Below are 56060 nucleotides of genomic sequence, written 5' to 3'. Positions count from 1 at the left end.
CTCCGGATATTTTTTTTTGGTCGTTAAACTTTAGGTGAGCGAACTCATGCGAAGCAAATAGCAACAGGATTGCAGAGAATCCCATGTCGGCGAAAACTGCTAGCGCCGCCATACTTATAAATGTATACCAGTAGCCTTGCTCTTCAGGTAGTAGGTAGATAGGTACTAGTATTAGTAATGCTGGGCCTGAAAGTAGGCGCCAAAGTTGATTGGCTGCAGTATTTCGAAAGTCATGGTTGAAGATTTTTTTTATATTCATTTTAATAGTTGGGAGCGCTCGATTTCAAAGCTCAGGCCTTCAAGAGAATCGAAGATCGGCTCGTAGCCTAGTGTTTTGGCTATTCTGTTTTCTGAAAAATAATATTGCTTTGTGCCGGTGGCGTTAATGTGAGAGGTTTCATTCTCGACAACGAACTGCAGGTCGAATAGGTTGTGCAGGTGCTTGAGAATTGAAAATTTATCAGTCGCTGATTTTGTGTAACAGTCTACTGCAAGATTAAGGTGGTTTGTAGAGTTAAGCGCGCCTAAAATTAGGCTGTAAAAATCGGTAGGTGTAATGTAATCGCGGTATATATTAAGGGGTGAGGTTTTTAGTTTGCTCTTTTCCTTTATGGAGCGAATGGCATCTGTGATGAAATATTGCGTACTTAGGTCTTGCGTGCCACTAAAATAGTTGAAGACGCGAATATCAATGATGCTAAGATCCTGGCGTGCCCTATGCCGGGTTTCTGCATAAAATTTAGAAATACCATACCAGTCTGTTTTTTGCAGGTTGTTCAGGTCAAAATTCGTTTGGCTTTTGCTATTTACAGGTGTATCAAAACTGCCTCCGTAGGCAGCGCCGCTACTTAGAAAGATGTATCGACATGTACTGTTCGATTGTATGTAATCAAGCGCAAGCTTGTCATACTCATAAGTAATATCGAGAATGGATGTGCCTATTTTTGACGCCAGTGCTGGGTCGCCAACACCGACAAAGTTGATGATCGCATCGTACTGCGCTTTTTCATTAAAAAAGGAGTATTCAAGAATCTCAATTTTACTTTGTGCCCTTGCTGTAAGTTTCGATAGGTCCAGTTTGCTCTTGTCTCGCACAAAAAGGCTCAATTTGCACGCCTGTGTAGTTGCAAGCGAGTGAGTCAAGTCTTTTGCGATCTGGCTGTTTGCGCCAAATATTGCAATGTGCATTATCGCGACGTCCGCTTTATTTCTGGTAATTGTTCGTCGATGGAGCGGCCGAACTCAAGACGGGGTCGACATTCACGGGCATCAGGCATCATCAGTTCTACTAATTTCGGGTAGGGGAAGTTTAGAAAATTCATGATCTCTGTTGCAAAGTCGTCGTGATTACTGAGAACTGTCGATTCAATGCCGTAAGCTTCGCCAATGGCCTTGAATTGAGAGCTATAACCGTTCCAGTAGGTAGAGGAGTTGCGACCCTCGAAGTACATTTCCTGGAAGCCACGGACCATTCCTAGGGAGCAGTTATTAAGCACAATGATAAGAACTGGCAGTTTGTCGCGTGCAATTATATCTAACTCTTGGATATTCAGCTGCGCACCTCCGTCCCCTGTGATCACAATAGTGGGTTTTTTACCTGCATTGTTAGCTCCTATGGCTGCTGGAATCGCAAAACCCATTGTTCCCAAGCCGCCCGAGTGATGCATAGACTGGCCTGGATTCAGTCGTAATGTGTGTGCTGCCCACATTTGATTATTACCAACATCAGCAACGTAATCGACAGCATGTCCATCGGTCAGCTTGTTTAGCGTTGAGAAGATAACGAAGGGGCTAACAGACCAGTCTGTATATTCATTTATGAAACTGCGTACAAACTGATCCCTTAGTCCAGCAGCCCAAACGGGCCAGGTAGCGTTTTTGTACAGGCTGGAAAGTGGAAATTGGGTGAAAAAAGCATTCAATTCCATCACATAGGACTTGTGTGCGTGGACTCGATTATTAAGCTGGCCCTCCATCAGGTCGATCTGAATAATTTCTGCTTTACGCGCAAAGTCATCAGGTTTTGCGCCTGTCTGCCGAACGTCCATGCGGCTACCGAGGACCAACAGAAAATCGCAATTCTGCACAGCATAATTGGCAGCGCGAGTGCCGTAAGCGCCAAGCATTCCAAGGTAATTTGCATGTGCGGGGATCTTTTCAGCCCCTTTCAAGCTGGCCACATATGGAATGCCTGACTGTTCGAGCTGCTCAAGCCACTGTTTAAAGCTAGGCCTGTTTACCGCGCCACCGCCTATAAGGACCAATGGCCGACTAGCGGATGCTAATCGGGTTCTGATTGCATCAATGTCTGGAGTGTGTATTTCATTCACCCCCCTTTCATCATGTATTGCAAGGTGAGCCTGGACTTCTGCATCGTCAACTTCTGCTCTCTGTATATCCATCGGAATATCCAGCAATACCGGGCCAGGGCGTCCGCTCCGTGCAAGGTCGATGGCTTTCTGAAGGCAAGGAAGCAGTTCTTCAACGTGTTTGATTTGGTATGCGTATTTAGTAATGCTGCTTACCAATGCTACGCTATCGAGTTCTTGGAAACCCTGTTGGCGGATGTTCCGCTCACCTTTGAGTTCGTATGTGTTGACTTGTCCGGTAAGGAATAGGCAGGGGTGGCTGTCAAGCCAGCAATCGGCAATGCCCGTTATCAGGTTGGTCGCCCCCGGTCCGCTGGTGCCCAAGGCAACGCCGAGTATTTCGTGATGCGTCGCACGCGCAACCGCTGACGCAGCAAAGGCGGCCGCTTGCTCATGATGAACAGAAACCAGTCTAGTTTTGCCTAGCAGATTGATGCTATCCACTAGGTGCGTAATCATCCCTCCGATCAGCTCATAGCCGAACAGAACCCCGTTCTTTGCAAGAACCAACGCTACCGCATCCGATGCTTTCATTACTCAGAAACCAATTCCGAAAAACTCTTCCAGCTTTTCACCGACGAAGTCAAAATGCTCTTGTCCCAGCGATGGCTGAACACCAAGCCAGAACGTCTGATTCATAGTGCGGTCGGTGTTAGTCAATTCGCCAACCACACGATACTCAATATTCTGGAAATAAGGCTGGCGCGTGAGGTTGCCAGCGAACAGCAGGCGGGTGCCAATTTTTTGTTGGTCAAGGTACTTGAGCAGGTCGACACGGTTTACGCCACTGCTTTCTTTTAGTGTCACCGGGAAGCCAAACCACGAAGGATCGCTGTTAGGGGTTGCTTCCGCGATTTCAAGGAATTCAGACAAGCTAGATAGGCGCTCTTTGAGCAGCTTGAAGTTACGTTTACGTGTATCAATGAAGTTCTGAGCGCGTTCCAGTTGCGCGAGCCCACATGCGGCCTGCATGTCTGTGATTTTCAGATTATAGCCCAAGTGCGCATAGACGTACTTGTGGTCATAGCCCTGAGGTAGGCTTCCGTATTGCTGACCAAACCGATCACCACAAGTATTGTCGCAACCGGGGGCGCAGTAACAGTCGCGACCCCAGTCACGGAACGACTCTGCGATTACTTTGAGTGTCGGATTATTGGTGAACACCGCACCACCTTCGCCCATAGTGATATGGTGGGCAGGGTAGAAACTGAGCGTGGCGATGTCACCGAACGTGCCTACTAGTTTGCCATCATAGGTTGCGCCCAGCGCATCACAGCAGTCTTCCACCAACCACAAGTTGTATTTCTCGCAGAGCGCCTTGACCTTGCCCAGGTTGAATGGGTTACCCAAGGTGTGAGCCAGCATTATTGCCTTGGTTTTTGGCGTGATGGCCGCTTCGATTAAGTCCGCATTGATGTTGTGCGTCGCCATGTCGACATCGACGAATACCGGGATTGCGCCAAACTGGACAATTGGGTTGACCGTTGTTGGGAATCCTGCGGCTACCCCAATTACCTCATCGCCTTTCTTGATCGCCCGCTCACCGAGCTTGGGTGAGGTCAGTGTGCTGAAGGCAACTAGATTAGCGGAAGAGCCAGAGTTGACTGATATCAAAAATTTTACGCCGATGAACTCAGCCAGTTTTTTCTCGAATTCTGTATTAAAGCGGCCAGTGGTGAGCCAGCCATCCAAGGACGCATCGACCATCAGCTGCAACTCGCGTGCACCAATTACTTTGCCGGATGGTGGAATGATGGTTTCGCCGGCGACGAACGGCTTGTTTGCCAACGCTACGTCTGCGTACTGCTTGACGAGCTTGCTGATTTCCTGGCGGAGCATATCGGGGGTCATGAAGGTTCCTGCTAAAAATAAAGTTAGTTGCTGCTGGCATGCATGGCGAGTACGTATGCGTTTATTTCATCTAGGCATTGGGCTTGGACATCGTCGCCGCTCAGCCATGCGCGATGCCATGTCACAATCCGGGCGAGCGTCGTTTCCAAATTCCAGCTAGGCGACCAATGTAGATGGGCGCGAGCCTTCGAAATATCCAGCTTGAGATAATTGGCCTCATGCGGTTGCGGGTCTTGATCGAGTTGCCAGTGGGCGCCTGCACCCCAAGTCCGCACCATGTGCTCTAGGATCCACTCAACAGGCCGCGCATCTTCGTCCTGTGGACCGAAATTCCAGCCTTGGGCGAAGCGCTGCCCGTGCGTCCAAAGATGTTCGGCCAGAATCAAGTAACCACTCAATGGTTCGAGTACGTGCTGCCATGGACGCGTAGCCTTTGGATTGCGTATTGTAACGGGCTCGCCCTGTTCGAAGGCGTTAAGGATATCAGGTATGAGACGATCCTCTGCCCAATCTCCCCCTCCAATCACATTGCCTGCACGGCCGGATGCCAATGCTGCGGTCTGCGGACCGTTGAAGAACGATTTGCGATAGGCACTGGTAAGCAGTTCGACACAACCTTTGCTGTTGCTGTAAGGGTCATGTCCACCCATGGGCTCATCTTCACGATAGCCCCATTCCCACTCACGATTTTCGTAGCATTTATCCGTGGTAACGTTGACGATTGCGCGCAGATTGGAGCACTGGCGTGCGGCCTCCAGTACATGTAGCGTACCCATTACGTTTGTCGCATAAGTTTCTACCGGCTCGCGGTAGGAAAGACGAACCAGCGGTTGTGCCGCCATGTGGATCAGCACGTCTGGATTGAAGTGTGCCATGCTATGGGTAATAGTCGCTAAATCGCGGATATCCCCCTCTTCTGACTCTATCCTTTCGGCGACCTTGGCTTCGATGAAAAGAGAAGGTCGGGTCGGAGGTGCCAGCGCAAAGCCTTTGACCTGTGCGCCCATGCTCGTCAACCAAAGAGAGAGCCAACTGCCTTTAAAGCCAGTATGGCCAGTCAGGAACACTTTTTTACCTTGCCAAAAGGCTGGGGAAACCATCGACTTCATATTCAGTCCCAGGATTTCCATGGGGCTTTGCCAGAATGCCAAAGCTCTTCCAGATAGTGTTTATCACGCAGTGTATCCATGGGTTGCCAGAATCCAGCGTGTTCGAACGCCATCAGCTCGCCTTCAGCCGCGAGTTTCATTAGAGGTTCCTGTTCCCAGGTAGTGCTGTCGTCTTTCAGGTAACCTAATACCTTCGGGCTGAGCACGAAGAATCCACCATTGATCAGCGCGCCATCGCCTTTAGGCTTTTCTTTGAAGTTAAGTACCTGCCCGTTCTGGATGTCCAGTGCGCCAAAACGCCCGGGTGGGAAGGTGGCAGTAAGCGTTGCAGCCTTACCGTGCTGCTTGTGGAATGCGAGGGTGGCACTGATATCGACATCGCTGACGCCGTCGCCATAGGTAAAGCAGAAGGCTTCGTCATCTTTAACATAGTCGGCGACGCGGCGAAGTCGACCGCCGGTCATGGAGTCATCGCCAGTGTCGACAAGGGTGATATTCCAAGCTTCGGCGCGTTTGTCATGCACCTTCATGGTGTTGTCGCGCATATTGAATGTGACATCGGACATGTGCAGGAAATAGTTGGCGAAGTATTCCTTGATGACATATCCCTTGTAGCCACAGCAGATGATGAAGTCATTGATACCATGCGCCGAGTACATTTTCAGGATGTGCCAGAGGATAGGCTTGCCGCCGATCTCAACCATGGGCTTTGGGCGCAGGCTAGTTTCTTCACTTAATCGAGTTCCCAGGCCGCCGGCCAAAATAACTGCTTTCATACTGTCTCCGGATCAATTCGAGCTTACAAAAGCATCGGAATGGAAATGTTTGGGGGGCAGGCCGGCCCGTGCCAGCAATTCACGTGCCGTCTGTATCATGGCTTCAGAGCCACAGGCATAGACTGAGGTATCTGCTAGATCGAGGTTTTCTGCAAGTACTGCATGCTGGACGTAGCCCATAGCTCCTGTCCAAGCAGCCTGCGCACGTGATAGCACGGGCCGATAGGTTAAGCCCAGGCTCGGGAAATTCGGGGTCCAGTATAGATCTGCTTCAGTACGGGCCCCCCAATAGACGTAAATACGCTTGTTGTCGAATGATTCCGGCGCGGCAGCCAAGGCTTCAAGCATAGCCTTGACAGGAGCAACGCCAGTACCCGTAGCCATGAATACCAGGTTTTGGGTGGTAGCGTTGCGCAAACAGAAGGTGCCGAGTGGTCCTTCCAGTCTGAGCAGGTCATTTTCTTTCGCCTCAGTGAACCAGTACTGGCTCATAACCCCTTCAGGCACGTGGCGGATATGCAGTTCCAGCTTTGCATCCTCGCGCATGGCATTAGCAATTGAGTAGCTTCGCCGTACGCCGCTCCTGCCAATGACATCGATATATTGACCGGCCAGGTAGGTGAGTCCGCTCTTGGGGGGCGTTCTCAGGACAACTCGTACCACGTCAGCAGCCAAGCGCTCAACGGTGTCAAGACGGCAAGGCATGGTTTTGATATTGACGTCGCTCAGCAAACCGAGATCCTCGATATCCAACTCGACATCGGTGAGTGCAGCTCGGCAGCAGGTCAGGATGGATCCAGACAGGCGCTCTTCTTCCGACAAAGCGAGCTCGGGCTGAATAAGCTCCGTTTCGCCACTGAGAACGCTGGCTCTACATACGCCGCACCGCCCGGTACGACAGCTGTACTCAAGCACGAGCCCCTGGGATTTTGCGCAATCGAGCAGGCTTTTTCCGGGCTCTGCCGTAAATGTCTTTTGGTTGGACAAGGTGACGATGGACATGAGTCAAGTACCACGCTTGGCATTGACGTTACAACGATTCGATTCATCCAACTGAATAGTGGGTGTTGTACACACCTTTCCCAATTTTTTGATGCCCATGTACGTTTACATCTCCTCTCGTCGTCACATTGAATGCCGCACGACATTTCAGTATGCAGACCACATGCACTATGGCAGGCGCTTATTTGTAATTTTCAAACGGACAAAAACACCAGCCTTAAGACCAAACCTGCTGAAACGTGTGAATAAACTTTGGACACTGTCTTGGATGCGGGTTTACGCTATTTCCGGTCAAATACCGGTTGACATCGCGACATCGGCACGCAGATCTCAAAACAATGCCTCCGAACGCCTATCTGCACAGTAGTTGCGAGCGATTCTACCTGCTTGGGACCTTAACTGGAAATGTGAGATCTGGCAGCATCGTCTTTCGAAGGTCACACTCTGTAACCCACTCACTTTTGACGCCCCTCAATCTTCACCTAAGTTTGAAAAGCAGCTTCGGAAAAGCTGCTTTTCACTTACTGATCCCAAGGAGCGTCAAATGCAGCACACCTACCTCACCTCCCTAGTCTTTGCCTTCCTCACCACGCTTTCGGTTGCTACCACCGCAGCCCCCTCCATAAAGCCGGAAGCTCCAACCCCCATCACCGCCCAACTCTCCAAAACCGAGCAGTCCGCCAAGGTCAACCTCAATGCCGCCGACGCCGAAACCCTGCGTCGTGATCTCTTCGGCATTGGCGCCGCGAAAGCCAAAGCGATCATCGCCTACCGCGAAAGCAACGGTCCTTTCACGGCGGTAGACGAGTTGTTGGAAGTGAAGGGCATCGGCAAGGCGTTGCTGGAGAAGAATCGCGAGAGGTTGGCAATCAACTAAAACACACCAAGAGGCCGGTCATTGATCGGCCTTTTCGTTTTCTGCGATCTGCGTTTTGAGGCTATCACGCACCACTTCCATGATTCGCGCGGCCAATGCTGGATCTTCGACACTTCTTGCCAACACCAACGCTCCCACCAGCGTCGACATCATCACCAAGCCCTGGGTATCTTCCTGAGCTGTTTCAATCTGCCTGACGCGAGCTGCAAGCACTGCATCCGTCGTTGTACTGTGCTGACCTCTAAGCCCCAGCTCGGATGACATGGTCGGCAGCGGGCACCCTTCACCCGGTGAGGTGAGGTGCCATTCCGACAGGTAGCTGTCAACAAAAGCTTCCAGCGGCCGTTCCTGGCTGAAGAGCATTTCGCAATGCGCATCCAACTCAGCCGCTGCCGCCTGCAGGGCCTCTTCCACCAGTTCATCTTTGGATTTGAAGTGCGCGTAGAACCCGCCATGTGTCAGGTTCAGGGCTTTCATCAACGGCTGCAGGCCGGTAGCACCAATGCCATCGCGGCGAAAGCGCACGGAGGCTTCTTTGATGATGCGTTGGTGGGTCTGGGCTTTGTGGTCGGATGAATAACGCATAGGGCAGCCTCGGTTACAGGCTGGCATTTTAACCAACTTGTATCGTTTTACACATATGCGCATTGGCATGAAAAGTGGTTACTTCTACGCAACAAATGGTTGTTTTGGGCTTTGTTTAACCGTCCCTGATTGAGGTTTCCCGATATGTACAAAAACTACCCCGCCGCTTATCAGGTCAGTAAAGGCTCTGCGTTGCAGGTGGACACGGCGTTTTATGAACGCATTCGCGACCGAAAGGACCAGCGCAGCCTGATCGAACAGTTCGAAGTACCTATTCGGACGGGCAGGGCGTGGACGGTGCCGGCGGGGCATGTGTTTCGTGTGACCACCCCGGTTGGGCCGCAGGTTGGCGACTTCAATGTGTGGAACGCGAACGACCCTCGCGAGCGTCTATGGGCGGCGCGCACTCGTCAGTTACAGGGCGCTCATGTCAGTACTCATGACCGGCTGTGGTCGAACCTGCCATTTCTGCGTCCTTTGGTAACGATCACCGATGACAGCCTGGCCAGCTATGGCATCGATGAGCACGGCGGGCGTCTGCACGATTTGCTGGGTACGCGCTGCGATCCTTATGTGAACCGTATGCTTACGGGGGAGGACTTTCACCATCATTGCCACTCGAACTTGACCCGTGCGGTATTGCCCCACGGTCTGACGGAATTCGATGTGCATGATGTGTTGAATATTTTTCAGTGCACGGGCCTCAATCATGACGATATGTATTTCATGAAGGCGTGCCCGGCGCAGAAGGGCGATTACCTGGAGTTTTTTGCCGAGATTGATTTGTTGTGTGCGTTGTCGACGTGCCCGGGTGGGGATTTGTCGCTGCCGATGTGGGGGCCGGATGCGCAGGATCCGTTGACGGTGTGCCGTCCGTTGGGGGTTGAGATTTATCGGTTGGAAAAGCAACTACTGGAGGGCTGGAGCCAGCCGGAACGTGCTGCGTACAAGGGGCAGCATGGGTTGCAGATTGCCAGGGCGGAATGGGAGTAGGTCAGAGAGGGGGCTGCTGCGCAGCCCAGCGGGAGCAAGCTCCCTCGCCACAAGGATTATGCCTAGGCCCTCGGATTAACGATCCTGCGCATCCTTGGCATCCGCCTGCGCATTGCGCTCGGCCACGCGTTTGCGCTGTTCATCGGTGAGTTCCACCTTGTTGGCGCTGTCTCGCAGCATTAGCAGCCCACCGACGATTGACCCAATCGCTACCACTAAAATCAACCACGCATACCACGGCATAAGGCTCTCCTTGAGGCAGATTGCCGTGGGAGAATTTTCCCACGGGAATAACTGCTTTGAGTAACGGGCTTTCTGACTAGTTCAGTGTAGGCCCGTTCTGCCTCTCAGTAGATCAGAGCCCGGTCAACATCGCATCTGCGGGTGCATCTGCACGGGCTTGGGCGGTCAATTGGAAGTAGGCGAACCCCACTGCCATAAAGCCCAGGAAAATCAGCCCGATCAGCGCATTGAACCAAGCCATGGCCACCAGGCACACCACTGCCAGCACCAGGGCAATGCCCGGCACGATAGGGTAGCCCGGCGCGCGGAAGGTGCGTTCCAGCAACGGTTCGGTCTTACGCAGTTTGAACAGGCTGAGCATGCTCATGATGTACATCACGATGGCGCCGAACACGGCCATGGTGATCATCGCGGCAGTGAGTGTCATGCCGCCCAGGTTGATCAGGCCGTCGCTGTAAATGGCGGCGATGCCGACCACGCCGCCAGCGATGATTGCGCGGTGGGGTGTCTGAAAACGCGACAGTTTGGCCAGGAACGGCGGCAAGTAGCCGGCGCGGGCCAGGGCGAAGAATTGGCGCGAGTAGCCCAGGATAATGCCGTGGAAACTCGCTACCAGACCGAACAAACCGATCCACACCAGCATGTGCAACCAGCCGGAGCTGTCGCCCACCACGGTTTTCATGGCTTGTGGCAATGGGTCGTTGATGTTGGACAGGGTACGCCAGTCGCCCACGCCGCCGGCAAAGAACATCACGCCCATGGCCAGGATCACCAAGGTGAGGATGCCGCTGATGTAGGCTTTTGGAATGGTGCGCTTGGGGTCTTTCGCTTCCTCGGCGGCCATGGCGGCGCCTTCGATGGCGAGGAAGAACCAGATGGCGAACGGAATCGCGGCAAACATGCCGGCAATCGCCGGGGCACCGAAGGTGTCGGAACCGGCCCAGCCGTTCAGGGCGAAGTTGCTGAAACTGAAGGCCGGAGCCACCACGCCCATGAATACCAGCAACTCGGCGACGGCCAATACGCACACCACCAGTTCAAAGGTGGCGGCGAGTTTGACGCCGAGGATGTTCAGGCCCATGAACACGAAATAGGCGCCGACGGCGGCGTGTTTTGGGTCCAGCGCCGGGAACTGTACGTTCAGGTAGGCGCCGATGGCCAAGGCGATGGCGGGTGGGGCGAAGACGAATTCGATCAGCGTCGCGAGGCCGGCAATCAAACCGCCTTTCTCGCCGAATGCGCGGCGGCTGTAGGCAAAGGGGCCGCCTGCATGGGGAATCGCGGTGGTCAGTTCGGTGAAACTGAAGATGAAGCAGGTGTACATCGCGGCGACCATCAACGAAGTCACCAGGAAGCCCAGGGTCCCGGCAACGCCCCAGCCGTAGCTCCAGCCGAAGTATTCGCCGGAGATCACCAGGCCGACGGCGATACCCCAGAGATGCAGGGTGCCGAGGGTGGGTTTGAGTTGTGTGTTCATGTGCTGCTCTCCCTGAACCGGTTGGAATGATTCAAGGTGTTGCAGCGGGCATGCCAGCTTGAGAAGCATTGTCGTAAAGGCGCTCATCTGTCGTCAGGGAGATGGTTTGGCGTTTGAATTCTTCTGGCGTTGCACCAGATGAGTGCGGTGGTGTTTGGGCTGACGCCATCGCGGGCAAGCCCGGCTCCCACATTTGACCGGTGTATGCACAGCAAGTGTGGGAGGGGGCTTGCCCCCGATGAGGCCGGACCAGTCACCACATATACCCCTGTAACCCCCGCATAAACCCACTCTTTACGCCGTCTTTACGCCCCACCCACCCCCTCGGTCTCGTTCCTTTACACCCCTCCTGCCGACAATTGCCCCACACGCGGCAATGCGCCGTTAAACGGAGAAACTTCCATGAGCATTCTGGACGGGGTGTCACTGCTATTGGCTGTGGCGCTGTTCATTTATCTGCTGGTTGCGCTGTTACGCGCGGATCGGAACTAGGAGCGGGCCATGCACAGTTATGACTATTGGCTGATCATTGCCTTTTTTGCCGTGGTGCTGGTGCCAGCGCCGTTCCTGGGTCGGTTCTATTACAAGGTGATGGAGGGTCAGCGTACTTGGCTCAGCCCGGTTTTGGGGCCGGTGGAACGAGCCTGCTATCGCCTGTCCGGGGTGGACGAGCATCAAGAACAAAGCTGGCAGAAGTACATGCTGGCCTTGCTCGCGTTCAACCTGGCGGGCTTTTTGTTGCTGTTTGCGATCCTGGTGTTCCAGGACTATCTCCCACTCAACCCGCAGAAATTGCCCGGTCAGGAATGGACGCTGGCCTTCAACACCGCGGTCAGTTTCATGACCAACACTAACTGGCAGTCCTACAGCGGTGAGGCGTCTCTCAGTTACCTGAGCCAAATGGCTGGCCTGACCGTGCAGAACTTCGTCAGTGCGGCCACCGGTTTGGCCGTGTTGGTCGCGTTGTGCCGTGGGATTGGTCGCAAATCCGCACAGACATTGGGCAATTTCTGGGTCGATATGACCCGCGCCACCCTCTACGGCTTGCTGCCGCTGTGCCTGGTGCTGGCGCTGTTCCTGGTGTGGCAGGGCGTGCCGCAAACCTTCGCGCATTACATTGATGCCGTGACGCTGCAAGGCGTAGATCAAGTGATCCCCTTGGGCCCGGCGGCCAGCCAGATTGCGATCAAGCAATTGGGCACCAACGGCGGTGGCTTCTTCGGCGTCAACTCGGCGCATCCGTTTGAAGACCCGACCGCCTGGGCGAACCTGTTCGAGATGGCGGCGATCATCCTGATCCCGGTGGCGCTGGTGTTCACCTTTGGCCATTACGTCAAGGACTTGCGCCAGAGCCGTGCGATCCTCGGCTGTATGCTGGCGCTGTTCCTGATCGGCGGCGCAACGTCGTTGTGGTCCGAATACCAGCCGAACCCGACCCTGAATAGCCCGGCCGTCGAGCAAACCGCGCCGCTGGAAGGCAAGGAGTCACGCTTCGGCACTACCGGTACGGTGCTGTGGTCGGTGACCACCACGGCGGCGTCCAACGGTTCGGTCAACGGTATGCAGGACAGTCTCAGCCCCCTCAGCGGCATGGTGGCGCTGGTCAACATGATGGTCGGCGAAGTGATCTTCGGCGGCGTCGGCGCCGGCATGTACGGCATGTTGCTCAACGTGTTGATCGCCGTATTCCTCGCCGGCTTGATGATCGGCCGCACACCGGAATACCTCGGCAAGAAACTCCAGGCCAAGGAAGTGCAATTGCTGGTGGTGACGCTGCTGGTAATGCCGGTTGGCGTGCTGGTACTTGGCGCCATTGCCGCCAGCCTGCCTGGCCCAGCGAGTGCCATCAGTAACCCCGGCCCCCACGGGTTCAGCCAGTTGCTTTACGCCTACACCTCGGCCAGCGCCAACAACGGCTCGGCGTTCGGCGGTTTTAGTGCCAACACCGCGTTCCACAACCTCATGCTGGGCCTGGGCATGTTGATCGGTCGCTTCGGTTACATCCTCCCGGTACTGGCCCTGGCCGGCAGCCTGGCGATGAAGAAGAGCGCACCGATTGGCCAGAACAGCTTCCCCACCCATGGCCCGCTGTTCGTGACCCTGCTGACCGTGACCATTTTGCTGGTGGGCGGCCTGACGTTCCTGCCGACGTTGGCGCTGGGTCCCATCGCTGAACATCTGAGCATGGTTGCTCCTCAATAGAGAGCTAGAGAAGGGATATGAACATGAATATGCCTGCAAAAAATGCCGCTCCCGTGCATACCCAGGAGCCTGCCAAAACCGCGATGTCCGCCCTGTGGCGCCCAGCGCTGGTCCAGGCGTTCGTCAAGCTGGACCCGCGTCAACTGCAACGTTCGCCGGTAATGCTGGTGGTCGAGTTGACCGCGATCCTCACCACCGTGCTGTGCTTCGTGCCGGACACCAGCGTGCCGACCTACGTCGCCGTGCAGATCGCGGTGTGGCTGTGGTTCACCGTGCTGTTCGCCAACTTCGCCGAAGCCTTGGCCGAAGGGCGGGGCAAGGCGCGTGCCGACAGCCTCAAGGCCGGCAGTGAAGGCCTGAGTGCGCGGCGCAAAGAGGCCGATGGCAGCTTCAAGGTCGTACCGGCCACCAGCCTGCGCAAAGGCGATGTGGTCCGTGTGGCCGCCGGGGAAATGATCCCCGGTGACGGTGAGGTCATCGAAGGCATCGCGGCGGTTAACGAAGCGGCGATCACCGGCGAATCCGCGCCGGTCATCCGCGAGTCCGGCGGCGACCGCTCCGCCGTCACCGGCAATACCCGCCTGGTGTCGGATTGGCTGCTCGTCCGCATCACCGCGAACCCCGGCGAGTCCACCCTCGACCGCATGATCGCGTTGGTAGAAGGCGCCAAGCGCCAGAAAACCCCTAACGAAGTCGCGCTGGATATTTTGCTGATCGGCCTCACCCTGATCTTTTTGCTGGTGGTGGTGACCCTGCAACCGTTCGCCCACTTCGCCAATGGCAGCTTGCCGCTGGTGTTTCTGGTCGCACTGCTGGTGACGCTGATTCCTACGACGATTGGCGGCCTGTTATCGGCCATCGGTATCGCCGGGATGGACCGCCTGGTGCGCCTCAACGTGATCGCCAAGTCCGGTCGCGCCGTGGAAGCGGCGGGGGACGTGCACGTGTTGCTGCTGGACAAGACCGGCACCATTACCTTCGGTAATCGCCGTTGTGCGGCAGTGGTGGCGGCGCCTGGCGTCAGTGGTCGTGAAGTGGCCGAAGGCGCATTGTTCGCCTCCCTGGCGGACGACACGGCAGAAGGTAAATCCATCGTCGAGTACCTGCGCGCCCTGCATCCACAGGCCGAGCCCTCCCCGGACGAACTGACCGGCGTGCCGTTCAGCGCCGAGACCCGTTTATCCGGTGTGGATTACCAGTGCCGCGTTTACCGCAAAGGCGCGGTGGATTCGCTGTTGAGCTTTATCGGCCAACAACGCCGTGACCTTGCGCCTGCGTTGTCGCGGGAAATCGACAAGATCGCCCAAAGTGGCGGCACGCCGTTGCTGGTGTGTGTCGACGGCAAGCTGCTCGGTGCGATCCACCTTAAAGACGTGGTCAAGCCCGGCATCCGCGAACGTTTCGCCGAGCTGCGCAAGTTGGGTATCCGCACTGTGATGGTCACCGGCGACAACCCCCTGACCGCCGCCGCGATTGCTGCCGAAGCGGGCGTTGACGATGTGTTGGCCGAAGCCACGCCAGAGAAAAAACTCGCACGCATCCGCCACGAACAAAACGACGGTCGACTGGTGGCGATGTGTGGTGACGGTGCCAACGATGCCCCGGCCCTGGCCCAGGCGGACGTCGGCATGGCGATGAACGACGGCACCCAGGCCGCCCGCGAAGCCGCCAACATGGTCGACCTCGACAGCGACCCGACCAAGCTGCTGGACGTGGTGCAGATCGGCAAGGAGTTGCTGGTGACCCGTGGCGCACTCACCACGTTTTCCATCGCCAACGACGTGGCCAAGTATTTCGCGATCCTGCCGGCGTTGTTCGCCTCGATCTACCCACAACTGGGTGTGCTCAACGTGATGCACCTGCAGAGCCCGCAGAGTGCGATCCTCTCGGCGATTGTGTTCAACGCGTTGATCATCGTCGTGCTGATTCCCCTGGCGCTGCGCGGTGTGCGGGTGCAGGCGGCGAGCGCGGCGGCGTTGTTGCGGCGCAACCTGCTGATCTACGGGCTGGGTGGGATTCTGGTGCCGTTCGTGGGCATCAAGGCCATCGACCTGCTGCTGACGGCGCTGCACCTGGTGTAAACCCCACTGAATCGAGGAATTTGACATGTCCAACCTGATCCGTCCGGCCCTGAGCCTGCTGGTCCTCATGACCCTGATCACCGGCGTCGCCTACCCCTTGGTAGTGACGGGCGTCGCCCAGGTCGCCTTTCCCGACCAGGCCAATGGCAGCCTGGTGCGCGACGACAGCGGCAAAGTGCGTGGCTCCAGTTTGATCGCCCAGGATTTCACCGGCGACAGCTGGTTCCACCCGCGTCCTTCGGCGGGCGCCTTTGCTACGGTTTCCAGCAGCGCGAGTAACCTTGGCCCGAGCAACCCCGCGCTGGCGACACGCGTTTTTGAAGATGCGAATAAACAGCTCGTGCCAGGTCAGGGGCCGGTGCCCTTGGCGTTGCTGACTACCTCTGGCAGCGGTCTTGATCCACACTTGCCACCCCAGGCGATTGCCTATCAACTGGCACGGGTGGCGGCGGCGCGGAATGTGCCGGTGTCGACGTTGCAGCGGCTGCTGGATGAGCATATCGAAAGCCCGCTGATAGGGCCGCCGGTAATGAACGTGCTGACACTCAACATAGCCCTGGAAAAGTTGTAGGGCATTACATCGCCATCGCGGGCAAGCCCGCTCCCACAGGAGAATGCATTCCAAATGTGGGAGCGGACTTGCCCGCGATGGCGGCATGAAAGACTCCACATGAATACCTGAAGGAACCCCCAGCATGAGCGACTCCGGCCGCGCCGATGCCCTGCTAGCCGATCTGCCCCGCAACGGCCGTGGCCGGCTTAAAGTATTCCTCGGCGCCGCGCCCGGGGTGGGCAAGACCTACGCCATGCTCCAGGCCGCTCACACTCAGTTGCGCCAAGGCGTACGCCTGATCGCCGGGGTTGTCGAAACCCACGGCCGCGCCGAAACCGAAGCCTTGCTCAGCGGCCTGCCGCAGCAACCGTTATTGCGCAGCGAATACCGTGGCGTAATGCTCGAAGAAATGGACCTCGACGGCCTGCTCGCCGCCAAGCCCAAGCTGGTGCTGGTGGATGAACTGGCCCACAGCAACGCCCCCGGCAGCCGTCATGAAAAGCGCTGGCAAGACATCCAGGAATTGCTCGCCGCCGGCATCAACGTGTTCACCACGGTCAACGTCCAGCACCTGGAAAGCCTTAACGACCAAGTACGCGGCATCACCGGCGTGCAGGTCCGCGAAACCCTGCCCGACTGGGTGCTGCAAGAGGCCGACGAACTGCTGCTGATCGACCTGCCATCCCGTGAACTGCTGGAGCGCCTGCGCGACGGCAAGGTCTATGTACCGGAGCAGGCTCGCGCCGCTATCGATGCGTTTTTCACCCAGACCAACCTGATGGCCCTGCGCGAACTGGCCATGCAAACCGCTGCCGCCCATGTCGATGATGACTTGGCCCAAGGCTATCGCCAGCTCGGGCAAGCCGCCCCGGCAGTCCGCGGCCGCTTGCTGGTGGGTGTGGACGGCGACGCCCAGGCTGAGCGCCTGGTGCGGCATGCCAGCCGCGTCGCCCAGCGCCGGCACTTGCCGTGGAGCCTGGTGCATATCGATAACGGCCGGGCGCGGGATGAACAGTCGCGGCTGCGCTTGCAAAATGCCCAGCAACTGGCCGAACGGTTGGGCGGGGAAGTGGTGCTGCTGCGGGCGGGTGAAGTGGCCAAGACGCTGATCCAGCATGCCGCCGAGCGCCGTGCCAGCCTGCTGTTGGTGGGGCAATCGCGGATGCGTTGGCGGCGGCGGTTGTTCGGTGGCGGGCTGGCGGCGCGCTTGTTGCGCAGTGCCCGTGGCCTGGAAATCAACGTGCTCGACAGCGACGATATCCCCGCGTCGCCACGTATGCCGGATGTACGCGGATTGGTGTGGTTTGACTACGGTCTGGCCGTGGTCGCAACTGTCGTCGCTGCCGCAGTGGCTTGGGCGGTGTCCAGCGTACTGCCGTTGCCGAATATCTCCCTGGTGTTTCTCGCCGCCGTGTTGCTGGTGGCGGTGCGCAGCAGCCTGGGACCGTCCCTGGTGTGTGCGGCGTTGTCGTTCATGACCTACGACTTTCTGTTTATCCCGCCGAATTTCTCCTTTGCGATCCAGCGCGAAGAAGATGTGCTGACGTTGTTGTTCTTTCTGCTGATGGCGGCACTCACCGGCAATCTCGCTGCACGGCAACGCCGGCAGTTACAGGCGTTGCGCGACACTCAGGAAGAAACCAGCGAACTGCTGGACTTGTCGCGCAAACTCACCGCCGCCACCGACCGCCAAGCCGTGATCAGCGCGGCCGCCCATCATTTGGAAGGCTGGAACGACCTGGATTTATGCCTGGTCAATCGTGATGGGCAGGGCGGTTGGACCGTCGAGACCGGCGCACCGCTGACCCTCACCGAGGCCGAGCGCGCCGCCGCCGATTGGGCGTGGCAACACGACCAGCCGGCGGGTATGGGCACCGGCACGCTGCCATTTGGGCGCTGGTGGTGGTGGCCGTTGTCGGGTGAAGAAGGCCCGCTGGGTTTGCTCGGGGTCAGCCCCAAACCGGGCCTGGAATTGAGCGGGCAACGGCGCCGCTTGCTCACCGCCTTGAGCCAGCCACTGGCCCAGGCGCTGGCACGGGCGCAACTGGCGCAGGAGCTGGAGTCCGCCCGGTTGCACGGTGAAACCGAGCAACTGCGCAGCGCCTTGCTCGCGTCGGTGTCCCACGATCTGCGCACGCCGCTGACCGCCATGCGCGGCAGTATCGACAGCCTGCTCGCCCTCGGTGAGGCCATCCCGTTGGAGGACCGCCGCGAGTTGCTTGAAGGCACCCGCGACGAAGCCGAACGCCTCGACCGTTACATCCAGAACCTGCTGGACATGACCCGTCTGGGCCACGGGGCCTTGAAGCTGGCGCGCGATTGGGTGTCGCCCGGCGATATCGTCGGCAGTGCCCTTGGCCGTTTGCGTGCTGTGCTGGCGCCATTGCACGTGCACACCGATGTACCGGCGCAGTTGCCGTTGTTGTATGTGCACGCGGCGTTGATCGAGCAGGCGTTGGTCAATGTGTTGGAAAATGCTGCGCGTTTTTCGCCCCCTCAAGGGCGGCTGCAACTGACCGCCGGTGTATCGGATGAGCAACTGTTTTTTGCCGTGGCCGATGAGGGGCCGGGCATTCCCGAAGACGAGCGTGCGAAGATCTTCGACATGTTCTACACCGCAGCTCGTGGAGATCGGGGCGGGCAGGGCACCGGCCTGGGTCTGGCAATCTGCCAGGGCATGGTCGGTGCCCACGGTGGGCATATCAGCGTGGCCGAAGGTATAGACGGGCGTGGCACTTGCATCACCTTGTTCTTGCCATTGCCGGCCCAGCCTGGCTTGGAACGCGAGGCATGAGCTACCCTGTTTTCTTCACGGATTTTGATGAGACACCATGAGCCAGACCGCGACGATTTTGGTCATTGATGACGAGCCGCAGATCCGCAAATTCTTGCGCATCAGCCTGGCCTCCCAGGGCTACAAGGTGATCGAGGCCGGCACCGGCAACGAAGGGTTGGCGCAAGCGGCGTTGAGCAAGCCGGACCTGCTGGTGCTCGACCTCGGCCTGCCGGACATGGACGGTCAGCAAGTGTTGCGTGAGTTTCGCGAGTGGTCGACGGTGCCGGTGTTGGTGCTGTCGGTGCGGGCCAGCGAGGGACAGAAAGTCGAAGCCCTTGACGGTGGCGCCAACGACTACGTGACCAAGCCGTTTGGCATCCAGGAATTTCTCGCCCGCGTGCGTGCTTTGTTGCGCCAGGCGCCGGCGGGAGAAACCCAGCAAGCGGCGTTGCAATTTGGCCCGTTGACCGTGGACCTGGCCTATCGACGCGTTCTGCTGGACGGTGTCGAAGTCGCGCTGACCCGCAAGGAGTACGCGGTGCTGGCGCAATTGGCGCGACATCCCGGGCGGGTGATTACCCAGCAGCAATTGCTCAAGGATATCTGGGGGCCGACCCATACCGAGGACAGCCATTACCTGCGGATTGTGGTGGGGCATCTGCGGCAGAAACTGGCGGATGATCCCACTCAGCCGCGGTTTATCGTGACGGAGGCGGGGGTGGGGTATCGGTTGCTGAGTGCATAGTTGTGTGGTGTCTGGTCTGGCCTCATCGGGGGCAAGCCCCCTCCCACACTGACCGTATTCACAGATGGAACTATGTGAACCCAATCCAATGTGGGAGGGGGCTTGCCCCCGATGGCGCCATCAGCAACACCAAAAATTTCAGCGCTGCTCACTCTCATACCGATCCAACGTATCACTGGCAATCTCCCGCCCCAACGCGATCAACTCCGGCGCCTTGTAGAACTCGAAAAACCGGCACACCCGCTTCGGCACGTTGATCAGCACATCCGGCGGGTACCCCGCGATCTTGTACTGCGCCAACGACGTCTGCATCACCTCGAAACTCTGGTTGATCAAATCCAGCAATGACGCCGGCCCGACGTTATCAATGATGAATGATCCCGTCGCCGACTTAGGCGCCCCTTCTTTTTCCGGCGCGGCGGCAGGCTGCTGGGATTCCGGTTCGGCTGACTCCAGCCACGGGTTGATCTCCGCTGCCTCGGCCTGCAAGGCTTCCTGCTCCAGCTTCATCAACTGCTCAGCCTGCTTGCGACGAAATGGCAGGTGTGAGCCCAGTGACTTCGCCAGGTTATTGAAGCGGCTTTTAAACGCTGGTGGGCGCTGGATTACGGGTAGGTGGTAGTGCTTCTGGTTAGTGGCGTTGAGGTTGACCGCGATGATCAGGTCGCAGTGGCTCGACACCACCGGCACGATGGGCAGCGGGTTGAGCAGGCCGCCGTCCACCAGCATGCGGTTGCCCTGCATGACGGGGGTGAAAAGACTGGGGATTGCCGCCGAAGCGCGCATCGCCTGGTGCAGGCAACCTTCCTGGAACCAGATTTCCTGCTGGTTGGTGAGGTCCGTGGCGACAGCGGTGTAGGGGATGCGCAGCTCTTCGATGTTGAGTTCGCCGACGATCTTGCGGATCTGTCCGAAGACCTTCTCCCCACGAATCGCCCCCAGACGAAAGCTCACGTCCACCAGGCGCAGCACGTCGAGGTAGTCGAGGCTCTCGATCCAGTTTCGATATTCGTCGAGTTTGCCCGCGGCATAGATCCCGCCCACCACGGCGCCCATGGAACAACCGGCGACACAGGCAATGTCGTAGCCGCGTCGTTCGATCTCTTCGATCACCCCGATATGGGCGTAGCCCCGGGCTCCGCCGGAACCCAGCACCAAGGCCACACGCTTTTTCATGGTCCATGTCCTCCCCAAGGCAGGTGCCCACAATGCACCCATGAGCAAGCCGCTTCAATCTTCGTGGACGACTACACTATTTTTCCAGGATAGCCACGCTACTCGGGTATGCTCTGGCGATAGGGGCTTTCGAATTCAGGATGAGGACAAGGCACTTTTCTTTGTAGGCAACGTCTACACAGTACGACTGTTTTTCTTTATTTGAGGTGTCATCGATGAAAGCCTGGATGTGTGTGCCTGTGATCGCATTGGCCCTGGCCGGTTGTGCCGGGAAAACCGCATACCGCGACAGCTGCGGCACGCAATTGGATGCCGCATGGCATGAGCTGGACCTGGCCAAGGCCGAAGGTTTCGCCGGGACCGTGAGCTACTCCAAGGCCCTGTCCCTGTTGACCGGCGCCAAGACCCAGCAACAATTCGAAGCGTTTGAAGGCTGCTCCAACAAGGCCGAGAAAGCGCGGTTCTATATTCGTGAGTCTCGCGCCGGGCGTTAACCTGTGGGGCGGGTAGGATTTTTCATCAGCAGGTGAGGGCAGAATGTCAGCTTTGGTCGATCAGTTAGTCGCTCAGGTCATTGGCCTGGAAGTAGGGTTACTGAGCTGCCAGGCTCGCCTCGCCGCCGTCACCGATGATGAAGCCTTGCACGACCTGCGCACCACCGTGCGGCGTCTGCGCAGCTTGTTGCGCCCTTTGCGCGGCTTGCCAGGGGTGGAACAGCTGGAGTCGGCTGCCAGCGCGGTCGGCCAATTGACGACGCCGCTACGCGACCGTGAGGTCATGGCGGCGTACTTGCGCCAGCATGGTTATCACGACGCTGCGAATCGGCGCCTGCGTTTGCAGCCCGAGGCCTATCGCCAGGTGGCGCAAAGCGCGGAGCTGGCACAGCTTCTGCTGATCCTCGATGCCTTCCCACGTTTTGTCCGTGCGTCCCACCATCAAAAACTGCTCAAGGGTTTGCGTCCGCGCATCGAGAAACGCCTGGCCAAGCAATGGCACACGCTCGACGAAGCGCTCAAGGACCCCAGCCATGATCGCCACCGCCTGCGGTTGTTAATCAAGCGCGTGCGTTATGCCGCCGAAGCCTATCCCGAACTGGACAAACTCCCCGCCAATGCCATGTCGCGCCTCAAGAAAGCCCAAGGCGCGTTGGGTGACTGGCACGACTGCTGGCAATGGTTGGCCCAGGCCGAACACCAGCCGGATTTGCAGCCCTGCGTTGCGGTATGGCAGCGCACCATGGCCAAGGCTGCCGTTAAGGCGGACCGCGTTCTGGACAAGCTCAGCGCGGATTGTTTCTGAAACGGTCCGGCTTTTGGCCGGAATAAGCGCTGTACCTGACGGGCACGATGGTTAAGATCCTCCTTCTGTTCTTTTTGATGTGAGGTCACCATGCGCTTTAGTGATTTGCTCGACGCCGCCCGTAGCAACCCGCTGGATGTCACCATCCCTGCCGAGTGGGCCCAAGGTCGCGCGACCTTTGGTGGCCTGGTGGCTGCGTTGCAGTACGAAGCGCTGCGTGCCCAGGTGCCAGAGGATCGACCTTTACGCTCGCTGGCGATCACCTTTGTTGGCCCGGTGGCCCCCGACGTACCGGCCAGCTATCAAGTTGAAGTCCTGCGCGAAGGCAAGGCGGTCAGTCAGTTGTTAGGCCGGGTGGTGCAAAACAGCGAAGTGGCGACCCTGGTACAGGCCAGCTTCGGTGCGTCCCGCGAATCGGAAATCGTGGTGGAAAGCGAAGCGCCACCGGTATTCAAACATTGGGATGAGTGCCAGGAACTGCCGTATATCAAAGGCGTAACGCCGGAGTTCATGCGCCACCTGGCGATGCGCTGGAGCGTGGGCGGTCTGCCGTTTACCGGGAATAAATCCCGCGAAATGGGCGGTTGGGTTCGATTGCGTGGGGACGTGAAAGAAGAACCACTGACCGAAGCGCATATCCTGGCCCTGGTCGATGCCTGGCCGCCCGCTTTACTCCCGCACCTCAAAAAGCCAGCGCCGGGCAGCACCCTGACCTGGACCATCGAGTTCATCCAGCCGTTGCAGGCTCTTACGACCCTTGATTGGTGCCAGTACCACGTCACCATCGAACACGCCCGCGACGGTTACGGCCACGCCGCCGCCGCACTGTGGAGCCCGACCGGCGAATTGATCGCCATCAGCCGCCAGACTGTGGTGGTTTTCGCCTGACCCTCAGTGGCGATGGCGCTGCCGCCAAGCACGCCACCAGCCACCGCTGAACACAAAGCGCGGAAACGTCACAAACTGCTCGACCACCAGGCGCTGCACAGCGTCTGTGCGATCACTGAACGGCTCACTGGCCTGGGCTTCCAGGCTGTGACCATGACGCTGCAACGCCAGTCCCGCCAGGATACCGACAACGCCAACGGCGAAACTGGCCAGGCTCAGGCTGAATACCCCGGACACAATCAACAGAAACCCGATGATAAACAGCGGCACGGCAATCAGGTGCAACGCCAGGTTGGTCGGGTGCTGGTGGTTTTGTGGGTAGCTACGCCATTGCCAGGCGGGGAGATTGGGGTGACGTTTGCCCATGATGGTGAATCCTCTGTCCGTTGAAACAACTTGGACAGAGTCTAGGTGGGGGTGGGTGGGGTGGCGAATTGGGGCTGGCTATGGGGGTCATAGCGTACCTATACCCCCTTATATACCGGTCGTACGGAATTTCAGGCGTCTAGCGAAAACTGGCGTCGATCCTTTCAACTTTTAATCTGACAAAGTGCTCGTTGCAGTCTGGATGGTCGTAATGTATCCCTTCATCGTTCAGTGATGTGAAGGTGAGAAATTTATCGTCATAGAGTTCACCGTATAGAAGGTAGGTAAAGCCAGGGTCTATTTTCACGGCGGAAAGCCCGCTTGGCTCTACCGGGTCTAGCTCGTAGTCATCCGCGAGATTCATGGTTAGCTCCACATCGTAGAATTTTCCAACTTCTATTTCATAGGGGCAGTAGCTGATAAAGCAATTTACGACTGTCCCGTCTACGAGCAAAGTGACATCTTCTTCTACGTGTTCGTTGAACGCCAGAATTCGAGCTTTTTTATAATTACTTGCTGTAAGGTCTGATGGTTTTGTCAGTAGCGTCGCCATTTATCATCCTCTAGAAGTCTTTCCGCTTTTGGCGTTTTTCAAGCCCAATGGATACAGTCATGATCATCCATATGCACCAAAAACGTGAATTCACTATCCGTTACCCAGAATGGGTATCCGGTCGTTTCGTGCAGGATTGACGCCACGTCTTGTGCATCGCCGACTTCCCAAGCTCTGTACGCAGAGTCATAGACTAGAAGGATCAGATGTTTTTGGTGAATGCGATGTTGTATTTCCCGCCAGAATTTTGGGTTGTATTCTGTGCTTTTTTCGTTCAATTCGGTCGGGTTGAGTAGGTTGCTCTCTGATTTGAAGAAAGTTTTCGTGAGGGTGTTTATTATTGTTGAGAGTTCTTCTTGATCAAGTTTTTTATGAGTGATCTTCATGTTTTCGAAGGTTTCATCTATCTCATTTTCAAGATGGTTTACCTTCGTGATGGCTGGGTTGATAATTTTTTTGCTGAATATCTCTTTGTTGTTCATGGGTGAGATGATTTCTATCAAAAGTTTTACTGTCGTGGTATTTCGATACGGTCAGTTTGGGGTGGTCTTTAGGTCATGCAGTTAAAAGGCTTTGCTTAAGTTAGCTGTGAATGTACTTGTAAACCCCGGCTCTAGGGATCTCATCTGTTTTAAGGCTAGCAAGAGCATCTATTATTTTGGGGGCGTGCACTGAGTGGCATATGAGTTGAGCAGCTCCAAACGTTTCTGAATCGTAAAATCTGAACGATAGAATTTCGTTGTCTGCGAGTATTGATTTGAAATCCTCAGTTGTGGAAATGTGTTTAAGGTGGCTTAATCGGTGCCACAGTTGCTCTATTTGGTTGCCTTTCTCTTTTAGCATTAAGGTTGTTGATACTCTGTACACTTTAAGATCTATGGGGTCTATATTTTCTGGGTTGGAGTTTAGGTGCTTTATTCCTGAATAAATGAGTGTTTCTTCATTTTTTTTGAATATATCTTTTGGTCCAGATTTTTTTGAAAAATCTTTTAGCGTTTGATATTCATGTGTTTTGCTGTATTGGGGTGAGCTCGTGGTGTACCATTTTATTATTGTCGGCCATTCATGTGTCAACAAAGATGCAAGCATACGCCACGTTTTCCATACGCTACCAAAGTCTTGGTTGAGTAGAGATATCGTGGTGTACTCAGAGTTTTCTGTATGTTGAATCTGATCCCAGGGGCGTATGCCGACTTCGTATATAAAAACCGTCTTCATTTTCTATCTCCTGAAGTAAGTATGGGAGTCATCACCGATAGTCAGCGGCCTTTTAATGTCGCCGATATTGATTTCGGTATTGAAATGTGGAGCATGGTTGCCTTTTTCGTGGCCCAAAGAGTGTTCTCGAATTTCAACAACTCTACCTCGTAACTCAAATTTATAAACTCTTCCTTGAATATAACGATCTTGGTCCGTGATGGTTTCTCGGAAAACGCTCTGTGGCTGTTGGTTCATGGGAACACCGCCTATAGCCTTTGCTCTTCTGAATGCACCATTTCTTGAGAACTCGCTATCAGCGCCTTTAGGGGCTTGCGCATCATCCTCTTTTTTGACTCGGGCTTTGGCAGCTGGGTCATCAGTGCGATGCGTAGGTTTACAGCCGTCTCCGCCTGGGCATCTGCTTAAACCCAGCGGATCTACCCACCCTGTAGGGTTAGCTGCGTACTGGTATGCGTTGATTCCACCCGCCAACTTCACCGGGTCCGGCGTCAGGTAGCGACCAATATCCGGATTGTAGTAGCGATGACGGTTGTAGTGCAGCCCACTTTCCTGGTCGAAGTACTGACCCTGAAACCTTATTGGGTTGTCGACTTTTCCGGCATCAAGGCGGCTGATTTCTCCGTAGGCGCGGTAGTGGGCGGACCAGACGATTTCGCCATCGGTGTCAGTGAGCTCCTGCGGCGTGCCGAGGTGGTCGAGTTGGTAGTGGTAGGGCTTTACTGCTTTTGGGCCGAAGCCTTCCAGTAGCGCCAGTGGGCGAAAACTATCCGGCTCGTAGAGATAGCTGCGATGCTGATCTGCGTGATGTTCGGCAACCAGCTTGTCGCCTTGCCAGAAAAATTCCGTAGTGATGCCGTCTACGGTTTTGCTGATTCGCCGCCCAAATGGGTCATAGCGATAGCTGGCGGTTTGGCCGTTTGGCTTGATGACACCAATCAACCGATGCTGACAGTCGTAGCGGTATTCAGTGACCAGCGCATGGCCTTTGCCGCGCCGCTCACGAATCAGATCGCCGAACGCATCGTAGTCATAGTGGTTATCACCCTGACTCATCAAACGATTACCCGCCACGATGTCCGGGCCGGGGCGGTCGTGCATCAGCAGGTTGCCCGCCGGGTCGTGGCCGAAACGTTCTTGCACGTCCTGGGAGTGGTTGGCGCGGGTGAGACGGTTTAGCGGGTCGTAGTGGTAGTGGTGTTCGCCCTTGCGGGTATCCAGCAGGCGAGTGAGGTTGCCGGATTTGTCGTAGTCGTACTGGCGTTGGAAAAGGTAATGGTCCTGCTGGGTGACGGCGTGGGCGTGCAGGCGCTGTTGGTCGTCGTAGTGGTAATGACTGAGGAGTTGGCCTTGTTGGCGTTGGTGTTCCTGGCCGGATTTGTAGAGGTGAGAGGTTAGGGTTTCACCGTTCAGTTCGACGGTAGAGAGATGGCCGCCCTTGGCGTGGTTGAAAACGACGCGGTTGTTATCAGGCAGACGCAGCTTTTGAAGTTGGCCGCAGACGTCGTAGCCATAGCGCAGGGTGCCCCAGCCTTGGTGTTCGGCGGTGAGGCGGTTTTGCGCGTCGTATTCGTAGGCGAGAAACCAGTGGCTATCGTCGACGCTTAGGAGATTGCCTTGGCGGTCGTACGTATAGTCGACGGATTTCCCATCGGGAAGGATTTTTCGTACCAGCCGCCCGGCATGATCCCGCTCGTAGCAGGTGACTAACTGACTGCCGTCATCGCCATGTTCGGTCTTTTCTTGCAGGTTGCCATTGAGGTCATAAACATAGGCAGTGCGCTGACCGTCGAACCCAATCTCCTGCTGGATCAGCCCATTGGGGTGGTAATCCAGTCGGTAGGTTTCACCCACCTCGTTTTCAATCTCGGTCAGCAGTAACCGCACATTGTCGTAACGGTATTTGATCTGCGAGCCGTCAGCGTTGACGCGACGACTGATCAGGTGCAACCCATCCGCATATTCGTAACGGGTAACGTTCCCTAACTCGTCCCGTTCAGCAGTGATTTTTCCGTAAGCGTTGTAGCCATATTCCCTGCAAGCCCCACCCGGAAGAACCACCCGAACCAAGCGCCCAACGCCATCCCACTGATACTGAGTCAGCGCGCCATGTTCATCTTCGCGGGCAATCTGCCGCCCCAGTTCGTCATAGCGATAACGCTTGATCCCGCCATTGGGCAGCTGTTCCTCAACTAGCTGCCCACGCTCATTCCACACCAACCGCTGGCGACTGTGATCGGGATACCAAACCCCAATCAGCTGCCCGTATTTGTTGTACGTGTAGTCGGTGATATGCCCGTCAGGATCGATCCTGCGCATGACATCGCCCTGATCATTACGCTCGTACTTCCAAACCGCCTCACCCCGCCGCACAACCCGTACGAACCCGTTGTCATGCTCGTAGGACGTTGGCTCATCGTCCCCCGGAAACAACGCCACCAAACGCCCGGCTTCGTCGTACTGATACGCCGTCACCGCCCCGAGCGGGTCCTGTTCAACCGTCAGCCGGCCCTTGTCGTCGTAGGATTTGAAGTGCTGGGCTGTACCAACCGCGCACGCGAGTCATGCACATAGACTTCCTGACTGCCATCGGCGTTAAACACCGTGACGCGACCGTTGTCATCCCAGGCATACCGCGTGTCCATCTGGGAAAAACTCGCCCAATGCCGAACACATCGCGCGGCCTTGCCGGACCTTTCCCACTCCCAGAAGAAACTCGCCCCACCGGCCAAACCACGCTCAAGAATCACGTGCTGATCGTCGTACCGGTAAGTCTCGCTTTCGCCTACGGCATTGGTCGCTGAAACCAACCGTCCAAGTTCGTCGTAGGCGTAGGAAACAACGATTAGCTCAGTGACCCAGACGTAGGGCTCATACCCCTTTGCCCGCTGAATCTGGTACTCAACCGCAACAATGCGATCTGACGAATAGCGCAAGAACAGCGAACGCCCAACGCCGTTAGACACCCGCTCAATACGCCCCAAGAAATCCCGGGAAATACGCAACCGGTTGTCATACGCGTCGCTGATCGCTGTCAGCAAACCGTTACGGAAATGGTAGAAACGCGACGCCTGCGCCAGCACCAACTCATCCGGCACCGAGCCCAAGTAGATTGCCGCTTCGGCCAGGCTATTGGTAATCGCCGGCCGCGAAGAAGACGGCAAGGGCAGGGCAGTCGACCGATTCTCATGATCGGTCCACACCACCGAATCACCTGAAACGTCCAGCCGATGCGCCAGCGAATGGCTCCAGCCAAACCCCAGCCCGCAATCGATTTCCACCGCACTGGTGCGATACAACCGTGTCCACTCGAACGGCAAAATCCCGTCCAGCGCACCATCAACAAGGGTCAGCAACTCTTCCCCGGTAACCATCGACACCGGGCAACCGTTGGTCACGGTTTTATCCGCACTGGTAGCCGCTTCGCCGTTCGGGTTCTTTCCCGACACCGGTACATCATCAACATGCTCCGACCGCACTAGCGCCGAGCGCGGCCTACTCTTCTCCCGCACCAGCGCCACCGGATTCAAAACCACTTGATCTCCGACCTTCAACGGCACATCCGGAATCACCTTGACCGGCGTCGCATGACTCCCCAGCAGAAACGGTTTGGCCAGTTCGGCATGCTCATCCACACGCGTTTTGCCAAACTGCCGGGCGATATGATCCAGCCACCTGCGCACGCCTTGAGACTTAATGCTTCCCAGCACCTTCGTGCTCATGCGTATCGCCATGCCCATCCCGGCGGTGGCGAGACACAACAACAAATTGATCAATACCTCGGCGCTGATTTCCCCCAGCAATTCGTTCATGTACGGCGGCGGCAACATCCGCATCCAACTGACCAGCACCGACAAATAGATGAACAGCAGCGGTTCATCACTCAGCACCAGCAAGCCTTTGGCGATGGATTCGGCACTGGCTTCAAGCAGCGTTTCAAACTCAAGCTGAGACAGGTAATGCAACAGTTGTTCGGCATGCACCAAAGGCGCTGACAGCCACTGCAACAACTGCTTCAGTTTGTCCCAGAGCGAGTACAACGCGTCGCTGAATCCGCGGGCGTAGGCGTCATGAAGCGATAGGTAGCGCTTGAGAAAGTTTGCTTCGGTGTAGTCTTTCCACAGGGGTTCGAACGTGCGGGTCCATTCATTGCGCAGCCAGGTTTCCAGTGGGGCAATGACCGACTGATAAGAGGCATACAGCGCCGTGAAATGCGCCTTGGAAACGTTGGGGTAAAAGCTGACCCGATACGGCTGGTTACGATCACACTCGGTGACTTCCAGGATGCCGCTGGGCCCGATAGTTTTATGGAGCGGCTCGCCCAGTGGTCCACCGTTGGGATCGATGCGCTGCAACATCACTGGCGTATTGCCAATCGGCACGAAGCGGGAGCTTTGGAACATGTGCACCAGGGTCAACGTGCCGTTTGCCTGGCACGTCGCCGTGGTGGTGTTGGGAAGGATGGACCGATTGATCGGCGCCACCAGCGCCACCTCATCCCCGACCCTGAATACCTGCTCGACATCAAGCGCCGAGAGGCTGAAGAAACTCTCCGCCCAGGCCTCGTAAGTATTAAGGCAGCCGTTGAAGTCGCGGATAACGGATTCGACGTCGCGCGCCTTCGAATCCATGGCCGCCAGCACCAGATAGCCAATGGCTTGGCTGGTCGCGGCGATCAAGAGGCTGGCCCATTAACAAGAAAGTCCATCTGCAATCCCTCGCGCTGTGTATTCAGGCGAGGGACTTTGCAGAGGTTCGATAGAAAAAGAAGTCGGCGTTATTCGCGAGGATGGCTAGGACGTTTCACCAAAACGTCGGGCAAACCGACGTTTTGATGTAGGCGCCGGATTACAGGATCAACAGTCCTACAACTTCAACTGCCCAATCGCTTTGCTCAACTCCCCAGCCAACGTCGCCAGCTGGTGACTGGTGGTCGCCGAATCCACGGTTTGGTGCACGGTGTTTTCGGTCACATCGCGAATGCTCACCACTGCGCGGTTCATCTCTTCGGCAACGTGGCTTTGTTGTTCGGCAGCGACGGCGATTTGCGTGTTGCTCTCGCGCATCTGTGCCACAGCGCCGGTGATTTCGGCGAGTGCGACGCCGGCTTCCTGGGCTTGCTGCACGCAATCGTCGGCCTTGAACGAGCTTTCCTGCATGAAGTCCACCGCGTCGCGGGTACCGGCTTGCAGTGCCGAGACCATGCGGGTGATTTCGTCGGTGGAGCTTTGCACGCGTTTGGCGAGGTTGCGCACTTCGTCGGCGACCACCGCAAAGCCACGGCCCATTTCCCCGGCGCGGGCGGCTTCGATGGCGGCATTGAGGGCGAGCAGGTTGGTCTGTTCGGCGATGCTGTGGATCACACTGACCACACCGTTGATTTTCTGGCTGTCCTCGGCGAGTTTCTGGATCATTTCTGCAGTTTGCTGCACGCCGGTGGACAGCCCGGCAATCGAGCGCTGTACGCGGGTTACGACTTCCTGGCCGCTGCCGGCGAGGGTGTCGGCGGTCTGGGACAGGTCGCGAGTGGCGCCGGCATGTTGGGCGATGTGGTAGACGGTAGCGGTCATCTCGTTGATGGCGGTGGCGGCCTGGTCGGTTTCGCTTTGCTGCCCGAGCATGCCGTGCTGCACCTCGTTCATGCTGCTGGCCAGGCGTGCGGCACCATCATCCAATTGCCGGGCGGTGTGTGCCACGGTGTTGACCACGCGCTGGTAGCCGGCCTGCATGGCGTTGAAGGCGCTGGCCATCTGGCCGACTTCGTCCTTGCACGCCAGGGGCACGCGGGCCGCCAGGTCGCCGGTTTTTTCCACGTGCAGCATCACGTCCTTGAGGGTGTTGAGCTGGCTGAGCAGGAAGCGGATCAGCAGTTGTGAGGCGCCGAGCATGGCCAGCATCAGGATCGCCACGGCCACGGCGTAATTGGCAAAGCGTTCACCAAATACCTGGCTCAGGCTAGGCGTGTAGGCGAGTACGGCGACCTGTTGGCCGTCAGAGCGGGTGATCACTTCGGCACCCATCAACGGGTTGTCGCCAAACAAGGGCATGTGATTGAGTTCGACCCAACCGCTGGCGCTGCTCAGGGCTGACAGATCCATGTCGGCCAGGTGTGGGACTTGGCCTTGAGCGAATGTCAGCCAATGCTCGTCTTTGGGCAATGCTTTGTCGGCGGGCCAGGCACTGAGCAAGCGCCCCTGCGCTTGAGCCGACGCCTGGGACGCCTCACTGCGCGCCTGTTGTTCAAGCTGTACGGCGTATAGCACCAGCAACAGCGTGGTGATGAAAGCGACCGCGTTGACGGCCCAGAATTTGTACTTGAGCGAGATATTGCTAAGCCAGGCACCCATGGAAGGTTTTCTCTGATAGCGGAAACAGTATTGGCAAGGTGCCATTATTGTGCCGCTATTCAGCAAGACCGTTTTGACGTGGGTCAATGCGCCGCATCAATCCAAGGAAGGCAACCCGAAAAAGGCACGGGCGCAGTCAGTGCTGTGTTGGGCCAGGTCTTCCACGCTTTCGTTGCGGTGCAGCGCCACTTCACGCAGGACTTCGGGCAAATACGCGGGTTCGTTACGACCGTTTTTCGGTTTGGGGCGCAGGGTCCGCGGCAGCAGGTACGGTGCATCGCTTTCCAGCATCAGACGGCCTCGGGGAATTTCCCTGACCAGCGGATGCAGGTGTGTCCCACGGCGCTCGTCGCAAATCCAGCCGGTGATGCCGATGTGCAAGTCGAGGTCGAGATAGCTGAACAGCGCCTGTTGTTCGCCAGTGAAGCAGTGCACCACGGCAGCGGTGAGGTGGTCGCGGTAGTTCTTGAGGATCTCCAGCAGGCGCTGGTTGGCATCGCGTTCATGCAGGAACACCGGCAATTTCAGCTCGACGGCCAGGGCGAGGTGTTCTTCGAGGACTTTTTCCTGCTGGGGGCGTGGCGAGAAATCCCGATTGAAATCCAGACCGCATTCGCCCACCGCACGTACGCGGCTTTCATTGAGTAAGTCGCGCAAGCGTCGGGCGCTGTCGCCGTTCCAGTCGCTGGCGGAATGGGGGTGGATGCCGGCGGTGCTGAACAAGCGCTGGCCACTTTCATCCAGCTTTACGCTGAGCTCCAGGGCCTGTTCGCTGCCCTCGACACTGGTGCCGGTCAGCACCAATTGTTGCACGCCGGCGGCGTAGGCGCGGTCGAGAACGGCCTGGTGCCTCTCGTCGAAACTGGGGTTGGTCAGGTTGACGCCGATATCAATGAGTTGCATGGTTCTACCTCCGCCTGCGGCCGGAAAGCATATCAGAGCTGTAGATTTATAAGAAAATCGAAGAACTACAACGAGTTATAGCTGTCTTTGAACGTCGCCCGTTTATTGCAGTGGGCTGAATGCCTTTCCCTATTTTTCCGGAGCGCGGATGATCCGACCCTCGGCGTTGCTCATGTTATGCCTCACGCTACTGCTGCCCATGGCGGCGGTGGCGCGCCTGGATGGGCCGCTGGAGGTGACCAAACCGAGCAAAGTGCGCGATCTGGCGGAGATCCGTTCCAGTCGCACCTTGCGCGTACTGGTCAATCAGAGCCGCAACAGCTCCGGCGAGGTGCAAGGCCAGGCCATCGGTGTCGAATACCATCGCCTGCGCGCCTTCGAGCAATACCTCAATGGCCATGCCCGCGATGGCCAGGAAATCAACCTCAAGATCATTCCCAAGGCCAAGGACCAATTGCTCGGCGCGTTGGCCCGAGGCGAAGGTGACCTGGTGGCCCCTGGCGAATTGCTGGATGTGAAGGCCGTTCACAAGATCAGCACCAGCGACCCGATTGCCAGCGGCATCCCTCTGTGGCTGGTGGGGGTGAAAGGCGAACGACGCTTTACCAAGTTGGAGCAACTGTCCGGGCGTACCCTGGCGCTGACCACCGGCAGCGCGGCGGCGGATGCCATCAGCCAGGTCAACCAACAATTGGCCCTGCATAAGCGGCCACCGGTGAAGGTGGAGTGGGTTGACCCGACACTGGCCGTGGAGGATGTGCTGGAGATGGTCCAGGCCGGCATTTTTCACCTGACCATCGTCGAGAAGCCGATTGCCGAGCGCTGGTCGAAAATCCTGCCCAAACTGCGTTTTGACAAGCAGGTGGCAATCAAGGAGCCGGGCGACGAATACTGGTTCGTGCGTCAGGACGCCTCCATGCTGCGGGCGAGTATCGATCGATTTCTCAAGACTTACCGAACGCCATCCGATCAGGACGTGGCGTTCCAGCGTATTTATCGACGTCTCTATCAAGTGCGCAACCCGCTGGCACGCGTCGACCGCCAGCGTCTGGAAAAACTGCGGCCGGTTCTGCAAAAGCATGCCCGCGAGCAGGGCATGGATTGGCTGAACCTGGCCGCACTGGCCTTCAAGGAGTCCGCACTGGACCCCGGCGCGCGCAACAGCGGCGGCCCCACGGGCCTGATGCAGATCACGCCATCGGCGGCGCAGCGGGTGGGCGTCAACAATATCGAGAGTCTCGACAGCAATGTGCAGGCCGGTGCGCGTTACCTGGCGATGATCCGTCGCAAGTTCTTCGCCAGTCCCAAGCTCAACGAACGCGAGCGCATGGCCTTTGTGCTGGCGGCTTACAACATGGGGCCGGAGCGGGTGCAGGGCATGCGCACCGAGGCCAGGCGCAGGGGGCTGAATCCGAACCAGTGGTTCTTCCAGGTCGAGCGCATTGCCATGGAGCAAGTGGGAATGGGCGGCGTCAGCTATGTTAATAGCGTCAACAAATACTATTTGGCGTTTGATCGGGAGCGGGAGTCCCTGGAGCCGCCAGCGCCCAAAATTGCCTCTCGTAAATAATCGATTTTATCGATGTTAATAAGGCATTTTTTCGGCTTTTATCATTCTGAAATCTGATTAATATAGCGGCCAACCAACCCCTACTTTGAAAAGGATTATCACCATGAGCCCACTGATCAAAAACATCCTGTCCACCCGCGCCGGTTACGGCCTGACCCTTCTGCGCATTGTGGTCGGCATTATTTTCGCCGCTCACGGTTCGCAAAAACTGTTCGGCTGGTTTGGCGGCTACGGTCTGGCGGGCACTGCCCAGTGGATGGAAAGCATCGGCTTGGCGCCGGGCACGCTGATGGCGTTGCTGTCGGGCGGTACTGAATTCTTCGCCGGCCTTGCACTGATCATCGGCTTGCTGGCTCGTCCTGCGGCCTTGGGCCTGACCATTCTGTCGCTGGTGGCGATCTTCTCGGTGCATATCCATAACGGTCTGTTCATGGCCAACAACGGTTATGAGTTTGCATTGGCCCTGCTGGGCGGCTCGCTGGCAGTGCTGCTGGAAGGCGCGGGCAAACTGTCTGCCGACCGTGCCATCGCCAACTGATCGCTCTTTAAAACCTTCAAGAGGCCCGCCACGCGCGGGCCTTTTGCTGCTTGGGATTCTTGACACCACAGTAGCGGCTTCTCTAGGATGCCGCTCATGCGCCGATTTAAACAGCTAATTGCGGGGCGCCATGGGGACTGTTAACGGTCTCGACAGAAGCATTCACCTTGCTTCGAAATTCCGCTAAAGCGCTGGTTCGGTGTTGCCTCTCACCTGCCCGCAGACTTTTGAGGCAGAGACTCGACACGATGAATGCACTACGCCCCCTGATTCGCCTGGCCCCGATCACCGCGGACCTCACTCAACGCAATCCTAAAATCCTTCTGGGCGGCAAGCACCAGCCCACGCTATTGCGTTATCTGGATGGCTGGCCCCGTCGCACCGGCCGACCATCGGCGTTCCTGATCCAGTTTGTCGAAGACGGCGACTCCTTGGCCCGTTTTGCAAGTAACAGCTTTGATTTGGCGGTTGTCCAGGCCCCCCGCGCTTGCGATGCCGATGCAGTGATTCGTCACCTGACCCGCATTGCACGGCAGGGGCTGATTGCCCGGCGCTGAGTCATCACTGAAACAGGCTGCCGGCTCTCGAACGGCGCTTTAGCTGGCTGAGGAAGACCAGCCAACTGACCAGGCATAACGTCAGTGGGATGGCCAGGATCAACACCAGTTTTATCGATTGCTCCAAGCGATGTACCTGGGCGTACGCCTCGACTTGCAGGGCATGTAATTCCATGGGCAAGCGCAGGCGTTCCTTGTTGAGCGCTTGCAGTTGGGTTGTGGAGTCGACTGCCTGGGTTCCGAGCGGGACGCCCTGCGGGCTCAACAGTCGCCATTCTTGCTCGGTTTGTAACAGGCGCTGTTCCAGTTCAACAGCTTGTTCGCGATACGCCAGTTCTGCCGCGTTGCGCATTGTCTGCAGTGCCGTGGGTGACTTTTGCGCCACCGCCCGAGGCCGAATGCTGGCCAGTACATCCGGTGCGGAGAAGTTATCCAGCGTATTCAAGATAAACAGCGCGTTGCTGTCGGCAGCACCGTTGTTGAAGGTATCCGCCAGCAAGTCCGTATCAGCGACCACTACTACATGGATGTTCGCCGTTTTTTGCAGAGCAGGCGCCGTCCCTGCGAAACCTTCTGGAAATGCCGAGTGCCCAAGCCCTTCGATACGGGCGGCAATCACGTGGCGTTGTAGGGTGTCGGGCGATGGACCGGAAGCGGTCGCGTCGCTGAAGAGCGTCGTGTCTATCAGTGCAGATTGCACGGAGCTGTGCAGGAGCGGCGTGAAGGTCGTCTGGCTTTTTTTGTGAGGGAAAAGTGCACCGCTGCTGGAAACTGTCACGGTGTCCAATTTCCAGGTGCTGATATCGTGGGTGTTCATTGCCTGCCGGGGCAGGTTCAATACCGCCGGATGGCGCACCACAGGCTTCCCCGCGCCAGCAATAGCGGAGGCACCATACAGTTTGTCCACCAGTAACTTGTCCCTCGGCATGTGTATGCCCCACGCGGCCAGCAGTTCGTCCAACCGGCTGCTGAGTAAAGGGGTATCCGCGCCGATCTCGCTGACCGGGTCGATAAACGCGATCAATTTACCGCCTCTCAATACAAACTGTTCAACCGCGTACAGCGCTTGCTCCGACAGCGCCTGCGGATGTACGACCATGAGGGTTTTGATCTGCGCGGGCACGTACACGATGGTTGAATCCAGGGTGGCCAGGTCGAAGTGCCGGTGCAGCTCTTTCATCAATCTACCGGCCGACTCTTCCATTGGCACGCCCGGCAGCAACCCGACAACCGGGCGCTCAGGGTGCTGCAATTTGTAGATCAGGTGGCCGATTTCGTATTCAAGCAAGGGCTCTCGGTCGAGGTTGAACGATTCGATACGCTGCGCCCCCTGACCGGCGCGCGTGCCGATCAACCCCAGAAATCCGGCCTTGTCGTCAAGGCCAAACAGCTCGGCTTTGTAGGCATCCTCTGAAAAGGGTGCGGGCTCGATAATGTGCAGATTGATCATGCCTTTAGCCGCTTTTTCGTACTGCTTGAGCAGGTCCTCGATGCGTTTGCCATAGCGATTCAAGGCGTAGCTTCTCTCCGGGGCGTGGCTTGCGTTGAAGTAATACAAATCCAACGGGTGCTCCAATGACGTGAGCAATTGCCGGGCGGCGGGGGATAGGGTGTGCACGTTTTGTCGAGAAAAGTCCCACATCACATCGGGAAGCTTGGGTATCCATACCAGGTTAAACGCCAGGAACAGTAAGGCTATGACGGCGAGTGTCAGATAGGTACGCAGGGCGGAACGCATAGAGGGCCTCACATCTCAACTGTGTTTGTAGTTGAGCCTGACAATCGTTGCCGTGAGACAAGCAAGTATCATGCTAATAAAATACAGGCTGTCACTCAGTGTGAATTTGCCGTTGTCGATGGCGTTGAACCTCGAAAGTGGACTAAGAGACGTCAAACTGTCGATTGCCCAGATAGGGGCTTGGTGTTCTAGGGCATCCAAGACTGAAGAAAGTCCGCTGGCTGCAAGTAATAAGAATAATGTCAGGGAAAATATAACGGCACGCTGGCGCGCAAATGTACAAATCAAACACGCACACGACATATAACTGCCTGCCAACAGCCAGCTGGCGATGAATTGTGACGCGATGACGCCGTTGTCTGCGTCGCCCAGGTAGTTGGCAACGAGTATAAGCGGAAACATTAATATCAATGCCGTACCCGAAACTATCCAGGCGGCCATGAATTTTCCGATAACGAGTTCAGCCGTGGTGATGGGCAGTATCTTCACCAACTCAAGGAAACCGGCATCGGATTCGTCCGACCACAGCTGTGTTGCCAAGGCAGGTGTTAGTAATAAGTAAAGCCAGGGGTGCAGTTGGAAAAAAACCTGCAGATCGCCACTGTCTTGTTCCAGCCATGGGTTAATGTGCAACCCCAAGGCCGTAGACAGCCCCAGAGATAGGGCAACGCTAAGGTAGGTGGCAGGGGCGTAGGCGTAGCTGACGAGTTGGCGCTTGAGAATAATCGGCAGCAATTTCACGCAGGTGTCTCCCGGCTCAGTTGGTGAACCACCTCGTTCAAACGACCCGGCTCCAGGTACATTGAGTTTATTTTCCAGCGTCTGCTGGCGATGAGTGCGTTGATGTGCGAGTAGATCGTGTGTCCCGGCATGGCGAGGACGGTCACCGTTCCGGGCGCATGTCGATGTTCTTCTATGCCCGCTACCCCAGGAAGTACAGCCAGTGCCAGCAGGTCCAAGGGCGTGTCTGCCGTCAGCGTGACAGCCTGGTAGTGACGCGAGTCTCGTTGCAGATCGGGCAGTGGGGTGTCGGCCATGAGGCGGCCACCCGCGATAACCAATGCACGTGTGCAGAGTTCGGACAGTTCATCGCAATCACGGGAGGCAATGATCACGGTCATTTCCTGCCTCAGGGTCTCTATGAGCTTTTTCAGGCCATGTTTCTCATCTGGTGTAAAACCCTTGCTTGGCTCATTCAACAGGAGCAGGGCCGGATCGTGAAGAATGGCTTGGGCAATCGAAATCTTGCGTTTAAAACCAATGGAAAGGGCGTCAAGGGGAGCGTTCAGAACCGGCTGTAACTCCATGCGAGTAACGGTATGCTCGACCCGTGCGCGTTTTTCCATGCCATGGAACCCGCGAACTTCAGCGATAAAGTGAAGGAACTCTTTGACGGACATCTTTGGGGGGGCGAGGTCTTGGTCCAATTGGTATCCAACAGACTTCCTGGCTTTTAAGGGGTGGGTCTGTGTGTTGAACCCCTCGATGGTGACATGACCGCTAGACGGAAGTGTCGAGCCGGACATCAGGTACAAGAGTGCCGTCTTGGCTATAGAGTCTTCACCAAATAGCCCTAGGCATTCGTGGTGTTGAGCACTGAATGAAACGTCGTTGATGATTTTTCGAGTGCCCTGACATTTAATTAGATTGATTATTTCGATCATTTTCTTACTGAGTTAAGTCGGGCGTTGTGTTTGAGTGTGAGCGATTTCTCAAACGCTCACGCGCTGTAGCGCTCAGCCACTGTCTGGCGACGTAGTGGGAAAAAAGAGTACGGTCAAAGTTAAATTTTTGGAACGCTCTCGTGTGTAATAGAGACATTTCCTACGTGCAGGTTTGGTCGGAGCTGAAATAATTAATTTAAGTTTTTCGATCTTTTTCGATAGAAATTTTATGCGGTATTTATATAGCCTCCCGCACTTTATATTGAGAGCCGAGCAACCATGATGCTTCTACGTACCCTTGTTCTTGAACGCGATGGCCAGGATGCGCCAGTCAATGGTGCATTGCTCTGCGGGTTTGCGGTTGGCCAGATCGCCTCCAACTTTCTAGTGTATAGCCTGGATGAGGAAGTCGAGCCGGGGAGTTCCAGGGTCTATATCGCAGCGTTACGCAAAAAGCCTGATCGCTATTTTCTGGGGGCTGTCGAGTCGAAGGAAGACTTGCAGGTTGCCATGGGTGTTTTCAAACAAATCCTGATGTTGGCGGCGTCGGGCGCCAAGGCCGGTGGTGTAGCCGATGGCCAGGTTGCCTATCATTTTGTCGACTTGAAAGGGTGTAGCTTGCCACCTGCCAGGCCCGAGGATCACCACTCGGTCATCATCAAAAAAGCCTTGGTGATGAAAGTGATTTCCCTGGGTATGTCCGCTCCCGCGCTGCCCGCAATCGAAAGCGCAGCATTGATCGTACCCTCGATTCGTTTTTCGTCTCAAATGAGCTCGCTTCCCAGGGTATCGAGCCCACCCGAACCGGTTCAATTGCCTGTAGATGAACCGCTTGTTGAAGAGCCACAAAACGTTTCTGTCGAACCGCCTTTGGTGACGTTGCAGGTTGCACCTGTTGCATCGAGTGTGCTGGAAGTATCGCCACCACCAGAACTCCCTGCACCGGCGGAGCAAAATGCCTTGTTTGAGGTGGACAGCACGCTGAGCAGCCTCGCTCGAGTCGCTCAGGATCTGAGTCAGCAGAAACTCGCGATAACTGAACGGGAGGTGGCCCTTGAGCAATGGCAGGTCCGATTGCAGCAGCAACAGAACCACTTGGACGAGCGAGCCGGGGAGTTGGAGCAGCGCGCCACCGAACTGTATGACCAGTCGATGGCGCTCAACCAGAAGGCCGAAGCGATAAAAGGCATGGTGTCGCAGGTGTCGACGATGCGCCAGAGCCTGCGGAGTATGTTGCATGACCTGGATTTGGCGTTGGAGAGCTGACGGGTCTGGCTAGTTTCCTGGGTTCATTTATCATCAATGCCTGCCGGCCGATCGCAGGGTACAAACCTTGTATGCATCGGTGCCAATGGACATTGCCAGGGGACGCAAGCGTTTGAGTACCAAGCTGATAACCAAAGAAGGTCATGAGGCGCTGAAAAAGGAGCTGGATTACCTCTGGCGAGAGAAGCGCCCTGACACCACCCGTAAGGTGACTTGGGCGGCCTCATTGGGGGACCGCAGCGAAAACGCCGATTACCAGTACAACAAAAAGCTGCTGCGCGAGATTGATCGACGCGTGCGTTACCTGCGCAAACGCCTGGAAGACATGCGCGTAGTGGAGTACATGCCCGAGCAGGAAGGCAAAGTATTTTTTGGCGCCTGGGTCGAGATCGAAAACGAGCAGGGCGAGACCAAGCGTTTTCGAATAGTGGGCTACGACGAGATTTATGATCGGATGGACTACATCTCCATCGATTCACCGATGGCTCGTGCGCTTCTGCGCAAAGAAGTGGACGACGAGGCCATCGTGCAGACCCCGGGTGGTGAAGTGTGCTGGTGGATTACCGGCATCGAGTACGTGAAGTAAGCCATGCGGGCCCGCCTCCAATCAGGAGTGCGGGCCCGCTTCGTTTCAGCCTTCGCGCAATACGGTCAGTGGGCTGGCATTCAACGCTCGGCGCGTGCCAAACACTCCGGCACCACCGATCAGTACGGCACCGATCAATGGCAACAGCAGTAGCCACGGGTGAGGGTGCCAGGCCAGGTCAAACGCGTAGCGGTACAACACGAAGGTCACCAGCTCGGTTCCAAGCGCCGCCAACAAGCCGCTGACGGCACCCAGCAAACCGAACTCGATGCGCCGGGCCTTGACCAGCAGCTTGCGCTCGGCGCCCAGTGCACGCAGCAACGCCCCCTGGCGGATACGTTCGTCCAGTGTGGCTTGCAGCCCTGAGAACAACACCGCCATCCCCGCTGCGAGCACAAACAGCAGCACATATTCCACCGCCAACGTCACTTGGGCGAGGATGCTGCGCAACTGCTCCAGCAGTGCCTCGACCTGCAGGATGGTCACCGCCGGGAACGCCCGCGACAGATCGACGATCTGCTGGTCATGGCCTGGAGCCAGGTAGAAGCTGGTCAGGTACGTCGCCGGCAGGTCCTTCAAGGTGCCCGGTTGGAAAATCATGAAGAAGTTGGGCTGGAAGTTATCCCAGTTGATGGTTCGCAGGCTGGTCACCCGCGCTTCGCGATTTTCTCCGCCCACCGTGAACACCAAGTGGTCGTTGAGCTTGAGCTTGAGGCTTTCCGCTACCTTGGCTTCTACCGACACGCCTGGAACTTCATCGGTGGGCTGCTGCGACCACCACGAACCGGCCGTCAGGGCATTGCCCGGCGGCAGATCGGCGGCCCAGGTCAGGCTCAGGTCACGTTGTACGGCGCGGTCACCGCTGGAGTCCTTGCTGACAATCTCCTGAACCGGCTCGCCATTGATGCTGATCAGACGGCCCGGCACTACGGGGTACAAGGGCGCCGATTGTGCCTGCACTTCCAACAGGCGGGCGCCAAAGGCGTCCTTGTCGGCCGGCAGGATGTTCAGGGCAAAATAGTTGGGGGCATCCTTGGGCAATTGGTTCTGCCAAGTGTCGAGCAACTCGCCACGCAGCAGCGCGATCAAACCCATGGACAGCAGGATCAAGCCAAACGCCAGGGACTGCCCGGCGGCGGCCAATGGATGGCGTAGCAGTTGGCCCAGGCCCAGGCGCCACGGCAGGGATGCACGGGCGAGCAAGCGTCGAAGGCTCTGCAACAGTAGCAGGAGCAGGCCGCCGAGGATCAGCGCCGCCACCACGCCGCCGCCGAGTAAGGCGAAGGTCAGCACCAGATCGAGGCTAAGACGCCACATGATCAGGCCTAGCGCGAACAGCGCCGCACCGTAGACCATCCAGGTGCTGGACGGGATCGGCAGCAGGTCGCGACGCAATACCCGCAGCGGTGGTACCCGGCCCAGTGCGGCCAGGGGAGGCAAAGCGAAACCAGCGAGAGCGACCAGTCCAGTACCGATCCCGGCAACGGCCGGTAGCAGCCCACCTGGAGGAACGTCTGCCGGTAGCAGGTCGTGCAAGAAATAGAACAAGCCAAATTGCGCCAGCCAGCCGAGCAGGGCGCCAGCCAGGCTTGCCAATAGCCCCAGTACGCTCAGCTGCAGGCTGAACAGCAACATGGCTTCGCGTCGCGAGAGACCCAGGCAACGCAACAACGCACTGGCATCGAAACGGCGGGTAGCGAAACGGTTCGCCGACAACGCCACGGCCACGCCGGCCAGCAGTACCGCCACCAGGCTGGCCATGTTCAGATAACGTTCGGCCTTGCCCAGCGCGCCGCCGATCTGTTGGTTGCCGTCGCGTGAGTCTTGCAGGCGCTGGTTCGCGGCGAGGCCTGGCTTGATCAAGTCACGGTAGGTTTGCAGTACGGTGCTGCCCTGGGGGCCGCGCCATAGTTCGCGGTAGCTGACCCGGCTGCCGGGCTGGACCACGCCGGTGGCATCCAGGTCGGCCAGGTTGATCATCACCCGTGGTGTAAGGCTGTAGAAATTACCGGCGCGGTCTGGTTCATAGGTGAGGACACGAGCCAGACGCAGAGTCTTCATGCCCACATCGATGCTGTCGCCGACCTTGAGGTCCAACGCCGTCAGCAGGCGCGCTTCCACCCAGGCCTCGCCGGCCTTGGGTCCGCCGCCTGGTGTTTCTTCACCAAAGGGCGCAGCGGCGCTTTTCAGCTCACCCCGCAGTGGGTATTGCTCGTTCACGGCCTTGATGCTGGAAAGCTGGATACCATTATCGGTGGCGATGACGCTGGAAAACTCCACCACGCGGGCGTGATCCAGGCCCAGTTCGGTGCCGGATTTGATTTGTTCGGGCCGGGCCGGCGAGCTGCCCTCCAACACCAGGTCGGCGCCGAGGAACTCGGTGGCGCGCAACAGCATGGCGCCGTTCAGGCGCGCACCGAAGTACCCGATGGCCGTGCTGGCAGCCACGGCCACCAGCAGGGCGAAGAACAGCACGCGCAATTCACCGGCGCGGGCATCGCGCAGCAATTGACGCATGGCAAGGCTGAACAGGCGCAACAGCGGCAAACGTGCCATCAAGGCTCCAGGGGCGCGACCATCAGGCCGGCTTCAAGGCGGATCAGGCGTCGGCAACGGTGGGCCAGGCGCTCGTCGTGGGTGACCAGCACCAGGGTCGTGCCGCTCTCTTTATTGAGTTCGAACAGCAGGTCGCTGATGCGCTCGCCGGTGTGGCTGTCGAGGTTGCCGGTGGGTTCGTCGGCAAACAGCACGTCTGGCTCTGCGGCGAAAGCGCGGGCAATGGCCACTCGTTGTTGTTCGCCACCCGAAAGCTGGCGTGGCGAGTGAGTCAGGCGCTGGCCCAGGCCCACGCGTTCCAGCAGGTGCCGGGCGCGCTCGCGGGCGTCTTTGCGACCGTCCAGCTCAAGTGGCAGCATGACGTTTTCCAAGGCATTGAGGCTGTCGAGCAGTTGGAATGACTGGAACACAAAGCCTACGTGCTCGGCCCGGATGCGCGCGCGCTGGTCTTCGTCGAGGGTGCTCAGGGCCTGGCCGGCCAGGGTGACTTCGCCGCTGCTGGGCAGGTCAAGGCCAGCCAGCAGGCCGAGGAGGGTGGATTTGCCGGAACCGGAGCTGCCGACGATAGCCAGGCTATCACCCTTGTTCAGTTCCAGGCTCAGTTCGTGCAGGATAGTCAGTTCACCTTCCGCGCTGGGAACCACTTTGCTAAGGTTCCGCGCGGTGAGAATGCGTGCGCCCATGGAGAATCCGATGCGAATGTGGTTTTTGAGTGCTGGCCTGGCCTTGATGTGCATGGCCCAGAACGCAGCGGCGGGTACAGTCCTGATCGTTGGGGATAGTATCAGTGCCGGTTTCGGCCTGGATACCCGCAAAGGGTGGGTGGCCCTGCTGGAACAACGGCTCAAGGCTGAGGGTTTCGACGATAAAGTGGTCAATGCCTCCATCAGTGGCGACACCAGTGCCGGAGGCCTGGCGCGGCTGCCGGCGGCGCTTGTAGAGCATAAGCCGGACGTAGTGGTGATCGAGTTGGGTGGCAATGATGGCCTGCGTGGCCAGCCTCCAGCGCAATTGAAACAAAATCTTGCTTCGATGATTGATCGCTCCAAGGCCATTGGCGCCAAGGTCTTGTTGTTGGGCATGCAATTGCCGCCCAACTATGGCCCGCGCTACACCAACGCATTTGCCGAGGTCTACGGCACCCTGGCCAAGGAGAAAGAGGTGCCGTTGGTGCCGTTTTTCCTCGATGGCGTCGGCGGTCACCCGGAGATGATGCAGGCGGACCAACTGCACCCGGCGGTCGGTGCCCAGGGCAAGTTGCTGGAAAATGTCTGGCCGACGCTAAAACCGCTGCTATGACGCTTTTCTACCGGCAGGCTTTCGGCTAAGGTGGCGCCCCCCCGATTTGGAGCCCCTGATGTCGCGTCCTGCCTGGTCCCTGTTTAACTACCAACTGATCGAGCCGGACGAGCAGCTGGATCTGTTCGCCTGCCAGGAAGTGCGGGTGCATCTGGTTGCGCGTCAATTGGAACTGGGCGGCTCCATCGATCGCACGCTGTGTGGCACGCTGTTGCCTGCGCAGCCCCGTTGGTCACGGGTTGATCGTTCGATCTTCCAGGACCAGCGCCTCTGCCCGTTGTGCCGGGCGATCCTCGAATCCCAGAAGCGTGGCACGCCGCCGATCTGGCCGGAATTGCGTTTCGAGTTGTAGGGGCAGCTAGAAGCCTGCTTCACGTATACAATCGTTTTTTACCTACCCGTCGTTCTGCGAAGGATTTTCCGGATGTTGTCGCGCCTTTCCGTCGTCACCTGCTGCCTGTCTCTCGCTGCACTCTGTGGGGCGGGCTCTGCGTCTGCCTTGCAGTTGCCCTTGCCACCACCGGGTGAAGACATCGTCGGCCAGGTCCAGGTGATCAAGGCCAAGTACGAAGACACCTTCGCCGACCTGGGCACCACCTATGACCTGGGCTACTCCGAGATGGTCGCGGCCAACCCGGGCGTGGATGCCTGGTTGCCGGGTGCGGGCACCGAGATCGTGCTGCCGACGCGCTTCATCCTGCCGCCGGGGCCACGTGAAGGCATCGTGATCAACCTTGCGGAATACCGGCTCTACTACTATCCCAAGGGCCAGAATGTGGTCTACACCTTCCCGTTGGGGATTGGACGTGAGGGCTGGGGTTCGCCTATCGCCCACACCAGCATTATCGCCAAGACGCCGAACCCGACCTGGACCCCGCCGGCCTCGATCAAGGCCGAGCACGCCGCCAACGGTGACCCGCTGCCCAACGTGGTGCCAGCCGGCCCGGACAACCCGCTGGGCCCGTTCAAGTTCACCTTGGGCACGCCGGGCTACCTGATACACGGTTCCAACATGAAGTTCGGGATCGGCACGCGCACCAGCCACGGTTGCTTCCGGATGTTCAACAACAACGTGCTGGAAATGGCTGGCATGGTGCCTGTAGGAACGTCGGTGCGCATCATCAATGATGCCTACAAGTTCGGCAGCAGCGGCGGCAAGGTTTACCTTGAAGCGCACACGCCCTTGAATGACGACGGCACGCCGTCGGTGGTCGACAAGCACACGGCGGTCATCAACGCCTTGCTCAAGCGTGAGGACCTGGCCAATAACTTGCGGGTTAACTGGGATCAGGTACGGGATGTGGTCGCGGCTGAAGACGGCCTGCCGACCGAGATTGGTGTACCAGGCGCAGCGCCGGTCGCCGCCAGCACTCCGATCGATCCCTTGTAGTGAGCGGGCTTGTCCCGCGCTGGGTGGCGAAGCCGCCCCAAATCCATCCATCTCGGTCTTACTGAAATACCTCGGTGCCTGAGTTTAGGGTGGCTTCGCCACCCAGCGCGGGACAAGCCCGCTCGCCACAGAAGCAATCCCTGGTTTGTGTTCTTAAATCCGGGCAATAAAAAAGCCGACCCATAAATGGATCGGCTTGATAACAACCCCGAGGGATTATTACTTGCGGCTAGCTTTTTCAAGCATACGCAGAGCGCGCTCGTTAGCTTCGTCAGCAGTCTGTTGTGCTTTTTGAGCAGCAGCCAGAGCTTCATCAGCTTTACGGTAGGCTTCGTCTGCACGAGCCTGGGAGCGAGCTGCTGCGTCTTCAGTTGCAGTCAGACGTGCTTCGGTTTCTTTGGAGACGCTGCTGCAACCGGTAGCCAGAACTGCGGCCAGAGCCAGTGCAGAGAATTTCAGAACGTTGTTCATCGTGTTCCCCTTCAAGGACTTTCTATTAAGTGGCTACTTGCTCAACGTGAGCTAACAGCCGGCGTACATACTACCCATTACTTGTAGTAAGTAAACTGACGTAGCGCAAGAAGCAAAAAAAATTCTCACGCTGAATCTATTTTGGCTAACCTTTTGGAGGTTTGTATAAAAACCGTCCAATTTTTTTCAAACAGGCAAAAGTATCACCTAGCCTGAAAGGTCCGGCCCGCATGTGTCGAGCCCTGTAAGCCGGTGGAATTTTATATATCCACGCTGACACTTTCGTTCAGCTTGGGTTTGGCGCACCCTGCATCTTTTGCGCATGTAGAGGTGACTTTAAGAGCGCCTGTTCGTCATAAGGTTCAACTGCCGGCAATGTTCAGGCTTTCGATCACTGGTTGATCGAGGCCCTTTCTATATCCACCCACGGCAGGGGATGACGAGTGCGCCTTGAGCAAATGCAGGATCGGTGCCTACTATTTCCCTACGTGCAGGTGTGAGCGCTCAAGGTTTTCTCGTTGTCGAAACCGGCACGGGGTGGCGTAGATGTTCCTTCGCCGGAAAAACATCGGTAAGGTAGGGGTCAGAAACCAAGACCCGCGAGGAGTAGTGATGAGCGAGGCGTTGTCCATCCACCATGACCAGGCTGGTCATCAGTTCGAGACCAATGTGGACGGTCATCGTGCCTATCTGACCTATATGGACCTTGGTAAACAGACCCTGGATATCTATCGGACCTTCGTGCCCAACGCACTGCGGGGCCGGGGTATCGCGGCGGCACTGACCGAGGAAGCCTTGAAGTTCGCCGAAGAGGCCGGCTACACGGTGATCCCGTCCTGCTCCTATGTGGAGCGCTACATGGAGCGTCACCAGCGCCATGCCGCGAAGCTGTAAGGCATAAAAACAGCAGTATGAAAAACGCCGGGCTTAGCCCGGCGTTTTTGTGTGCGCAGTTCGACAGGGTCAGCTGCGTTTGCGCTTCGGCAATACGTCCTTGAGCTTGGCGTGCATGCTGCGCAGGGTGTTTTCGGTGGCTGCCCAGTCGATGCAGGCATCGGTGATCGACACGCCGTACTGCAAGTCGGCCAGGTCTTTTGGAATCGCCTGGCAGCCCCAGTTCAGGTGGCTCTCGACCATCAAGCCGATAATCGACTGGTTGCCTTCCAGGATCTGGTTGGCGACGTTTTCCATCACCAGCGGTTGCAGGGCCGGGTCCTTGTTGGAGTTGGCGTGGCTGCAGTCGACCATGATGTTCGGCTTGATCTTGGCCTTGTTCAATGCCTGTTCGCACAGGGCGACGCTGACCGAATCATAGTTAGGCTTGCCGTTGCCACCGCGCAGCACCACGTGACCATAGGCATTGCCCTTGGTGGTGACAATGGAGACGCCACCTTCCTGGTTGATACCCAGGAAGCGGTGCGGGCTGGAGACCGACTGCAGGGCGTTGATCGCCACGGTCAGGCCGCCGTCTGTGCCGTTCTTGAAGCCGACGGCCGACGACAGGCCGGACGCCATTTCGCGGTGGGTCTGGGATTCGGTAGTGCGCGCGCCAATCGCCGACCAGCTGATCAGGTCCTGCAGGTACTGCGGGGAAATCGGGTCGAGGGCTTCGGTTGCGGTGGGCAGGCCCATCTCCGCCAAGTCCAGCAGCAACTGACGGCCAATGTGCAAACCGTCTTGGATCTTGAACGAGTCGTCCAGGTACGGGTCGTTGATCAAGCCTTTCCAGCCGACGGTGGTACGCGGTTTCTCGAAATAGACGCGCATCACCAGATACAGGGTGTCCGACACTTCTGCCGCCAGCACCTTGAGGCGCTCGGCGTATTCGTGTGCCGCCTTGAGGTCGTGGATCGAGCAAGGCCCGATGACGACGAACAGGCGGTGGTCGGTGCCGTCGAGAATGTCACGGATGACTTCGCGGCCCTTGGTCACGGTCTGCAGGGCAGCCTCGCTCAAAGGGATTTCGCGCTTGAGCTGATCGGGTGTGATCAGCGTCTCGTTGGATTCGACGTTTAGGTCATTGATCGGTAAATCAGCCATCGTGTTACTCGTCAGGGTCACGGGTGCCGGCCGCCAGCCATCCCCGTGCGGCGGAGCACAGCATGATTTGAATGCAGGGGGGAGGAACCTTAGCGCGTAACACGGGCCCGCGACAATGGGCAAAACCCGCTTTAATCCAGCGCTGGCGCCACAAATGCCTCGTGGGAGAACTCGACGGCATGGCGCGATACCCACTCGCGAGCCAGGGCTTCAAGTTGCTGGGGCGTCGGTTCGGCGTCTTCGTGCTGGCGGCAATAGCGTTCAATCCGGCATGCTTGTTCACCCATGCGCGCACCGAACAGTGCATGTTCATCGGTAAACGAGATGCCGATGCGATAGCCGTCTTCGACCTTACGGCACCAGGCCACATAGCCTGGATAACGGGCGCTGGCGCCCAGCGAAGGGATATGCAGATCAACCGCCGTACCCTGGCGCCAGGCACGCGGCCAGTTACAGGCAATGCCGCCAAGGCCGGAAGTGAGCAGGCGTTGGCGCGGGATGGCAGGGGTGGGACGTTGGATTAACTCGACAGCGACATCATCAGGGTGAGGTAAAAAACGACCCATGTACACGGACTCCGAGCACCGTCCAGTTGACGGCGGCAGCAGCAGTATAGTGAAGGAACTGGAATTGACCGACCTGGATATTGACCAGCAGTTGCTGGGATTGCCAGGTATTTCGTTGGTGGTGTTTACCAGCGTCGGTTGTTCCAGCTGTCGTTGGGCGCGCCAGCAACTGCCGGGTTGGCGGCTACCGGTGGACCGGGTGTGCTGGGTGGATGCCGGGCACAACGGCGGCGCGGTCGAACGCTACCAGATCTTTCATTTGCCCGCGTTGTTCGTGGTGTGCGAGGGTCAGTTTCTTGGGCAAATACAGACACGTCTTACGCTCACTGACCTTACCGAAGGCGTAAAACAGGCGCTCACCCGGATACCAGAGGATTTGCCATGACAGCAGTTGCTCCCCAGTCGCCACGCATTGGCATCATCGGCACCGGCGCCATCGGTGGTTTCTACGGCCTGATGCTGGCGCGCGCCGGCTTCGATGTGCATTTCCTGTTGCGCAGCGAATACGCGGCGGTCAGTGAGCATGGCTTGCATGTGAACAGCGTGGTGCATGGCCCCTTGCACCTGCATCCGGTGCAGGCTTATGCCCACGCTGCGGATATGCCGCCGTGCGATTGGTTGCTGGTGGGCACCAAATCCACGGGTAACGTAGAACTGGCTCCCACTATCGCCCAAGTCGCAGCACCGGATGCCAAGGTGATATTGCTGCAGAACGGCCTGGATGTTGAAGACAGCCTGCGCGAACACCTGCCAGCGTCGCTGCATCTGCTGGGTGGGCTGTGCTATATCGGCGTGCATCGCTCCGCACCTGGCGTGGTCGAGCATCAGGCTCTGGGCCGGGTCAACCTGGGCTATCACAGCGGTACCGCGGCCGATGATGAGGACCAGCAGCGAGCGATTGTCGAAGCTGGCGCCGCGCTGTTCCATGAGGCCGGCATCGAGTCACAGGCCATGGCCAGTGTGCATGTGGCGCGTTGGCACAAGTTGGTGTGGAACGTGCCGTATAACGGGCTCTCGGTGTTGTTGGGGGCTGGCACCACCGCAATGATGGCCGATGAATCCAGTCGCGAACTGATCCAGGCCTTGATGGCTGAAGTGGTGCAGGGCGCCCACGCCTGTGGCCATGAAATTCCCGCGCGTTACGCCGAGCAGATGTTTGCCATGACCGAAACCATGGACGATTACCTGCCGAGCATGTACCACGACCATATTCACAAACGCCCGCTGGAGCTGCAGGCGATCTACGCGCGACCTTTAGCCGCCGCCCGGGCCGCTGGTTGTGAACTGCCGCGTATGCAGGCGCTGTTTCAGGCTTTGAGTTTTATTGATCGGCACAACCGCTGATTGGGAGGGGGCACACCATGGCAAAGGGACTGGGCGACAAACTGGTGCTGGCGATTTCGTCGCGGGCCCTGTTCGACCTGAGCGACAGCCACAAGGTCTACCTGGCCCAAGGCGTCGAGGCCTACCGCAAATACCAGATCGAGCACGAGGAAGAAATCCTCGAGCCCGGCGACGCGTTTCCGCTGGTCAAGAAGCTGCTGAGCCTCAACGCCAGCCTGGGACGGGCTCGGGTCGAAGTGGTGTTGGTGTCGCGTAACAGTGCTGACACCGGCTTGCGCGTGTTCAATTCGATCCAGTCTTACGGCCTGGATATTTCCCGCGCCGCGTTCGTTGGCGGGCGTAGTCCCTATCCTTATTTGGCCGCCTTTGGTTGCCATCTGTTTCTTTCGACCCATGCCGAGGATGTGCGCAGTGCCCTCGATGCTGGCTTCGCGGCGGCGACGATTTTGTCCGGCGGCGCGCGCCGGGCGTCCAGCGAGGAGCTGCGAATTGCCTTTGACGGTGACGCAGTATTGTTCTCCGACGAGTCCGAGCGTGTGTACCAGGCTGGAGGGCTGGAAGCGTTCCAGGCCAGCGAGCGCGAATCGGCACGTCAACCTTTGCACGGTGGCCCGTTCAAAGGCTTCCTGGCGGCACTCAACCTGTTGCAACGTGAGTTTCCGGACGAGGCGTGCCCGATCCGCACCGCATTGGTGACCGCCCGTTCGGCGCCATCCCACGAGCGGGTGATTCGCACGCTGCGCGAGTGGGATATCCGGCTGGACGAGTCGCTGTTTCTCGGTGGCCTGGAGAAGTCGGCGTTTCTTGAGGCTTTCGCCGCCGATGTGTTTTTCGATGACCAGGCCGGTCATTGCGAGAAGGCCAGGGAGGTAGTGGCCACCGGGCATGTGCCCCATGGCATCAGTAACGAGATAAGGGTTCAGTCCGAGAGCTGAAGTCGCTGCTAAGCTCAGTTCATCTCCGCCATCCTGGCAGTCCAGGAGGTTCTATGATTCGTTCGATGTTGTACGCCACGGACCTGGGTCTGTATGCGCCTTATGTGATGCAACATGCACTGGCGCTGGCGCGAACGTTCAAGGCGGACTTGTATGTGATTCACGTGGTCGAGCCCATCGGGTTGTTCGCCGAATCGGTGTTGCAGAGCTACCTTGATGAGAAGGCCTTGAATGAGTGGCAGAGCCAGGGGCTGACCACGGTCATGGCAACGATCGAGCAAAAGGTGCTGGACAACTTTCGTGAAGAGTTGGGGGATGCCGAGGACGACTTGAAATTGATCCGCTCGGTGCGAGTGATCCAGGGGGATCCGTGCGCGGTGATTCTCGACCAACTGCAAAAACTTTCCGTCGATCTGCTGATCGTAGGTAGCCATAGCCATGCAACGTCGGCGACCACTCCGCTTGGGCGCACCGCAGCACGGGTGTTGCAGTTGTCTACCGTGCCGGTTTACCTGGTGCCTTCGTTACAGCGTCGACGCAGTGATGACGTGTGATGGGTAAAAAACGATAAAAAGTTCTAGATTTATCTGTCAGACCTTTAATATAGTTATATACCGTCGCTGATACCCGTGGCGTCTATTTGCTTTGAGGGACACATATGAAGCTTCAACAACTGCGCTACATCTGGGAAGTGGCGCACCACGACCTCAACGTTTCCGCTACCGCTCAAAGCCTCTACACCTCGCAACCCGGTATCAGCAAGCAGATCCGCCTGCTCGAAGACGAGCTGGGTGTCGAAGTATTCGCCCGCAGCGGCAAGCACCTGACGCGTGTGACCCCGGCCGGTGAACGCATCATCACCACCGCTGGTGAGATCCTGCGCAAAGTCGAAAGCATCAAGCAGATCGCCCAGGAGTTCTCCAACGAGAAAAAGGGCACGCTGTCCATCGCCACCACCCACACCCAGGCGCGTTATGCATTGCCGCCGGTGATCCGCGATTTCATCAAGCAGTATCCGGATGTTGCACTACACATGCACCAGGGTTCGCCGATGCAGATCGCCGAGATGGCCGCTGATGGCACCGTGGATTTCGCCATTGCTACCGAAGCCCTGGAGCTGTTCGGTGACTTGGTGATGATGCCGTGCTATCGCTGGAACCGTTGCGTGGTGGTGCCGCAGGGTCATCCGCTGGCCAAGCTGCCGAAGCTGACTCTGGAAGCCTTGGCCGAATACCCGATCGTGACTTACGTCTTCGGCTTTACCGGCCGTTCCAAGCTCGACGAGGCGTTCAGCCACCGTGGCCTCACACCGAAAGTGGTATTCACCGCCGCCGACGCCGACGTGATCAAGACCTATGTGCGCCTGGGTTTGGGCGTGGGGATCGTCGCCAAGATGGCGGTGGACACCAACCTCGACAAAGACCTGGTCGTGCTCGACGCCAGCGAGTTGTTCGAGTCCAGCGTCACCAAGATCGGCTTCCGTCGCGGCACCTTCCTGCGTGGCTTCATGTGCGACTTTATCGAAAAGTTTGCGCCGCACCTGACGCGCGAAGTCATGGCCAAGGCGATCCAGTGCCATAACAAGCAAGAACTGGAAGAGCTGTTTGACGGCGTAGAGTTGCCCGTTCACTGACACCGCAATAGTGGTAAGCATGCACTTGTGTGGCGAGGGAGCTTGCTCCCGCTCGGGTGCGCAGCGCCCGCATGTTTTCAGGGCCGCTTCGCAGCCCAGCGGGAGCAAGCTCCCTCGCCACATCGAGCGTGTTGCGTAAAGTGGCTTATTTGGCCTCGGTAACCGTAAACAGTTGCCGAGCGCCCGCCACCAGAATCTCCACCTCATCCCCTTCGAACTTGCCCAGCAAGCCCTTGCCCAACGGTGAGCGCGGGGTGATGACGGTCACCGGTTGCCCCACCACATCGACCTTCAAGCCTGCCGCGTCCGGCGCCAGGAACAACCACTGCTGGCGACCGTTCTCGTCTTCCAGGCCCAGTAGCGCGCCAACTTCTATCCCACGCTGATCATCGTACGCCCGCAATTGCAGGTTCTGGCAGAGCGCCAGCGCCTGCTTGATTTCCTCGACGCGTTTGGCTTGGCCGGCGGCGAGATATGAAGCTTCCAACCCCAGGGTGTCGTATTTGTTTTCCGCGATATTTTCTTCGTGGGTCGCGGTTTCATAGGCGGTCTGCGCAGCGCGTTGCGCGATGTCGAGGTCGACGCTGAGCTTTTCCAGGACCAGCAGGTGCACGGCGTGTTTATTCATGGTCATCAATCGCAGAATTGCAGGACATTGGTCCGGGTCTTTTCGTTGGGAGCGTTCTGGTCTTGTTGCAGCCAGAACTGGCATTTGGGGTTGGACAGGTTGCGCGCGTTGTTGCGAGCCTGGTCCAGGGTTTGTTGCTGTTCCTGCTTCTGCAGGTTCTGCTGGTATTGCTCGAACAGGCGGTTCGGTGGTTCAGGTGCCACAACCACCGGTTTGCCCAGTTGCTCAACCGCCTGGGCTACCGGCGCCAGGCTTTGCGGGAAGAGGTAGCGCGACGCCAGCCAAGTGGTCAGCGCAATGGCAATAAACCCCAGCCACACGCCCAGGGCGATGGCAATACAGAGCTTGAGCAGCGACAACGGACGATCAGACATGATGGCCTCCTGGCAGGCATTTGCAGCGTGGCGGCGATTGTCGCACAGCCGCTGTGCAGAATAATCGCGATCAAGCCTTCTGCATCGGCGCATTTATGCGGACAATCGAGCCTTTGAGTGTGGGAGCCCGGAATGAAAGCCCGCTGGGATATTTTTTGCAGCGTCGTCGACAACTTCGGCGACATCGGCGTGACCTGGCGCCTGGCCCGGCAATTGGTGGCGGAGCATGGCTGTGAGGTGCGCTTGTGGGTCGATGATCTGCGCGCCTTTGAACGGATGTGCCCAGAAATCGATGTGCAGTTGGACCAGCAATGGCAAGAAGGCGTCGAAGTGCGGCATTGGCCGTCTGAGTGGATGGGCGCAACCGCCGCGGATGTAGTGATTGCCGCGTTTGCCTGCCAACTGCCGCCGGACTATATGGAAGCCATGGCCGAACGCAGGCCCTTGTGGATGAACCTGGATTACCTGAGCGCCGAAGAGTGGGTGGTAGGGTGTCACCGTTTGCCGTCGGTGAAGTTCAAGGGCGTACAGAAGTATTTCTTCTTTCCGGGTTTCCGTCCGGGCACGGGCGGATTATTGCGCGAGGCGGGGTTGTTGGAGGCGCGTCGGGCGTTTCAGCAGGATGGCGCTGCGCAGCGACAATTCTTGCAGACCCTGGGTGTGTTTCCCGCTGACGGTGCGCAGTTGATCTCGTTATTTGCCTACGAAAACGCCGGGCTCGCCGGTTGGCTGGACGTGTTATCGACGGACGGGCGTGCCACTCATCTGTTGGTCCCGGAGGGGCGCATCCTCGGTGACGTGCAGCGCTGGCTCGGTGCCGAAGGGCTGGTGGCGGGGGATGTTCACGTGCGCGGGGCGCTGACCGTGCAGGTGTTGCCATTCGTGCGGCAGGAACAATATGACCGCCTGCTGTGGTGCTGCGACTTCAACGCGGTGCGTGGCGAGGACTCATTCGTACGTGCCCAGTGGGCGGGCAGGCCGCTGTTGTGGCACATCTACCGGCAGGACGAAGACATCCACCTCGACAAGCTCGATGCGTTTCTGGAGCTCTACACCGCCGCGTTATCCCCGGCTGCGAGGGCTGCGCTGATCGCGCTGTGGCAAGCCTGGAATACGGATGGCGATATGGGCCAGGCGTGGAAAATGCTGCTGGAGCACTGGCCCGAGCTGAACCAGCACGCCGAAAACTGGTGTCTGGAACAGGCCTTGCAGGCCGATCTTGCGACGGCGCTGGTGAACTTTCATGAAAGTTGGATATGATACGCGACCTTGAATTTTGTAAATCCCATCCAAATTTCGGATATTCGTAATGAAAACTGGTAAAGAACTGAAACCCGGTACCGTGATCCGTATCGACAACGACCCTTGGTTGGTTCAGAAAGCTGAGTTCACCAAGTCTGGTCGTAACAGCGCAATCATGAAGACCAAGCTGAAGAACCTGCTGACCGGTTACAAGACCGAAACCGTTTACAGCGCCGACGACAAGCTGGACGACGTGATCCTCGACCGCAAAGAAGCGACCCTGTCCTTCATCAGCGGCGACACCTACACGTTCATGGACACCACCGACTACACCATGTACGAACTGAACGCTGAAGACATCGAAGCCGTTCTGCCGTTCATCGAAGAAGGCATGACCGACGTCTGCGAAGCCGTATTCTTCGAAGAGCGTCTGGTTTCCGTAGAGCTGCCAACCACTATCGTGCGTAAGGTTGCCTACACCGAAGGTTCCGCTCGCGGCGACACTTCGGGCAAGGTCATGAAGCCTGCCAAGCTGGCTAACGGCACCGAGCTGCAAGTGGCTGACTTCATCGAAATCGACGACATGATCGAGATCGACACCCGCGAAGGCGGTTCGTACAAAGGCCGCGCCAAGAAGTAATTCTGGCTTCGCCGATACGAAAAAAACCCGACTCTAGAGTCGGGTTTTTTTATGGGAGTCTGTTTGATCAGACGGTTACATGCAGGCGTACATCGACATTGCCGCGGGTGGCGTTGGAGTACGGGCAGACTTGGTGAGCCGCGTCGACCAGGCTTTGCGCGTCGTCCTGGGCGAGGCCCGGCAGGCTGATGTGCAGGTCGATGTCCAGGCCAAAACCGCCGGGGATTTGACCGATACCCACGTGGGCAGTGATCGAAGCGTCATCCGGGATTTTGCGCTTGGTCTGGCTGGCGACGAATTTCAGCGCGCCGATAAAGCAGGCCGAGTAGCCGGCGGCGAACAGTTGCTCAGGGTTGGTAGCCTGGCCACCAGCGCCGCCGAGTTCTTTGGGGGTGGAGAGTTTGACGTCGAGGATGTTGTCGCTGGAAACCGCACGACCATCACGGCCGCCGGTTGCGGTAGCTACTGCTGTGTAGAGAGTTTGCATGGTGTGGTCCTCTTGGTATGTAGTGCTAAATGTTTGTGCGCTAAGTAGTTGGTGAAGTGAATGTATAGCGCTAATGTTTAGCGCGCAAGATAAATTTATAAAATTTTTCTCTGGATACGAAAAACCAATGTGGGAGGGGGCAAGCCC

General features: G+C 57.7%; 55 protein-coding genes and 1 pseudogene (1 of these 56 running past the window's edge). 27 read left to right on the top strand and 29 right to left on the bottom strand.

The annotated features are described in order from the left end of the window. The 7 genes in view from DYL61_RS17625 to DYL61_RS17595 are tightly spaced (at most 23 nt apart) and all read right to left on the bottom strand, a layout consistent with a single transcriptional unit that may run on beyond the window. Nucleotides 1-259, bottom strand: the 5' portion of a protein-coding gene (locus DYL61_RS17625) for a hypothetical protein (RefSeq protein ID WP_135309383.1). 1052 nt of this gene lie to the left of the window's left edge; the window shows 259 of its 1311 coding nt (coding positions 1-259); its start codon is at nucleotides 257-259; its stop codon lies off the left edge, out of view. Further along, complete coding sequence (locus DYL61_RS17620) at nucleotides 256-1188, bottom strand: NAD-dependent epimerase/dehydratase family protein (protein WP_135309382.1); 933 nt, start codon at nucleotides 1186-1188, stop codon at nucleotides 256-258. The genes DYL61_RS17625 and DYL61_RS17620 overlap by 4 nt, the downstream gene beginning before the upstream one ends. Then, nucleotides 1188-2903, bottom strand: coding sequence for a thiamine pyrophosphate-binding protein (locus DYL61_RS17615; protein ID WP_135309381.1), 1716 nt, complete (start codon nucleotides 2901-2903; stop codon nucleotides 1188-1190). Before DYL61_RS17615 ends, DYL61_RS17620 begins: the two co-directional genes overlap by 1 nt. A gap of 3 nt (nucleotides 2904-2906) precedes the next feature. Continuing rightward, nucleotides 2907-4220: a lipopolysaccharide biosynthesis protein RfbH gene (rfbH, locus tag DYL61_RS17610; RefSeq protein ID WP_135309380.1), complete on the bottom strand. Its 1314-nt coding sequence runs from the start codon at nucleotides 4218-4220 to the stop codon at nucleotides 2907-2909. Between the two features lie 23 nt (nucleotides 4221-4243). Next, complete coding sequence (gene rfbG, locus DYL61_RS17605) at nucleotides 4244-5329, bottom strand: CDP-glucose 4,6-dehydratase (RefSeq protein WP_135309397.1); 1086 nt, start codon at nucleotides 5327-5329, stop codon at nucleotides 4244-4246. A 2-nt stretch (nucleotides 5330-5331) separates the two neighbouring features. Continuing rightward, the gene (rfbF, locus tag DYL61_RS17600; protein WP_135309379.1) at nucleotides 5332-6105 is read right to left on the bottom strand and encodes a glucose-1-phosphate cytidylyltransferase; all 774 of its coding nucleotides are present in this window, start codon (nucleotides 6103-6105) and stop codon (nucleotides 5332-5334) included. Between the two features lie 12 nt (nucleotides 6106-6117). Then, nucleotides 6118-7107, bottom strand: coding sequence for an FAD-binding oxidoreductase (locus DYL61_RS17595; RefSeq protein ID WP_135309378.1), 990 nt, complete (start codon nucleotides 7105-7107; stop codon nucleotides 6118-6120). A gap of 544 nt (nucleotides 7108-7651) precedes the next feature. Between DYL61_RS17595 and DYL61_RS17590 the strand changes: the two genes are divergently transcribed. Then, nucleotides 7652-7984: a ComEA family DNA-binding protein gene (locus tag DYL61_RS17590; RefSeq protein WP_135309377.1), complete on the top strand. Its 333-nt coding sequence runs from the start codon at nucleotides 7652-7654 to the stop codon at nucleotides 7982-7984. An 18-nt stretch (nucleotides 7985-8002) separates the two neighbouring features. On the opposite strand, the gene DYL61_RS17585 is transcribed toward DYL61_RS17590, so the two are convergent. Further along, entirely contained in the window at nucleotides 8003-8569 is a 567-nt protein-coding gene (locus DYL61_RS17585; protein ID WP_135309376.1) for a TetR/AcrR family transcriptional regulator, read from the bottom strand. A 144-nt stretch (nucleotides 8570-8713) separates the two neighbouring features. On the opposite strand from DYL61_RS17585, the gene DYL61_RS17580 reads away from it, so the two are divergent. After that, entirely contained in the window at nucleotides 8714-9562 is an 849-nt protein-coding gene (locus DYL61_RS17580) for an urea carboxylase-associated family protein (RefSeq protein WP_135309375.1), read from the top strand. A gap of 75 nt (nucleotides 9563-9637) precedes the next feature. On the opposite strand, the gene DYL61_RS17575 is transcribed toward DYL61_RS17580, so the two are convergent. Beyond that, nucleotides 9638-9805, bottom strand: a complete 168-nt coding sequence (locus tag DYL61_RS17575; protein WP_008437727.1) for a DUF2897 family protein — start codon at nucleotides 9803-9805, stop codon at nucleotides 9638-9640. Between the two features lie 112 nt (nucleotides 9806-9917). After that, entirely contained in the window at nucleotides 9918-11282 is a 1365-nt protein-coding gene (eat, locus tag DYL61_RS17570) for an ethanolamine permease (RefSeq protein WP_135309374.1), read from the bottom strand. Between the two features lie 402 nt (nucleotides 11283-11684). Between eat and kdpF the strand changes: the two genes are divergently transcribed. From kdpF to DYL61_RS17540, 6 genes are all read left to right on the top strand, one after another. Continuing rightward, on the top strand, nucleotides 11685-11774 hold the full coding sequence (gene kdpF, locus DYL61_RS17565) for a K(+)-transporting ATPase subunit F (protein WP_017128001.1): 90 nt from the start codon (nucleotides 11685-11687) through the stop codon (nucleotides 11772-11774). A 9-nt stretch (nucleotides 11775-11783) separates the two neighbouring features. Next, on the top strand, nucleotides 11784-13484 hold the full coding sequence (gene kdpA / locus DYL61_RS17560; protein ID WP_135309373.1) for a potassium-transporting ATPase subunit KdpA: 1701 nt from the start codon (nucleotides 11784-11786) through the stop codon (nucleotides 13482-13484). A gap of 23 nt (nucleotides 13485-13507) precedes the next feature. Beyond that, nucleotides 13508-15565, top strand: coding sequence for a potassium-transporting ATPase subunit KdpB (kdpB, locus tag DYL61_RS17555; protein WP_420825076.1), 2058 nt, complete (start codon nucleotides 13508-13510; stop codon nucleotides 15563-15565). A 25-nt stretch (nucleotides 15566-15590) separates the two neighbouring features. Next, nucleotides 15591-16136, top strand: a complete 546-nt coding sequence (gene kdpC / locus DYL61_RS17550; RefSeq protein ID WP_135309371.1) for a potassium-transporting ATPase subunit KdpC — start codon at nucleotides 15591-15593, stop codon at nucleotides 16134-16136. A gap of 124 nt (nucleotides 16137-16260) precedes the next feature. Next, nucleotides 16261-18912 carry a sensor histidine kinase gene (locus DYL61_RS17545; protein ID WP_135309370.1) on the top strand — a complete coding sequence of 884 codons (2652 nt, stop codon included), beginning with the start codon at nucleotides 16261-16263 and terminating at the stop codon, nucleotides 18910-18912. Between the two features lie 37 nt (nucleotides 18913-18949). Continuing rightward, the gene (locus DYL61_RS17540) at nucleotides 18950-19639 is read left to right on the top strand and encodes a response regulator (RefSeq protein WP_135309369.1); all 690 of its coding nucleotides are present in this window, start codon (nucleotides 18950-18952) and stop codon (nucleotides 19637-19639) included. A gap of 138 nt (nucleotides 19640-19777) precedes the next feature. Here DYL61_RS17540 and DYL61_RS17535 read toward each other — a convergent pair whose 3' ends face one another. After that, complete coding sequence (locus tag DYL61_RS17535; RefSeq protein WP_135309368.1) at nucleotides 19778-20815, bottom strand: patatin-like phospholipase family protein; 1038 nt, start codon at nucleotides 20813-20815, stop codon at nucleotides 19778-19780. 215 nt (nucleotides 20816-21030) lie between these two features. On the opposite strand from DYL61_RS17535, the gene DYL61_RS17530 reads away from it, so the two are divergent. From DYL61_RS17530 to DYL61_RS17520, 3 genes are all read left to right on the top strand, one after another. Continuing rightward, nucleotides 21031-21309, top strand: coding sequence for a hypothetical protein (locus DYL61_RS17530; protein WP_105700235.1), 279 nt, complete (start codon nucleotides 21031-21033; stop codon nucleotides 21307-21309). A 43-nt stretch (nucleotides 21310-21352) separates the two neighbouring features. After that, nucleotides 21353-22114 (top strand): CHAD domain-containing protein, encoded by a 762-nt coding sequence (locus DYL61_RS17525; protein WP_135309367.1) that lies wholly within the window; start codon nucleotides 21353-21355, stop codon nucleotides 22112-22114. Between the two features lie 90 nt (nucleotides 22115-22204). Next, nucleotides 22205-23002: an acyl-CoA thioesterase gene (locus DYL61_RS17520; RefSeq protein ID WP_135309366.1), complete on the top strand. Its 798-nt coding sequence runs from the start codon at nucleotides 22205-22207 to the stop codon at nucleotides 23000-23002. 3 nt (nucleotides 23003-23005) lie between these two features. Here DYL61_RS17520 and DYL61_RS17515 read toward each other — a convergent pair whose 3' ends face one another. The 7 genes and pseudogenes from DYL61_RS17515 to DYL61_RS17485 all read right to left on the bottom strand — a co-directional run bounded on the left by DYL61_RS17515 (nucleotide 23006) and on the right by DYL61_RS17485 (nucleotide 32389). Continuing rightward, nucleotides 23006-23368: an Mpo1-like protein gene (locus DYL61_RS17515; protein ID WP_135309365.1), complete on the bottom strand. Its 363-nt coding sequence runs from the start codon at nucleotides 23366-23368 to the stop codon at nucleotides 23006-23008. A 139-nt stretch (nucleotides 23369-23507) separates the two neighbouring features. Next, nucleotides 23508-23921, bottom strand: coding sequence for a hypothetical protein (locus DYL61_RS17510; RefSeq protein WP_135309364.1), 414 nt, complete (start codon nucleotides 23919-23921; stop codon nucleotides 23508-23510). A 38-nt stretch (nucleotides 23922-23959) separates the two neighbouring features. Beyond that, nucleotides 23960-24403 carry a hypothetical protein gene (locus DYL61_RS17505; RefSeq protein ID WP_135309363.1) on the bottom strand — a complete coding sequence of 148 codons (444 nt, stop codon included), beginning with the start codon at nucleotides 24401-24403 and terminating at the stop codon, nucleotides 23960-23962. A gap of 100 nt (nucleotides 24404-24503) precedes the next feature. Further along, nucleotides 24504-25139, bottom strand: a complete 636-nt coding sequence (locus DYL61_RS17500; protein ID WP_135309362.1) for a hypothetical protein — start codon at nucleotides 25137-25139, stop codon at nucleotides 24504-24506. Between the two features lie 3 nt (nucleotides 25140-25142). Next, nucleotides 25143-29770: pseudogene (locus DYL61_RS17495) on the bottom strand (RHS repeat-associated core domain-containing protein). Nucleotides 29771-30004: 234 nt separating this feature from the next. Then, the gene (locus DYL61_RS17490) at nucleotides 30005-31486 is read right to left on the bottom strand and encodes a methyl-accepting chemotaxis protein (protein WP_135309361.1); all 1482 of its coding nucleotides are present in this window, start codon (nucleotides 31484-31486) and stop codon (nucleotides 30005-30007) included. A 96-nt stretch (nucleotides 31487-31582) separates the two neighbouring features. Beyond that, nucleotides 31583-32389 carry a TatD family hydrolase gene (locus DYL61_RS17485; RefSeq protein WP_135309360.1) on the bottom strand — a complete coding sequence of 269 codons (807 nt, stop codon included), beginning with the start codon at nucleotides 32387-32389 and terminating at the stop codon, nucleotides 31583-31585. Between the two features lie 148 nt (nucleotides 32390-32537). Between DYL61_RS17485 and DYL61_RS17480 the strand changes: the two genes are divergently transcribed. The 3 genes from DYL61_RS17480 (at nucleotide 32538) to DYL61_RS17470 (ending at nucleotide 35054) form a co-directional block, all read left to right on the top strand. After that, entirely contained in the window at nucleotides 32538-33959 is a 1422-nt protein-coding gene (locus tag DYL61_RS17480) for an MltF family protein (RefSeq protein WP_135309359.1), read from the top strand. A gap of 103 nt (nucleotides 33960-34062) precedes the next feature. Then, nucleotides 34063-34497, top strand: a complete 435-nt coding sequence (locus DYL61_RS17475) for a DoxX family protein (protein ID WP_135309358.1) — start codon at nucleotides 34063-34065, stop codon at nucleotides 34495-34497. Between the two features lie 248 nt (nucleotides 34498-34745). Beyond that, complete coding sequence (locus DYL61_RS17470) at nucleotides 34746-35054, top strand: class I SAM-dependent methyltransferase (protein WP_135309357.1); 309 nt, start codon at nucleotides 34746-34748, stop codon at nucleotides 35052-35054. A gap of 4 nt (nucleotides 35055-35058) precedes the next feature. Here DYL61_RS17470 and DYL61_RS17465 read toward each other — a convergent pair whose 3' ends face one another. The 3 genes from DYL61_RS17465 to DYL61_RS17455 are packed head-to-tail and all read right to left on the bottom strand — an operon-like array spanning nucleotide 35059 to nucleotide 38456. Next, complete coding sequence (locus DYL61_RS17465) at nucleotides 35059-36792, bottom strand: Gldg family protein (protein ID WP_135309356.1); 1734 nt, start codon at nucleotides 36790-36792, stop codon at nucleotides 35059-35061. Between the two features lie 15 nt (nucleotides 36793-36807). After that, on the bottom strand, nucleotides 36808-37533 hold the full coding sequence (locus tag DYL61_RS17460) for an ABC transporter permease (RefSeq protein ID WP_135309355.1): 726 nt from the start codon (nucleotides 37531-37533) through the stop codon (nucleotides 36808-36810). Then, nucleotides 37530-38456: an ATP-binding cassette domain-containing protein gene (locus DYL61_RS17455; protein ID WP_135309354.1), complete on the bottom strand. Its 927-nt coding sequence runs from the start codon at nucleotides 38454-38456 to the stop codon at nucleotides 37530-37532. Before DYL61_RS17455 ends, DYL61_RS17460 begins: the two co-directional genes overlap by 4 nt. 279 nt (nucleotides 38457-38735) lie before the next feature. On the opposite strand from DYL61_RS17455, the gene DYL61_RS17450 reads away from it, so the two are divergent. Together DYL61_RS17450 and greB are read left to right on the top strand one after the other, a co-directional pair. Then, nucleotides 38736-39722 carry a hypothetical protein gene (locus DYL61_RS17450; protein ID WP_135309353.1) on the top strand — a complete coding sequence of 329 codons (987 nt, stop codon included), beginning with the start codon at nucleotides 38736-38738 and terminating at the stop codon, nucleotides 39720-39722. Nucleotides 39723-39834: 112 nt separating this feature from the next. Then, nucleotides 39835-40308, top strand: a complete 474-nt coding sequence (greB, locus tag DYL61_RS17445) for a transcription elongation factor GreB (RefSeq protein WP_135309352.1) — start codon at nucleotides 39835-39837, stop codon at nucleotides 40306-40308. 45 nt (nucleotides 40309-40353) lie between these two features. Here greB and DYL61_RS17440 read toward each other — a convergent pair whose 3' ends face one another. Both DYL61_RS17440 and DYL61_RS17435 read right to left on the bottom strand, forming a co-directional pair. Continuing rightward, nucleotides 40354-42864 carry an ABC transporter permease gene (locus DYL61_RS17440; RefSeq protein ID WP_135309351.1) on the bottom strand — a complete coding sequence of 837 codons (2511 nt, stop codon included), beginning with the start codon at nucleotides 42862-42864 and terminating at the stop codon, nucleotides 40354-40356. After that, on the bottom strand, nucleotides 42864-43547 hold the full coding sequence (locus tag DYL61_RS17435; RefSeq protein WP_135309350.1) for an ABC transporter ATP-binding protein: 684 nt from the start codon (nucleotides 43545-43547) through the stop codon (nucleotides 42864-42866). Before DYL61_RS17435 ends, DYL61_RS17440 begins: the two co-directional genes overlap by 1 nt. A 10-nt stretch (nucleotides 43548-43557) precedes the next feature. Between DYL61_RS17435 and DYL61_RS17430 the strand changes: the two genes are divergently transcribed. From DYL61_RS17430 to DYL61_RS17420, 3 genes are all read left to right on the top strand, one after another. Continuing rightward, nucleotides 43558-44163, top strand: coding sequence for an arylesterase (locus tag DYL61_RS17430; protein ID WP_167497977.1), 606 nt, complete (start codon nucleotides 43558-43560; stop codon nucleotides 44161-44163). 58 nt (nucleotides 44164-44221) lie between these two features. Then, a complete protein-coding gene (locus tag DYL61_RS17425; RefSeq protein WP_010211879.1) occupies nucleotides 44222-44515 on the top strand; it encodes a hypothetical protein in 294 nt (97 codons plus the stop codon). A gap of 72 nt (nucleotides 44516-44587) precedes the next feature. After that, nucleotides 44588-45553: a L,D-transpeptidase family protein gene (locus DYL61_RS17420; RefSeq protein ID WP_135309348.1), complete on the top strand. Its 966-nt coding sequence runs from the start codon at nucleotides 44588-44590 to the stop codon at nucleotides 45551-45553. 219 nt (nucleotides 45554-45772) lie between these two features. Here DYL61_RS17420 and oprI read toward each other — a convergent pair whose 3' ends face one another. Further along, entirely contained in the window at nucleotides 45773-46024 is a 252-nt protein-coding gene (oprI, locus tag DYL61_RS17415) for an outer membrane lipoprotei OprI (protein WP_003172710.1), read from the bottom strand. A gap of 612 nt (nucleotides 46025-46636) precedes the next feature. Here oprI and DYL61_RS17410 point away from each other — a divergent pair. Further along, the gene (locus tag DYL61_RS17410; protein WP_003189869.1) at nucleotides 46637-46918 is read left to right on the top strand and encodes a GNAT family N-acetyltransferase; all 282 of its coding nucleotides are present in this window, start codon (nucleotides 46637-46639) and stop codon (nucleotides 46916-46918) included. A gap of 69 nt (nucleotides 46919-46987) precedes the next feature. Here DYL61_RS17410 and DYL61_RS17405 read toward each other — a convergent pair whose 3' ends face one another. Further along, on the bottom strand, nucleotides 46988-48064 hold the full coding sequence (locus DYL61_RS17405; protein WP_105698485.1) for a 3-deoxy-7-phosphoheptulonate synthase: 1077 nt from the start codon (nucleotides 48062-48064) through the stop codon (nucleotides 46988-46990). Nucleotides 48065-48195: 131 nt separating this feature from the next. Beyond that, nucleotides 48196-48630, bottom strand: a complete 435-nt coding sequence (locus tag DYL61_RS17400; RefSeq protein ID WP_135309347.1) for a PilZ domain-containing protein — start codon at nucleotides 48628-48630, stop codon at nucleotides 48196-48198. Between DYL61_RS17400 and DYL61_RS17395 the strand changes: the two genes are divergently transcribed. The 5 genes from DYL61_RS17395 to cysB all read left to right on the top strand — a co-directional run bounded on the left by DYL61_RS17395 (nucleotide 48629) and on the right by cysB (nucleotide 52542). After that, a complete protein-coding gene (locus DYL61_RS17395) occupies nucleotides 48629-49015 on the top strand; it encodes a YbbN family protein (RefSeq protein ID WP_135309346.1) in 387 nt (128 codons plus the stop codon). The genes DYL61_RS17400 and DYL61_RS17395 overlap by 2 nt on opposite strands. After that, nucleotides 49012-49974, top strand: a complete 963-nt coding sequence (locus tag DYL61_RS17390) for a putative 2-dehydropantoate 2-reductase (protein WP_135309345.1) — start codon at nucleotides 49012-49014, stop codon at nucleotides 49972-49974. The genes DYL61_RS17395 and DYL61_RS17390 overlap by 4 nt, the downstream gene beginning before the upstream one ends. 17 nt (nucleotides 49975-49991) lie before the next feature. Next, complete coding sequence (locus DYL61_RS17385) at nucleotides 49992-50909, top strand: 5'-nucleotidase (protein WP_105698489.1); 918 nt, start codon at nucleotides 49992-49994, stop codon at nucleotides 50907-50909. A gap of 53 nt (nucleotides 50910-50962) precedes the next feature. After that, nucleotides 50963-51463, top strand: coding sequence for a universal stress protein (locus DYL61_RS17380; protein ID WP_135309344.1), 501 nt, complete (start codon nucleotides 50963-50965; stop codon nucleotides 51461-51463). A gap of 104 nt (nucleotides 51464-51567) precedes the next feature. Then, entirely contained in the window at nucleotides 51568-52542 is a 975-nt protein-coding gene (gene cysB, locus DYL61_RS17375) for an HTH-type transcriptional regulator CysB (protein ID WP_003189876.1), read from the top strand. A gap of 145 nt (nucleotides 52543-52687) precedes the next feature. On the opposite strand, the gene DYL61_RS17370 is transcribed toward cysB, so the two are convergent. Continuing rightward, nucleotides 52688-53170, bottom strand: a complete 483-nt coding sequence (locus DYL61_RS17370) for a GreA/GreB family elongation factor (protein WP_135309343.1) — start codon at nucleotides 53168-53170, stop codon at nucleotides 52688-52690. A gap of 5 nt (nucleotides 53171-53175) precedes the next feature. Next, a complete protein-coding gene (locus DYL61_RS17365; protein ID WP_135309342.1) occupies nucleotides 53176-53544 on the bottom strand; it encodes a hypothetical protein in 369 nt (122 codons plus the stop codon). Between the two features lie 132 nt (nucleotides 53545-53676). Here DYL61_RS17365 and earP point away from each other — a divergent pair, with 132 nt between their 5' ends. After that, entirely contained in the window at nucleotides 53677-54804 is a 1128-nt protein-coding gene (earP, locus tag DYL61_RS17360; RefSeq protein WP_135309341.1) for an elongation factor P maturation arginine rhamnosyltransferase EarP, read from the top strand. Nucleotides 54805-54853: 49 nt separating this feature from the next. Beyond that, entirely contained in the window at nucleotides 54854-55426 is a 573-nt protein-coding gene (locus DYL61_RS17355; RefSeq protein ID WP_105698493.1) for an elongation factor P, read from the top strand. A gap of 67 nt (nucleotides 55427-55493) precedes the next feature. Here DYL61_RS17355 and DYL61_RS17350 read toward each other — a convergent pair whose 3' ends face one another. Beyond that, the gene (locus tag DYL61_RS17350) at nucleotides 55494-55913 is read right to left on the bottom strand and encodes an organic hydroperoxide resistance protein (protein WP_010176159.1); all 420 of its coding nucleotides are present in this window, start codon (nucleotides 55911-55913) and stop codon (nucleotides 55494-55496) included. Between the last annotated feature and the right edge of the window lie 147 nt (nucleotides 55914-56060).

Origin of the sequence: Pseudomonas nabeulensis (assembly GCF_004682045.1) — a bacterium.
Taxonomy (GTDB): domain Bacteria; phylum Pseudomonadota; class Gammaproteobacteria; order Pseudomonadales; family Pseudomonadaceae; genus Aquipseudomonas; species Aquipseudomonas nabeulensis.
This window is presented reverse-complemented; position numbering and strand designations above follow the sequence as displayed.

Coding starts and splice junctions, on each gene's coding strand:
- DYL61_RS17620 (WP_135309382.1), bottom strand. CDS start 1,188: ATGCACATTGCAATATTTGGCGCAAACAGCCAGATCGCAAAAGACTTG.
- DYL61_RS17615 (WP_135309381.1), bottom strand. CDS start 2,903: ATGAAAGCATCGGATGCGGTAGCGTTGGTTCTTGCAAAGAACGGGGTT.
- rfbH (WP_135309380.1), bottom strand. CDS start 4,220: ATGACCCCCGATATGCTCCGCCAGGAAATCAGCAAGCTCGTCAAGCAG.
- rfbG (WP_135309397.1), bottom strand. CDS start 5,329: ATGAAGTCGATGGTTTCCCCAGCCTTTTGGCAAGGTAAAAAAGTGTTC.
- rfbF (WP_135309379.1), bottom strand. CDS start 6,105: ATGAAAGCAGTTATTTTGGCCGGCGGCCTGGGAACTCGATTAAGTGAA.
- DYL61_RS17595 (WP_135309378.1), bottom strand. CDS start 7,107: ATGTCCATCGTCACCTTGTCCAACCAAAAGACATTTACGGCAGAGCCC.
- DYL61_RS17590 (WP_135309377.1), top strand. CDS start 7,652: ATGCAGCACACCTACCTCACCTCCCTAGTCTTTGCCTTCCTCACCACG.
- DYL61_RS17585 (WP_135309376.1), bottom strand. CDS start 8,569: ATGCGTTATTCATCCGACCACAAAGCCCAGACCCACCAACGCATCATC.
- DYL61_RS17580 (WP_135309375.1), top strand. CDS start 8,714: ATGTACAAAAACTACCCCGCCGCTTATCAGGTCAGTAAAGGCTCTGCG.
- DYL61_RS17575 (WP_008437727.1), bottom strand. CDS start 9,805: ATGCCGTGGTATGCGTGGTTGATTTTAGTGGTAGCGATTGGGTCAATC.
- eat (WP_135309374.1), bottom strand. CDS start 11,282: ATGAACACACAACTCAAACCCACCCTCGGCACCCTGCATCTCTGGGGT.
- kdpF (WP_017128001.1), top strand. CDS start 11,685: ATGAGCATTCTGGACGGGGTGTCACTGCTATTGGCTGTGGCGCTGTTC.
- kdpA (WP_135309373.1), top strand. CDS start 11,784: ATGCACAGTTATGACTATTGGCTGATCATTGCCTTTTTTGCCGTGGTG.
- kdpB (WP_420825076.1), top strand. CDS start 13,508: ATGAATATGCCTGCAAAAAATGCCGCTCCCGTGCATACCCAGGAGCCT.
- kdpC (WP_135309371.1), top strand. CDS start 15,591: ATGTCCAACCTGATCCGTCCGGCCCTGAGCCTGCTGGTCCTCATGACC.
- DYL61_RS17545 (WP_135309370.1), top strand. CDS start 16,261: ATGAGCGACTCCGGCCGCGCCGATGCCCTGCTAGCCGATCTGCCCCGC.
- DYL61_RS17540 (WP_135309369.1), top strand. CDS start 18,950: ATGAGCCAGACCGCGACGATTTTGGTCATTGATGACGAGCCGCAGATC.
- DYL61_RS17535 (WP_135309368.1), bottom strand. CDS start 20,815: ATGAAAAAGCGTGTGGCCTTGGTGCTGGGTTCCGGCGGAGCCCGGGGC.
- DYL61_RS17530 (WP_105700235.1), top strand. CDS start 21,031: ATGAAAGCCTGGATGTGTGTGCCTGTGATCGCATTGGCCCTGGCCGGT.
- DYL61_RS17525 (WP_135309367.1), top strand. CDS start 21,353: ATGTCAGCTTTGGTCGATCAGTTAGTCGCTCAGGTCATTGGCCTGGAA.
- DYL61_RS17520 (WP_135309366.1), top strand. CDS start 22,205: ATGCGCTTTAGTGATTTGCTCGACGCCGCCCGTAGCAACCCGCTGGAT.
- DYL61_RS17515 (WP_135309365.1), bottom strand. CDS start 23,368: ATGGGCAAACGTCACCCCAATCTCCCCGCCTGGCAATGGCGTAGCTAC.
- DYL61_RS17510 (WP_135309364.1), bottom strand. CDS start 23,921: ATGGCGACGCTACTGACAAAACCATCAGACCTTACAGCAAGTAATTAT.
- DYL61_RS17505 (WP_135309363.1), bottom strand. CDS start 24,403: ATGAACAACAAAGAGATATTCAGCAAAAAAATTATCAACCCAGCCATC.
- DYL61_RS17500 (WP_135309362.1), bottom strand. CDS start 25,139: ATGAAGACGGTTTTTATATACGAAGTCGGCATACGCCCCTGGGATCAG.
- DYL61_RS17490 (WP_135309361.1), bottom strand. CDS start 31,486: ATGGGTGCCTGGCTTAGCAATATCTCGCTCAAGTACAAATTCTGGGCC.
- DYL61_RS17485 (WP_135309360.1), bottom strand. CDS start 32,389: ATGCAACTCATTGATATCGGCGTCAACCTGACCAACCCCAGTTTCGAC.
- DYL61_RS17480 (WP_135309359.1), top strand. CDS start 32,538: ATGATCCGACCCTCGGCGTTGCTCATGTTATGCCTCACGCTACTGCTG.
- DYL61_RS17475 (WP_135309358.1), top strand. CDS start 34,063: ATGAGCCCACTGATCAAAAACATCCTGTCCACCCGCGCCGGTTACGGC.
- DYL61_RS17470 (WP_135309357.1), top strand. CDS start 34,746: ATGAATGCACTACGCCCCCTGATTCGCCTGGCCCCGATCACCGCGGAC.
- DYL61_RS17465 (WP_135309356.1), bottom strand. CDS start 36,792: ATGCGTTCCGCCCTGCGTACCTATCTGACACTCGCCGTCATAGCCTTA.
- DYL61_RS17455 (WP_135309354.1), bottom strand. CDS start 38,456: ATGATCGAAATAATCAATCTAATTAAATGTCAGGGCACTCGAAAAATC.
- DYL61_RS17450 (WP_135309353.1), top strand. CDS start 38,736: ATGATGCTTCTACGTACCCTTGTTCTTGAACGCGATGGCCAGGATGCG.
- DYL61_RS17440 (WP_135309351.1), bottom strand. CDS start 42,864: ATGGCACGTTTGCCGCTGTTGCGCCTGTTCAGCCTTGCCATGCGTCAA.
- DYL61_RS17435 (WP_135309350.1), bottom strand. CDS start 43,547: ATGGGCGCACGCATTCTCACCGCGCGGAACCTTAGCAAAGTGGTTCCC.
- DYL61_RS17430 (WP_167497977.1), top strand. CDS start 43,558: ATGCGAATGTGGTTTTTGAGTGCTGGCCTGGCCTTGATGTGCATGGCC.
- DYL61_RS17425 (WP_010211879.1), top strand. CDS start 44,222: ATGTCGCGTCCTGCCTGGTCCCTGTTTAACTACCAACTGATCGAGCCG.
- DYL61_RS17420 (WP_135309348.1), top strand. CDS start 44,588: ATGTTGTCGCGCCTTTCCGTCGTCACCTGCTGCCTGTCTCTCGCTGCA.
- oprI (WP_003172710.1), bottom strand. CDS start 46,024: ATGAACAACGTTCTGAAATTCTCTGCACTGGCTCTGGCCGCAGTTCTG.
- DYL61_RS17410 (WP_003189869.1), top strand. CDS start 46,637: ATGAGCGAGGCGTTGTCCATCCACCATGACCAGGCTGGTCATCAGTTC.
- DYL61_RS17405 (WP_105698485.1), bottom strand. CDS start 48,064: ATGGCTGATTTACCGATCAATGACCTAAACGTCGAATCCAACGAGACG.
- DYL61_RS17395 (WP_135309346.1), top strand. CDS start 48,629: ATGTACACGGACTCCGAGCACCGTCCAGTTGACGGCGGCAGCAGCAGT.
- DYL61_RS17400 (WP_135309347.1), bottom strand. CDS start 48,630: ATGGGTCGTTTTTTACCTCACCCTGATGATGTCGCTGTCGAGTTAATC.
- DYL61_RS17390 (WP_135309345.1), top strand. CDS start 49,012: ATGACAGCAGTTGCTCCCCAGTCGCCACGCATTGGCATCATCGGCACC.
- DYL61_RS17385 (WP_105698489.1), top strand. CDS start 49,992: ATGGCAAAGGGACTGGGCGACAAACTGGTGCTGGCGATTTCGTCGCGG.
- DYL61_RS17380 (WP_135309344.1), top strand. CDS start 50,963: ATGATTCGTTCGATGTTGTACGCCACGGACCTGGGTCTGTATGCGCCT.
- cysB (WP_003189876.1), top strand. CDS start 51,568: ATGAAGCTTCAACAACTGCGCTACATCTGGGAAGTGGCGCACCACGAC.
- DYL61_RS17370 (WP_135309343.1), bottom strand. CDS start 53,170: ATGAATAAACACGCCGTGCACCTGCTGGTCCTGGAAAAGCTCAGCGTC.
- DYL61_RS17365 (WP_135309342.1), bottom strand. CDS start 53,544: ATGTCTGATCGTCCGTTGTCGCTGCTCAAGCTCTGTATTGCCATCGCC.
- earP (WP_135309341.1), top strand. CDS start 53,677: ATGAAAGCCCGCTGGGATATTTTTTGCAGCGTCGTCGACAACTTCGGC.
- DYL61_RS17355 (WP_105698493.1), top strand. CDS start 54,854: ATGAAAACTGGTAAAGAACTGAAACCCGGTACCGTGATCCGTATCGAC.
- DYL61_RS17350 (WP_010176159.1), bottom strand. CDS start 55,913: ATGCAAACTCTCTACACAGCAGTAGCTACCGCAACCGGCGGCCGTGAT.